Annotated in this window: 56 protein-coding genes and 2 pseudogenes; 29 read left to right on the top strand and 29 right to left on the bottom strand. The window is 43.9% G+C overall.

Annotated elements, in window-relative coordinates:
* Positions 1–647 precede the first annotated feature (647 nt).
* The 5 genes from amt (at position 648) to LEP1GSC060_RS09810 (ending at position 8,395) form a co-directional block, all read left to right on the top strand.
* Entirely contained in the window at positions 648–3,173 is a 2,526-nt protein-coding gene (gene amt, locus LEP1GSC060_RS09835; RefSeq protein WP_003002462.1) for an ammonium transporter, read from the top strand.
* A gap of 75 nt (positions 3,174–3,248) precedes the next feature.
* Positions 3,249–3,857: a DUF6962 family protein gene (locus LEP1GSC060_RS09830; protein WP_003002558.1), complete on the top strand. Its 609-nt coding sequence runs from the start codon at positions 3,249–3,251 to the stop codon at positions 3,855–3,857.
* A gap of 10 nt (positions 3,858–3,867) precedes the next feature.
* A complete protein-coding gene (locus LEP1GSC060_RS09825) occupies positions 3,868–4,698 on the top strand; it encodes an aldo/keto reductase (protein WP_003002485.1) in 831 nt (276 codons plus the stop codon).
* Between the two features lie 251 nt (positions 4,699–4,949).
* Positions 4,950–6,446, top strand: a complete 1,497-nt coding sequence (locus tag LEP1GSC060_RS09815) for an ABC-F family ATP-binding cassette domain-containing protein (RefSeq protein WP_003002503.1) — start codon at positions 4,950–4,952, stop codon at positions 6,444–6,446.
* Positions 6,447–7,027: 581 nt separating this feature from the next.
* Complete coding sequence (locus LEP1GSC060_RS09810) at positions 7,028–8,395, top strand: flavin-containing monooxygenase (RefSeq protein ID WP_003002465.1); 1,368 nt, start codon at positions 7,028–7,030, stop codon at positions 8,393–8,395.
* A gap of 96 nt (positions 8,396–8,491) precedes the next feature.
* Here the strand turns inward: LEP1GSC060_RS09810 and LEP1GSC060_RS09805 are convergent, their stop codons facing one another.
* Complete coding sequence (locus LEP1GSC060_RS09805) at positions 8,492–9,505, bottom strand: zinc-dependent alcohol dehydrogenase family protein (RefSeq protein ID WP_036096049.1); 1,014 nt, start codon at positions 9,503–9,505, stop codon at positions 8,492–8,494.
* 298 nt (positions 9,506–9,803) lie between these two features.
* Here LEP1GSC060_RS09805 and LEP1GSC060_RS09800 point away from each other — a divergent pair, with 298 nt between their 5' ends.
* The gene (locus LEP1GSC060_RS09800) at positions 9,804–10,202 is read left to right on the top strand and encodes a SufE family protein (protein ID WP_036096047.1); all 399 of its coding nucleotides are present in this window, start codon (positions 9,804–9,806) and stop codon (positions 10,200–10,202) included.
* Positions 10,203–10,352: 150 nt separating this feature from the next.
* Here the strand turns inward: LEP1GSC060_RS09800 and LEP1GSC060_RS09795 are convergent, their stop codons facing one another.
* The 12 genes from LEP1GSC060_RS09795 to LEP1GSC060_RS09745 all read right to left on the bottom strand — a co-directional run bounded on the left by LEP1GSC060_RS09795 (position 10,353) and on the right by LEP1GSC060_RS09745 (position 17,320).
* The gene (locus LEP1GSC060_RS09795) at positions 10,353–10,715 is read right to left on the bottom strand and encodes an MmcQ/YjbR family DNA-binding protein (RefSeq protein WP_003002539.1); all 363 of its coding nucleotides are present in this window, start codon (positions 10,713–10,715) and stop codon (positions 10,353–10,355) included.
* A 1-nt stretch (position 10,716) separates the two neighbouring features.
* The gene (locus LEP1GSC060_RS09790; RefSeq protein ID WP_003002518.1) at positions 10,717–11,280 is read right to left on the bottom strand and encodes a TPM domain-containing protein; all 564 of its coding nucleotides are present in this window, start codon (positions 11,278–11,280) and stop codon (positions 10,717–10,719) included.
* A 16-nt stretch (positions 11,281–11,296) separates the two neighbouring features.
* Complete coding sequence (locus tag LEP1GSC060_RS09785) at positions 11,297–12,211, bottom strand: TPM domain-containing protein (RefSeq protein ID WP_003002427.1); 915 nt, start codon at positions 12,209–12,211, stop codon at positions 11,297–11,299.
* Positions 12,212–12,222: 11 nt separating this feature from the next.
* Complete coding sequence (locus LEP1GSC060_RS09780; RefSeq protein ID WP_003002416.1) at positions 12,223–12,825, bottom strand: LemA family protein; 603 nt, start codon at positions 12,823–12,825, stop codon at positions 12,223–12,225.
* 72 nt (positions 12,826–12,897) lie between these two features.
* Positions 12,898–13,170, bottom strand: coding sequence for a DUF736 family protein (locus LEP1GSC060_RS09775; protein ID WP_003002521.1), 273 nt, complete (start codon positions 13,168–13,170; stop codon positions 12,898–12,900).
* 56 nt (positions 13,171–13,226) lie between these two features.
* A complete protein-coding gene (locus tag LEP1GSC060_RS20745) occupies positions 13,227–13,358 on the bottom strand; it encodes a hypothetical protein (RefSeq protein WP_003002567.1) in 132 nt (43 codons plus the stop codon).
* Between the two features lie 587 nt (positions 13,359–13,945).
* A complete protein-coding gene (locus LEP1GSC060_RS09770; protein WP_003002531.1) occupies positions 13,946–14,410 on the bottom strand; it encodes an SRPBCC family protein in 465 nt (154 codons plus the stop codon).
* A gap of 244 nt (positions 14,411–14,654) precedes the next feature.
* Entirely contained in the window at positions 14,655–15,203 is a 549-nt protein-coding gene (locus tag LEP1GSC060_RS09765; protein ID WP_003002585.1) for an SRPBCC family protein, read from the bottom strand.
* Between the two features lie 21 nt (positions 15,204–15,224).
* Positions 15,225–15,704, bottom strand: coding sequence for an SRPBCC family protein (locus LEP1GSC060_RS09760; RefSeq protein ID WP_003002608.1), 480 nt, complete (start codon positions 15,702–15,704; stop codon positions 15,225–15,227).
* Between the two features lie 283 nt (positions 15,705–15,987).
* The gene (locus LEP1GSC060_RS09755) at positions 15,988–16,473 is read right to left on the bottom strand and encodes an SRPBCC domain-containing protein (protein ID WP_003002495.1); all 486 of its coding nucleotides are present in this window, start codon (positions 16,471–16,473) and stop codon (positions 15,988–15,990) included.
* Positions 16,474–16,559: 86 nt separating this feature from the next.
* Complete coding sequence (locus LEP1GSC060_RS09750; protein WP_003002483.1) at positions 16,560–16,952, bottom strand: DoxX family protein; 393 nt, start codon at positions 16,950–16,952, stop codon at positions 16,560–16,562.
* On the bottom strand, positions 16,949–17,320 hold the full coding sequence (locus LEP1GSC060_RS09745) for an ArsR/SmtB family transcription factor (protein ID WP_036096035.1): 372 nt from the start codon (positions 17,318–17,320) through the stop codon (positions 16,949–16,951). The genes LEP1GSC060_RS09750 and LEP1GSC060_RS09745 overlap by 4 nt, the downstream gene beginning before the upstream one ends.
* A gap of 737 nt (positions 17,321–18,057) precedes the next feature.
* On the opposite strand from LEP1GSC060_RS09745, the gene LEP1GSC060_RS09735 reads away from it, so the two are divergent.
* Both LEP1GSC060_RS09735 and LEP1GSC060_RS09730 read left to right on the top strand, forming a co-directional pair.
* A complete protein-coding gene (locus LEP1GSC060_RS09735; RefSeq protein WP_003002415.1) occupies positions 18,058–18,474 on the top strand; it encodes an acyl-CoA thioesterase in 417 nt (138 codons plus the stop codon).
* A gap of 362 nt (positions 18,475–18,836) precedes the next feature.
* Positions 18,837–19,649, top strand: a complete 813-nt coding sequence (locus LEP1GSC060_RS09730; protein WP_003002525.1) for a class I SAM-dependent methyltransferase — start codon at positions 18,837–18,839, stop codon at positions 19,647–19,649.
* Between the two features lie 28 nt (positions 19,650–19,677).
* Here the strand turns inward: LEP1GSC060_RS09730 and LEP1GSC060_RS09725 are convergent, their stop codons facing one another.
* Genes LEP1GSC060_RS09725 through LEP1GSC060_RS09715 form a run of 3 tightly spaced genes read right to left on the bottom strand, consistent with a single transcriptional unit; the run spans position 19,678 to position 24,198 of the window.
* Positions 19,678–21,954, bottom strand: a complete 2,277-nt coding sequence (locus LEP1GSC060_RS09725; RefSeq protein ID WP_003002480.1) for a transglycosylase domain-containing protein — start codon at positions 21,952–21,954, stop codon at positions 19,678–19,680.
* Between the two features lie 15 nt (positions 21,955–21,969).
* The gene (locus LEP1GSC060_RS09720) at positions 21,970–23,196 is read right to left on the bottom strand and encodes an SH3 domain-containing protein (RefSeq protein ID WP_003002528.1); all 1,227 of its coding nucleotides are present in this window, start codon (positions 23,194–23,196) and stop codon (positions 21,970–21,972) included.
* Between the two features lie 24 nt (positions 23,197–23,220).
* Positions 23,221–24,198, bottom strand: a complete 978-nt coding sequence (locus LEP1GSC060_RS09715) for an NADase-type glycan-binding domain-containing protein (protein ID WP_003002432.1) — start codon at positions 24,196–24,198, stop codon at positions 23,221–23,223.
* Between the two features lie 462 nt (positions 24,199–24,660).
* On the opposite strand from LEP1GSC060_RS09715, the gene LEP1GSC060_RS09710 reads away from it, so the two are divergent.
* The gene (locus LEP1GSC060_RS09710) at positions 24,661–25,425 is read left to right on the top strand and encodes an ABC transporter ATP-binding protein (protein ID WP_003002452.1); all 765 of its coding nucleotides are present in this window, start codon (positions 24,661–24,663) and stop codon (positions 25,423–25,425) included.
* On the opposite strand, the gene LEP1GSC060_RS09705 is transcribed toward LEP1GSC060_RS09710, so the two are convergent.
* Positions 25,426–26,115: a hypothetical protein gene (locus tag LEP1GSC060_RS09705; protein WP_003002601.1), complete on the bottom strand. Its 690-nt coding sequence runs from the start codon at positions 26,113–26,115 to the stop codon at positions 25,426–25,428.
* Positions 26,112–27,155, bottom strand: a complete 1,044-nt coding sequence (locus tag LEP1GSC060_RS09700) for a tetratricopeptide repeat protein (protein ID WP_003002409.1) — start codon at positions 27,153–27,155, stop codon at positions 26,112–26,114. The genes LEP1GSC060_RS09705 and LEP1GSC060_RS09700 overlap by 4 nt, the downstream gene beginning before the upstream one ends.
* A 114-nt stretch (positions 27,156–27,269) precedes the next feature.
* On the opposite strand from LEP1GSC060_RS09700, the gene LEP1GSC060_RS09695 reads away from it, so the two are divergent.
* From LEP1GSC060_RS09695 to LEP1GSC060_RS09640, 12 genes are all read left to right on the top strand, one after another.
* The gene (locus LEP1GSC060_RS09695) at positions 27,270–27,911 is read left to right on the top strand and encodes an ABC transporter ATP-binding protein (RefSeq protein ID WP_003002595.1); all 642 of its coding nucleotides are present in this window, start codon (positions 27,270–27,272) and stop codon (positions 27,909–27,911) included.
* Positions 27,883–28,554, top strand: a complete 672-nt coding sequence (locus LEP1GSC060_RS09690; protein ID WP_003002544.1) for a heme exporter protein CcmB — start codon at positions 27,883–27,885, stop codon at positions 28,552–28,554. The genes LEP1GSC060_RS09695 and LEP1GSC060_RS09690 overlap by 29 nt, the downstream gene beginning before the upstream one ends.
* Positions 28,555–28,610: 56 nt before the next feature.
* Positions 28,611–29,303, top strand: a complete 693-nt coding sequence (ccsA, locus tag LEP1GSC060_RS09685; RefSeq protein ID WP_003002499.1) for a cytochrome c biogenesis protein CcsA — start codon at positions 28,611–28,613, stop codon at positions 29,301–29,303.
* Between the two features lie 5 nt (positions 29,304–29,308).
* Complete coding sequence (locus LEP1GSC060_RS09680; RefSeq protein WP_003002548.1) at positions 29,309–30,442, top strand: PP2C family protein-serine/threonine phosphatase; 1,134 nt, start codon at positions 29,309–29,311, stop codon at positions 30,440–30,442.
* Positions 30,439–31,305: a phosphoribosylaminoimidazolesuccinocarboxamide synthase gene (locus tag LEP1GSC060_RS09675; RefSeq protein ID WP_003002564.1), complete on the top strand. Its 867-nt coding sequence runs from the start codon at positions 30,439–30,441 to the stop codon at positions 31,303–31,305. The genes LEP1GSC060_RS09680 and LEP1GSC060_RS09675 overlap by 4 nt, the downstream gene beginning before the upstream one ends.
* The gene (gene purS, locus LEP1GSC060_RS09670) at positions 31,281–31,529 is read left to right on the top strand and encodes a phosphoribosylformylglycinamidine synthase subunit PurS (protein ID WP_003002472.1); all 249 of its coding nucleotides are present in this window, start codon (positions 31,281–31,283) and stop codon (positions 31,527–31,529) included. Before LEP1GSC060_RS09675 ends, purS begins: the two co-directional genes overlap by 25 nt.
* Complete coding sequence (gene purQ, locus LEP1GSC060_RS09665) at positions 31,526–32,185, top strand: phosphoribosylformylglycinamidine synthase subunit PurQ (protein WP_003002455.1); 660 nt, start codon at positions 31,526–31,528, stop codon at positions 32,183–32,185. Before purS ends, purQ begins: the two co-directional genes overlap by 4 nt.
* 334 nt (positions 32,186–32,519) lie before the next feature.
* Positions 32,520–33,539 (top strand): cytochrome-c peroxidase, encoded by a 1,020-nt coding sequence (locus LEP1GSC060_RS09660; protein ID WP_003002599.1) that lies wholly within the window; start codon positions 32,520–32,522, stop codon positions 33,537–33,539.
* 33 nt (positions 33,540–33,572) lie between these two features.
* Positions 33,573–33,890: a methylamine utilization protein gene (locus tag LEP1GSC060_RS09655; RefSeq protein ID WP_003002412.1), complete on the top strand. Its 318-nt coding sequence runs from the start codon at positions 33,573–33,575 to the stop codon at positions 33,888–33,890.
* The gene (locus LEP1GSC060_RS09650; RefSeq protein WP_003002437.1) at positions 33,890–34,249 is read left to right on the top strand and encodes a c-type cytochrome; all 360 of its coding nucleotides are present in this window, start codon (positions 33,890–33,892) and stop codon (positions 34,247–34,249) included. Before LEP1GSC060_RS09655 ends, LEP1GSC060_RS09650 begins: the two co-directional genes overlap by 1 nt.
* A gap of 30 nt (positions 34,250–34,279) precedes the next feature.
* Positions 34,280–35,992 (top strand): methyl-accepting chemotaxis protein, encoded by a 1,713-nt coding sequence (locus tag LEP1GSC060_RS09645; protein WP_036096029.1) that lies wholly within the window; start codon positions 34,280–34,282, stop codon positions 35,990–35,992.
* 260 nt (positions 35,993–36,252) lie between these two features.
* Positions 36,253–37,626, top strand: a complete 1,374-nt coding sequence (locus LEP1GSC060_RS09640; protein ID WP_003002509.1) for a cyclic nucleotide-binding domain-containing protein — start codon at positions 36,253–36,255, stop codon at positions 37,624–37,626.
* A gap of 21 nt (positions 37,627–37,647) precedes the next feature.
* On the opposite strand, the gene LEP1GSC060_RS09635 is transcribed toward LEP1GSC060_RS09640, so the two are convergent.
* Together LEP1GSC060_RS09635 and LEP1GSC060_RS09630 are read right to left on the bottom strand one after the other, a co-directional pair.
* Positions 37,648–39,195, bottom strand: a complete 1,548-nt coding sequence (locus LEP1GSC060_RS09635) for a glycerol kinase 5 (protein WP_003002476.1) — start codon at positions 39,193–39,195, stop codon at positions 37,648–37,650.
* A 262-nt stretch (positions 39,196–39,457) separates the two neighbouring features.
* The gene (locus LEP1GSC060_RS09630) at positions 39,458–39,895 is read right to left on the bottom strand and encodes a host attachment protein (protein WP_003002446.1); all 438 of its coding nucleotides are present in this window, start codon (positions 39,893–39,895) and stop codon (positions 39,458–39,460) included.
* A 251-nt stretch (positions 39,896–40,146) separates the two neighbouring features.
* On the opposite strand from LEP1GSC060_RS09630, the gene sufC reads away from it, so the two are divergent.
* The 7 genes and pseudogenes from sufC to LEP1GSC060_RS20560 all read left to right on the top strand — a co-directional run.
* On the top strand, positions 40,147–40,914 hold the full coding sequence (sufC, locus tag LEP1GSC060_RS09625; RefSeq protein WP_036096043.1) for a Fe-S cluster assembly ATPase SufC: 768 nt from the start codon (positions 40,147–40,149) through the stop codon (positions 40,912–40,914).
* Positions 40,883–42,118, top strand: a complete 1,236-nt coding sequence (gene sufD / locus LEP1GSC060_RS09620) for a Fe-S cluster assembly protein SufD (protein WP_196221637.1) — start codon at positions 40,883–40,885, stop codon at positions 42,116–42,118. The genes sufC and sufD overlap by 32 nt, the downstream gene beginning before the upstream one ends.
* The gene (locus LEP1GSC060_RS09615) at positions 42,115–42,426 is read left to right on the top strand and encodes a non-heme iron oxygenase ferredoxin subunit (protein WP_003002478.1); all 312 of its coding nucleotides are present in this window, start codon (positions 42,115–42,117) and stop codon (positions 42,424–42,426) included. The genes sufD and LEP1GSC060_RS09615 overlap by 4 nt, the downstream gene beginning before the upstream one ends.
* 5 nt (positions 42,427–42,431) lie before the next feature.
* Positions 42,432–43,673: a cysteine desulfurase gene (locus tag LEP1GSC060_RS09610; protein ID WP_003002484.1), complete on the top strand. Its 1,242-nt coding sequence runs from the start codon at positions 42,432–42,434 to the stop codon at positions 43,671–43,673.
* Positions 43,657–44,091, top strand: coding sequence for a Fe-S cluster assembly sulfur transfer protein SufU (gene sufU / locus LEP1GSC060_RS09605; RefSeq protein ID WP_003002506.1), 435 nt, complete (start codon positions 43,657–43,659; stop codon positions 44,089–44,091). The genes LEP1GSC060_RS09610 and sufU overlap by 17 nt, the downstream gene beginning before the upstream one ends.
* A 456-nt stretch (positions 44,092–44,547) precedes the next feature.
* Positions 44,548–44,871, top strand: a complete 324-nt coding sequence (locus LEP1GSC060_RS09595) for a metal-sulfur cluster assembly factor (protein ID WP_003002469.1) — start codon at positions 44,548–44,550, stop codon at positions 44,869–44,871.
* Positions 44,872–44,950: 79 nt separating this feature from the next.
* Positions 44,951–45,333, top strand: a pseudogene (locus LEP1GSC060_RS20560) (GNAT family N-acetyltransferase); the annotation flags it as partial.
* Between the two features lie 39 nt (positions 45,334–45,372).
* Here the strand turns inward: LEP1GSC060_RS20560 and LEP1GSC060_RS09585 are convergent.
* The 4 genes from LEP1GSC060_RS09585 to LEP1GSC060_RS09570 form a co-directional block, all read right to left on the bottom strand.
* Positions 45,373–45,918 carry a DUF1697 domain-containing protein gene (locus tag LEP1GSC060_RS09585; protein WP_036096041.1) on the bottom strand — a complete coding sequence of 182 codons (546 nt, stop codon included), beginning with the start codon at positions 45,916–45,918 and terminating at the stop codon, positions 45,373–45,375.
* Positions 45,919–46,165: 247 nt separating this feature from the next.
* Positions 46,166–47,104 carry a hypothetical protein gene (locus LEP1GSC060_RS09580; RefSeq protein WP_003002516.1) on the bottom strand — a complete coding sequence of 313 codons (939 nt, stop codon included), beginning with the start codon at positions 47,102–47,104 and terminating at the stop codon, positions 46,166–46,168.
* Between the two features lie 169 nt (positions 47,105–47,273).
* The gene (locus LEP1GSC060_RS09575; protein WP_003002440.1) at positions 47,274–47,654 is read right to left on the bottom strand and encodes a VOC family protein; all 381 of its coding nucleotides are present in this window, start codon (positions 47,652–47,654) and stop codon (positions 47,274–47,276) included.
* Between the two features lie 237 nt (positions 47,655–47,891).
* Entirely contained in the window at positions 47,892–48,854 is a 963-nt protein-coding gene (locus LEP1GSC060_RS09570) for a hypothetical protein (protein WP_003002551.1), read from the bottom strand.
* A 154-nt stretch (positions 48,855–49,008) separates the two neighbouring features.
* Between LEP1GSC060_RS09570 and LEP1GSC060_RS09565 the strand changes: the two genes are divergently transcribed.
* Positions 49,009–50,253: an EAL domain-containing protein gene (locus LEP1GSC060_RS09565; RefSeq protein WP_036096025.1), complete on the top strand. Its 1,245-nt coding sequence runs from the start codon at positions 49,009–49,011 to the stop codon at positions 50,251–50,253.
* Between the two features lie 176 nt (positions 50,254–50,429).
* On the opposite strand, the gene LEP1GSC060_RS09560 is transcribed toward LEP1GSC060_RS09565, so the two are convergent.
* The 5 genes and pseudogenes from LEP1GSC060_RS09560 to LEP1GSC060_RS19425 form a co-directional block, all read right to left on the bottom strand.
* Positions 50,430–50,870, bottom strand: coding sequence for a DUF3995 domain-containing protein (locus LEP1GSC060_RS09560; RefSeq protein ID WP_003002449.1), 441 nt, complete (start codon positions 50,868–50,870; stop codon positions 50,430–50,432).
* 8 nt (positions 50,871–50,878) lie between these two features.
* Complete coding sequence (locus tag LEP1GSC060_RS09555) at positions 50,879–51,334, bottom strand: MarR family winged helix-turn-helix transcriptional regulator (RefSeq protein WP_003002606.1); 456 nt, start codon at positions 51,332–51,334, stop codon at positions 50,879–50,881.
* Positions 51,335–51,364: 30 nt separating this feature from the next.
* Positions 51,365–51,829 (bottom strand): MaoC family dehydratase, encoded by a 465-nt coding sequence (locus LEP1GSC060_RS09550; protein WP_003002561.1) that lies wholly within the window; start codon positions 51,827–51,829, stop codon positions 51,365–51,367.
* A gap of 13 nt (positions 51,830–51,842) precedes the next feature.
* Positions 51,843–52,514 carry a hypothetical protein gene (locus tag LEP1GSC060_RS09545; RefSeq protein ID WP_036096023.1) on the bottom strand — a complete coding sequence of 224 codons (672 nt, stop codon included), beginning with the start codon at positions 52,512–52,514 and terminating at the stop codon, positions 51,843–51,845.
* Between the two features lie 559 nt (positions 52,515–53,073).
* Positions 53,074–53,962: pseudogene (locus LEP1GSC060_RS19425) on the bottom strand (IS110 family RNA-guided transposase); the annotation flags it as partial.
* Positions 53,963–53,970: the final 8 nt, after the last annotated feature.

Below are 53,970 nucleotides of genomic sequence, written 5' to 3'. Positions count from 1 at the left end.
ACACCTAGTATAATCCTCGCCACTCGAAGTGTGGGAACTCCCACGGAGTCTGTGGTCTTCTGCAAAATCCTAAAACCTAACCACTAAATCCTCGCCACTCGAAGTGTGGGAACTCCATACGGTGTCCGCGGTCTTCTGCAAAATCCTAAAACCTAACGACTAAATCCTCGCCACTCGAAGTGTGGGAACTCCCGCGGAGTCCGCGTTAAAATCCTAAAAATTTTCGATTCAAAGATTAAATCGTTGATTACAACGTCGATCCAAGTTCTTTGCGAAGCAAAGATGGACGCCTTGGGAAATTTGCCGAATTTACGTTAAAATAACCTGAGTTCGGCGAACCAATGCGAAAGCGATTGAAGCGAGATCAACAAATTGAAATGACGAAAGAAAACCGTTTTTCGATCGATCCATCAATTTGTTGATCAGAGCAGAAACTAAAAAACTCAATCTCGCTTCGCGAGATAGGTCCGGCCTGCCAAGGCCGGATTCGCCCGAACTTTCTTATACCGAATTTACGTTAAAATAAATTTCTTTCGTTTTTTCGTTATTGGAAAGAACTTATTTTGGAATGACCTTATAATCGGAGAATTCGGGCGATCCCGGTTCGTTCGAAAAGTGGCGCGTAAGAATCTGAGGAAGAGTAAAACATGAATTTACTTGAAAATTTTATGAAAAACTTAAGAGCTTGTTCCAAAACCGTTCTAGAAAAAACGCAGGAGTTCCCACAGAAACCGTCGCCTTTCGTTCATTTTGCCGTTCGGCGCCGTTTTTTCGCTACGGAGTTCCCGTATGAGTTCCCACGTTTTAGGCATTTGGGAAGGATTTTCAATCGATACTTCCATACAAACCGAATCGTATTGATTCTTTTTTTAGGAATCAATCTTCCGCTTTTTTCCGAATCCCCCGCTCTGGAATTATCCAAAACCGTCGATCCGGTTTGGCTCATCGTCTGCGCCGCCTTAGTCTTTTTTATGCAAGCCGGATTTCTCATGTTGGAAACCGGACTTTCCAGACTGAAAAACACGATCAACGTCGCGGTGAAAAATCTCATGGATTATATCGTCGGAACCATCGCGTTTTTTAGCGTGGGTTTCGCGTTGATGTTCGGTTTTTCGCACGAAGGATGGATCGGTACGAACCATTTCTTTTTGGAGGGTTTAAAAACGGGAAAGGACTTTGCGTTTTTTCTGTTTCAAGTCGCGTTTATGGGAACGGCGGCGACGATCGTTTCCGGAGCGGTCGCCGAGCGCATTAAGTTTTCTGCATATTTAATCGTGTCAATAGTCGTTTCCATCGTAATCTATCCGATTTTCGGTCATTGGACTTGGGGAGGAGGATGGATCGCTAAAACCGGATTTGTGGACTTCGCGGGTTCTACCGTAGTACACTCGTTAGGCGGTTGGATCGCTTTGGCCGGAGTGATCGTTTTAGGTCCGAGAAAGGATAAATTCAAGGAAGACGGAACTCCGAGAAAGATCCACGGACATAATCTTACCTTTTCGGTATTGGGAGTTTTTATCCTTTGGTTCGGCTGGTTCGGGTTTAACGGAGGAAGCGCTCTTTCGTTTACGGACGGAGTTCCTTTGATCATTCTGAACACGAGCCTTGCCGGAAGCGCCGGAGGAATTCTTGCGATCACACTTTCCTGGATTTTTTATAGGGTCGCCTCGGTGGAAGATTGTATGAACGGAGTTTTGGGCGGTTTGGTGGCGGTAACGGCCGGTTGCAACGCGCTTCAACCTTACGCCGCTTTGATTACCGGCTCGGTGGCGGGAGTTTCGGTCGTGATTGCGGCTTGGGCATTGGAAAAAATCCTGAAACTGGACGACGTCGTCGGAGCGTTTCCGGTTCACGGAGTCTGCGGGATTTTAGGCACTTTATTGCTTCCGGCTTTATCAGAAAATCAAGATATTCGAATACTCCCTCAGTTGATCGGAGTTTTCGTCTGTTCCCTTTGGGCTTTCGGATTGGGATTGATTCTGTTTTTGCTTTTGAAATTTACGATCGGAATTCGTGTGAAGGAAGAGTTCGAAGAAAAAGGACTCAACATCGCCGAACACGGCGCCGGTTCCAGTTGGATCGATCTCATCCATTCTCTCAAAGACCTTTCCAAAGGAGGAGGGGACTTGACTCGCAAGATCCACGTGGATACGGGAACGGAAGCGGGGGCGATCGCATTTTTGATGAATCGTTATCTCGCCAATTTGGGACAAATGATTTATACGATCAAAGAAAAGTCGACCGAACTGGAAGGTTCCGCATCCGAAATCACTACCGCTTGGGGAAAGATGAGTTACGGAATTCAAGAGCAAGCCGCAAACCTGGAAGAAGTCACATCCATATTCGATTCTTTTCGGGAGTCGTTTCAAAGAATTTCATCCTCCGCCGCGGAGCAGAAAGAAATCGAAACGAACGCGAAGAAATTGTTAAACGAACTCGTATTCGGATTTCAAAAGTTCGATTCCGACTTGAAACATAGCTCGGAAAAATCCGAAGAATCCGTCAAGACGATAGACTTAAGTAGAAAAGAACTCAATCATCTCGAATCCGATATCAACGACATCGGATCTTCCGCTAAAAAAGTGGAAGGTCTCGTAAAACTTCTCAACGACATATCGGCCAAGTTGGGAATACTTTCCATCAACGCATCCATCGAAGCCGCTCGCTCCGGGTCGGCCGGGAAAGGATTCGGCGTGGTTGCGGAAGAGATCAATAAACTCGCGTCAAACACGCAAGAGAGCACCAAAAAAGCGTCGGAAATTTTAGGAGAAATCCAATCCACTGTTTCACGCGGAAAGAACACCGTTCAAAACACGGTGGAGTTTTTCAAAAATTTAACGGAAGAATTTAGATTTTTGGCGGAGACTCAGATAACGATACGCGAAACCGGTTCTCATCATTCTCGTTTGATTGAAAGTTTAAATCGTTTGAACATTTCCATCACGAATCAGAGCGAGATCATCACGGCCGATATAGAACAAAGATTTTCGGAGATCGGTAACCTTTACGAATCGGTGGATCTTATCAACGCCGCGTTTCATGAAATTTCGGCGCAATCGGAAGAGTTAACCGCGACGGGTGATTTTTTAAAACAACTCGCGGGCATCCTCAACTCTCTCGTTCGAAATTTCAGAGTCGAACAAAACGTTTCGCAAGAACTGATTCCCGGTTAATCGAATTCGATCTTTTTTCGAATTTTTGTAAGTAAAGAATTGCAAAATTTATTTCTTTAAGAACGATCATCCACCATGCAATTGAGTACGGTTTTTTCCGATTTCATCTTAAGTCTTGTATCCGTTTTCGCCGCGATTCAAATCAAAAATGCGGCTTCTGATTCGAAAACCTTCGGCTTTTTAGGATTTCTTACGATAGGAATTTCCGCGGGTTTGGGAACGATTCACTTTTTAGGAATCGGGATTTTGGATCCGATCTATCGTTTTTGTGTGGGGCTCGCTTCCTTTGTGGGAGTGCCGTTGATCGGAATGGGTTTTTTTCATATCGGAATCAAAAAGTTGGAAAGGAATACTTTTTATCCGATCGTAGGAATATTACTGATCCTTTATATGATTTTCGGATACGTTTTTCCGTTTCCGCTTGTGTCCACGGTTTTAGGCGGAGCGGCGATGGTTACGGCCATCCTCGTATGTATTCGAAAAAATTCGGGTGGAACGAAGGTGGGGGCTCTTTACGGAATTTTAGGAGCGATTCTTTTTATTCTCGCGGGCCTTGTGATCGGAACCACCGGTTCTCGGGGACCGATTTTGAACGTGGATATTTTTCACATCGTTCTTGCTGTCGCCGTTTATTCCCTGAGTGTTTCTCTCAAAAGACTCGGCGGATCGATGAACGCGGGTTAAACGAAATTTTATGACTGAAAATGCTCTCAATCAAGCGGTTACGCTCAATAACGGAATCTTAATGCCGATTTTGGGACTCGGAGTTTGGAAAACCAAGTCCGGTAAAGAATGTACGGAAGCCGTCTTAAACGCCTTGGAAGCGGGTTATCGGCATATCGATACCGCAAAAATTTATTCCAACGAAGAAGACGTGGGAAGGGCGATTCGAGAAAGCGGGATTCCTAGAAAGGAAATTTTCATCACTACAAAACTCTGGAACGCGGATCAAGGATCGGACAAAACGAGAAAGGCGCTGGAAACAAGTCTCGAAAAATTAGGAATCGATCAAGTGGATCTTTATCTCGTTCATTTTCCCGTGACTTCCAAAAGAACCGATTCTTGGAAAGAATTGGAAAAAGCGTATCACGACAAACTTTGCAGATCGATCGGAGTCAGTAACTACACGATTTCCCATCTTACTGAGTTGTTAAAAAATTCCCAAATCACACCCGCAGTCAATCAGGTGGAGTTTCATCCGTTTTTAAATCAGATCGATCTATTAGAATATTGTAAAAAACATAAGATTCAACTCGAGGCTTATAGTCCGCTCGCTCACGGACAAAAAGTGGAAGATCCGAAGATCGTCAACATCGCGAAGAAATACGAAAAAACACCGGCGCAGATTTTGATTCGCTGGGCGATTGAACAAAAGATCGTGGTGATTCCGAAATCCACAAAAAGGGAAAGGATCGTCGAAAATTCGAAAGTTTTCGATTTCAAAATTTCCGAAGAGGATATGAAAACTCTGAATTCTCTCGATGAGAACTTCCGAACTTGCTGGGATCCTTCCGAAGTCGTTTAACAATTGTTATTCGTTTAACAAAACGAAATTTTTTCCGAACGATTTGGAATCGGCGTTAAAACCTATCTTTGCAAACGAAAGATCGAAAGTCCGGCCAATGGAATCGTTTCCGATTTTACGGATAGTTCATTATAAATGATGAATATATATCGGATTCTATTTTCTTTTTCGGAACCGATTTGTCCTCAATTTTGAGTGAAATCCTACGACTTTTTAAAACCTTGGACATAACTGCAAGGATTCCTATTTCGATGATTAAAATTTCCGGCCTGAACAAGGCGTTCACAACCAAAGTCCTTTTTGACGATTTACATTTGAGCATCAACCGAGGGGAGAAGATCGGTCTCGTGGGTCGGAACGGTCACGGAAAGTCCACTCTGTTCCAGATGATTCTCGGCAACGTGGAAGCCGACTCCGGTACGATTTCCGTTCCTAAGGGTTATAAAATCGGTCATCTTCAACAACACCTTCATTTTACCAAACCTACGGTTTTGGAGGAATGCGCTCTCGGTCTTCCCGAAGGAGAAGAATACGAAACCTGGCAGGTGGAAAAAATCCTTTTCGGTTTGGGATTTTCCGAACGAGACATGGAAAGAAATCCGAACGAATTCTCCGGCGGTTATCAGATCCGGATGAATCTCGCCAAACTTCTCGTATCGGCTCCCGATATGTTGATGCTCGACGAGCCGAACAACTATCTCGATATCGTTACGATCCGTTGGCTCGAAGAATTCTTACGGGAATGGGAAGGTGAAATCATATTAGTAACTCATGATAGAGGTTTTATGGACGCGGTGGTCACTCATACGATTGCGATTCATAGAACCAAGGCGATCAAGGTTCAGGGTGACACGGATAAACTTTACAATCAGATCAATCAATCCGAAGAAATCTACGAAAAGACCCGTTTGAACGAAGCCAAAAAACGCAAACAGGAGGAGATTTTTATCGCAAAATTTAAAGCGAAGGCGAGTTTTGCGAGCCGAGCTCAGTCCAGAGTCAAAAAACTGGAAAAACAAGGCGAGATGAAAGCGTTGGAACGGATTGAAGATTTGGAATTGTATTTCAACAGCGCTCCTTTTGCCGCGAGTCAGATGATTTCCGTGGAAAATCTTTCTTTTTCCTACGACGGTAAGGAGCCGTTTCTTATCGAAAATTTTTCCATCAGCGTAGGGACCAAGGAAAGAATTTGTATCATCGGTAAAAACGGGAAAGGGAAATCGACTCTTCTTAAAATTCTCGCGGGTGAACTCGAATCTTCTCATGGAACGATCAAAAAACATCCCGTTTTGAAGGAAGGTTATTTCGGTCAGACCAATAAACTCAACCTCAACGAAAACGCGACCGTAACCGAAGAGATTATGATTTCGGATAAGTCCTGTACGGAATGGCAGGCGAGAACGATCGCGGGCGGTTTGATGTTTTCGGACGATCAAGCTCTGAAAAAAATCAAAGTCCTTTCCGGCGGTGAAAAGAGCCGCGTTCTCCTCGGAAAAATTTTAGTCACTCCTTGTCATCTTCTGTATTTGGACGAACCCACGAACCATTTGGATATGCAGTCCTGCGATTCTTTGATCGAAGCGATCGACGAGTTTGACGGTTCGGTGATTATGGTGACCCACGACGAACTTCATCTGAGAGCGGTTGCGACAAAGTTGATCGTTTTCGATAAGGATACGATTCGAATTTTCGACGGTTCTTACGACGATTTTTTGAAGGACGTGGGCTGGTCGGACGAGGATTATTGAAAAAGTATATTCTTTTTATGGAATATTTGGATTTGTTGAACTAGGCGAAAACTCGAGTGCAACGCTTCCTAAACTCAATCTCACTTCCTATGGGTCGTTCGTAACTCAATCTCACTTCCTATGGGTCGTTCGTAACTCAATCTCACTTCCTATGGGTCGTTCGTAACTCAATCTCACTTCCTATGGGTCGTTCGTAACTCAATCTCACTTCCTATGGGTCGTTCGTAACTCAATCTCACTTCCTATGGGTCGTTCGATAGGTCGTTCGTAACTCAATCTCACTCCCTATGGGTCGTTCGATAGGATCGCGTTGTGGGAACGGACCGATTTTTCCGAGATAAATCCGGCGTTTTTCGTTTCGGATCCATGTTTTCCCACCGCACCGGATAAAAAAGAATCCTTAAAATTTCTTGCATTCAGAGCGGATCTATGTAAGATCACTCGAAAAATTTAACATTTGTTGAATTTAAAATTTCATCAACGAATGTTCTTGGAGCCTGTTTAACCTGTTCCCTAAAACGCAGGAGTTCCCGCATTTTAGGCGTTAGGCGGACAGGCTTTGAAGTAAAAAGGAGAATCGGATGAAATCGAACGTCAGAGTCTGCGTGGTAGGAGCCGGGCCGAGTGGAATTGCAGCCGGAAAAAATTGTGTTGAATACGGTTTGGACGTGGTCGTTTTCGAAAAAAACGATAAGGTCGGAGGGAACTGGGTCTTTAACGCCAAAACCGGGCATTCAAGCGTTTACGAAAATACTCATATTATCAGCTCCAAGGTTTGGTCCGAGTACGAGGACTTTCCGATGCCCGAAGATTATCCGGAATATCCGAACCACAAACAACTCCAGGCTTACTTCGAATCCTACGCAAAACATTTCGGAGTATATAAGAAAATTCGATTCAATCATACGATTCAAAAAATAACGAGAACGGCGGACGAGGATTGGAAAGTGGAATACTTGGACGCTTCCAAAAAAAAGAAAACCGAAATTTTCGACGTTCTTATGGTTGCGAACGGTCATCATTGGAATCCGAAGTATCCGGAATATGAGGGAAAGTTCACCGGTAAGTTTATACATTCCCACGATTTTAAAGGTGTTACAAACGAATGGAAAGGTAAGGACGTTCTTGTAATCGGAGCCGGTAATTCCGCTTGCGACGTCGCGGTAGAGTCCGCAAGAGTTGCAAATAACGTAAAGTTATCGATGAGAAGTCCTCAGTGGTTCTTTCCAAAGTTTCTTTTCGGAATGCCCTCCGATGTGTTTGCGGCAAAAACGCCCGGCTGGATTCCGTCGATCGTCAAACAGTATGCGCTTACTAAGATGCTTTCTGTATTACAAGGTTCTTATACGAATTACGGTCTTCCGTTGAACACAACTCTGGCGCTCAGTCATCATCCGACTTTGAATTCCGATCTTCTCGATTTTATCCGTCACGGAAGAATCAAACCTCGTCCCGGGATCAAAAAATTGCACGGTAAAGAAGTGGAATTTACGGACGGAACCAGGGAACGTTTCGATATCATCTGCGCTTGTACCGGATTTTGGACCACGTTTCCGTTTTTTGACAAGTCGTTTATCGATTTTCAACACGCGGAAAAAATCCCTCTCTTTCGTAAGATGATACACAACGATTATAAGAATTTATATTTCATCGGATTGTTTCAACCGGTGGGTTGTATTTGGCCGATGGCGGATTATCAAGCGAAACTCGCTTGTTTGGAGATTGTCGGAAAATACAAACGTCCCCAGGATCTAAAAACGGCGATTCAATACGAGATCGATCATCCTCATTTCACGTTCGGCGGAGGACAAAGGCACGCGGTGGAGGTGGACTATCACGCGTTTCGTAAGGAGCTTAGACTCGAACTTTTGAAAGCGGGCGTGGACATAGGTAAACCTCCCGGCGGAAAAAAATCTCTTTATAAAAATTTTTCCAAGGCCGCGAGTTGATTGATCGATTGATGTTGTCGGGGATCGATCGTTAAATGTCTTTCGTCTTTAAGGATCGGATTGGCCCGCACATCTCTTTCAAAAATCGATGTCGGATTAAATTTCGATACAAACCTTACCGAAATGTTTTCCGGCTTTTAGGCTTTCGAAGGCTTTAGGAGCCTCCTCGAAGGAATAAACTCGATCCACTACGGGTTTGATTTTGTTTGTGTCGATCGCGGCATTCATATCTTCGAAGTTTCTTTTGTTTCCCACGATGATTCCTTGGATCCGAATTCCTTGCATGAGAATCGGAAATAAGGATAAGTTATTGCTTTCCCCTCCCGCTAAAACTCCGATCAAAGCGATCGTTCCCCAAGGTTTCGTACTGGAAATCGATTTTTGTAAAGTACCGGCGCCTCCTACTTCGATGATAAGATCGGCGCCCTTCATGTTCGTCATTTTACGAACCTCTCTGTCCCAGTTCGTTTTTTCGTTGTAGTTGATGACTTCGTCCGCGCCCAGGGCTTTTACTTTGGCGAGTTTGTCTTGGCTGGAAGAGGTCGCGATCACTCTGCATCCCATCATTTTAGCGAATTGTAATGCAAAGATGGAAACACCTCCGGTTCCTTGAACGACAACGGTCGCTCCGGGTTGAATGTTCCCGTGTGTAACGATAGCGGTGTATGCGGTCAACGCGGCACAAGGAAGGGTGGAGGCTTGTGCGAAGGAAAGATTTTCGGGCATAGGAACCAAACCTTGTTCTCCGAAAATTCTATATTCGCAGAGAGTTCCGTCTAACGGACCGCCGAGTGTATTCTTTAACATTTCGCGATCCGGCGCTCCGTCCAACCAGGTTTGTGCGAAGTTGGCGCAAACCTTATCACCCGTCTTCCACTTTGTCACACCCGGACCCGTTTGCGCGATTTCTCCCGCTCCGTCGGAAAGAGGGATCAAGGGAAGTTTTTGTTTCGGATTGTATTTACCGATCGCCATCAGATAATCTCTGTAATTTAAGGACGCCGCTCTAAAACGAACGAGAACTTCTCCGTGTCCGGGAACCGGATCGGGACGTTCGGAGATTTTTAAGTTTTCCAGACCGAATTGATTTTGAAGTTCATAAACTTTCATGAATGTATTTTCTCCGAAACGGATCGGAATGTTGAGGCGAAAATTCTTTCTCAAAGAAGAATGAGGATTTTTTGCTTTTTCTTTTCCGTTTGTAGAGAATCTAATTTGGAGATCGGGTTTAAGAAAACAAATTTTTCGTTTTAATTCGATAAAGAATGTTCGGTTTATCGTTCGATTCGGAATCGTTTCGATTTCGCGGATCGAATGCGTCTAACAAAAAGAGAAATCCGTCGGACGTGAGGCTGCGGTTTTTCTGATTGCTCGCAGAAGGATTGTGGAAAAGCTGGAAATGGAATCCATGAGTAGCGTTGTAGAAGTTCAGAAAGAAATCGTATCCGAATTTTCGGAATGTACGGATTGGCAGGAACGTTATCAACTTCTCATCGAAATGGGAGACGAACTCGGAGAAATTCCCGATTCCGAAAAAACTCCCGAACGTTTGGTTCCCGGATGTCAGTCCCGAGTTTGGATCGTTTCCCAAGAAAAAGACGGCAGAATCGAATTCCAAGCGGACAGCGATTCTGCGATAACCCGAGGAATGATCGCGCTTCTCATTCGTGTTTTTTCGGGACGAACTCGGGAAGAGATGAAAAACGCTTCCCTCGAATTTTTAAAAGAGATCGGGCTCGACAAACACCTTTCGATGTCGAGAAGGAACGGTCTCTACTCCATGGTCAATATTCTTAGGAATAGTTGAGGCGAACGAGTTCGTTTAACAATTCTAACTTAAAATTTTCCCCAATTCCTTTGATTGTTTAGAAAATAATTCGACTGAATACTCCGCTTTCTCTCCGTATCGAATTCGAATTACGAAAGTTTAAAACAGATTTTCTGCATATCCTTCCCTCTACTTCCCCTTTTTTAATTTTGCGGGTAGTTTATCCCAAACGAGTTGATACGAATCTTGAATTCTTTTCTGAAGTTCTTTCAGAGAAAGAGTTTTTAAGTTCTCGCATTGAACCCAGTCGTATCGGGCGAGATAGGGAGCGGGAATGATTCCTTTTTTCCGAACTAAAAGTTCGGCTTCTTCCGGGCTACATTTAAAACAAATCGTAAACGGATCTTCCGTCATCGTCACACAAAACATTTTGTTATGAACGGAAAATGCGAGATCGTGTTCCCATTTGATATCTTCCGTCGCAAAGGGAAGGGAAAGACAGAACTTTCGTACGGGTTCGAAAAGCGGGTTGGCGGTTTTGATGGAAATCATGTTATATCACTTCCGGCCGGTTCGACAGTTCGTTCGGATTTTGTTTTTCGGGAGGAAAATGTTTTTGGAGAAGTTGCGTAAACGTTTCGATGGATGTAAGAATACTTTCCGAATAACACCCCGAACGAAAGCCGGTTTGCATCCGTTCACAAATTTCGTCTAACGTAGATTGTCCGATCTTTTTGTAAATTCCACGATCCGCCAAAAGTTCGATTTTACGATCGGTCAATTGGACGTAGATCAGAATTCCGGTGTTTTCTTCCGTGTCCCAAACTCTTTTTTCGGAAAAAAGTTCCATCGCTCTTTGTTTTGCGTTAATACCTTGGATTACTCGGAAAATCGGAAGTCCGCTTTCTAAAATGATTTTAATTTCGCCTTTGTGACGCGTTTCCGATTCGGCAACCGCGGCTTCGATCTTTTGAAGGTCTTTCCGGCTGAAATACTTTTTAAATCTATAGGATTTGGATTTATCCGTAGTGAAGGAAAAAAAGGAGAACACGGATTCCAACGTATGAATCCAAATCCTTCGGAAGTTGGAGGGTTCGGTTGTATTTTGCTTTATCATAATATTTAAATATTCTTTACCAGCTTCCGGAAGCTCCTCCGCCTCCGGAACTTCCACCGCCGCCGCTCCAAGAACCTCCGCCACCCGAAGAAGAACCCCAGGAAGAGGATGAACTCCAACCCGATCTCCCGTTTGCTAATACGAAAAACCAAAGTAAAATCGCTCCCGGTATTAAAAGCCAAAATGTGATCGACCAGAATATACCGATTGCCACGAAGATCAAGGCGCCGATTCCTCCCGAGATTCCGTTACCGAACGGGAAACCGAAAAGTTTTCCAAGGACTACAAGGATGATAAATGCGGTCACGAGTTTATTCGGTAGCATCGATTCTTCCGAGTTGTTTGCAGACGAGGAACTGGAACCGTCGATTTTTCCGCTTGCTTCCGGCAGCTCCTCTCCGTCGATTTTTGCGATGAGTTTGTCGAGCCCGTCTGAAATTCCTTGAAAATAATCTCCTTCTCGAAACCGAGGAATCATAAATTCTTCTATGATTCGTTTGCAGACGACGTCGGGCAACGCGCCTTCCAGACCGTAGCCGACTTCTATTTTCGTTTTATGATCTTGGATGGCTACTACGAGTAAAATCCCGTCGTCGATACCTTTGCGACCGAGTTTCCACGTTTCAAAAACTCTAACCGCGTATTCTTCGATCGTCCAATCTCCTGTGGAACCTACGACCAAAACCGCAATCTGACTTCCTTTTTTTGTTTCAAACGCGACTAACGTGCTTGTAAGTCCGGATTTTTGTTTGTCCGTCAGGGTGGAAGTTGTATCCGTAATTTGAGTGCGGAGCGGAGGAATGACCGGATCTTCCGCTTTCCATACTTCCTCGGAAAGAATCAACGAAGAATCTTCGGTTTTTATATTCCAGCCGGCCGTAATTGCAAAGAGGCAGAGGAAAAAGAAAATTCGCCATCGGAGTAAAATCATATTCAATTTTCTTAAAATTTAACTTCGGGCGGTTTTGAGATTTCTTTTTCGTTTTCGACCGTGAACGAAGGTTTGGTATCAAATCCGAAAAACTTTGCGGTGAGATTACTTGGGAATTGACGAATCGTAATATTATATTTTTGTACAGCTTGGATGTAACGATTTCTGGCAACGGTGATTCTATTTTCGGTTCCTTCCAGTTGTGCTTGTAGGTCGCGAAAGTTCTCGTTGGATTTGAGCTGGGGATAATTTTCGGCGACGACCAACAATCTGGAAAGCGAGGAAGTCATCTGCGCCTGTGCCTGCGCGTACTTTTTAAAAAGTTCCGGATTGTTGAGCGTTTTTTCATCGGCTTGAATCGAACCGACTCCGGCTCTCGCTCTGGTCACTTCGATTAACACTTTTTCCTCCTGAGCCGCGTAACCTTTTACGGTGTTGACTAGGTTCGGAATCAAATCTGCTCTTCTCTGATATTGGTTTAAAACCTCGGCCCAAGAGGCGGTGACCGCCTCGTCTTCTTCCTGAATCGTATTGTAGCCGCAGTTGGAGGAGGCCAAAAATACCAGTGTCAGAGTCGCAATCAAAAACGACTTAAGATGAATTTTCGTTTTCAAGAAATTGTTTTCTCCCGTAGAGATGGATTCTTTTACTCATAGACCCGGTTCGTAAACTGAAATTTTCATGTTTCAAAACGGAAAGTCCTCTTCAATGTCCGTAAAGTCGTTTCCATCCGTCGACGATTCGATCGTGTTTCCTTCCGGTTTTTTTTCCGCATTCGGTTCCGAGAGACTTAAAGAAAGATAATTTTTTCCGGTCGCGGATTTTCGAATCCATCCCGCGAGACGGTACGTTTTACCATCCAGAAGCACCTTACCGGTGTAATCCGGTTGAGTTTCTTTTTCCTTGGTCGCATTGCTGAAGAGACTTCCTTTTTTTTCTTTGAGTGTGTATTCCGCCATTTTATTTTCCTCCTATCTTTGAACTTCGATCCGCGTAGGTTGCGGCCGATCCGTTTTTAGGCAGCCTCGGGTTGGTTTCGATGCGCTTCTTTTTCTAAGGCTCTTTTGCGGATTTCTTCGATCAGTTGATCGGCGAGAATTTCCGCGATCGCTTCTATCCTTTCGTCCATCCATTCCGAATTTTGCATGTTATTTACCTCTCAATCTGAATCTAAGGATACGACGGACCCCGGACAAAAAAAGGGCCAATGAAGATTTAAGAAATAAATTCGGATTATTTTTTTTAAAGGAGTGGGGCGGCTCCGGCCTTGGGCTTTGCCCAAGGCCGGACCGGGCTCTTCGTTTCAATCTGCAAAGCAACATGAAATTCGATCGAAACGAAAAGAATTTTACTAAGAGCATGTTGCATTGCAGTATTTCCACTCCGATCCCTTCCGCAGGACCATAAGGATATTTTCAATGTCGATCCGTTGATTTCGATGCCCGGAAACTCGGGATTTTTCTTCCTTTTCCAGACTCTTACGCATTACGAAAACGTAATCGCAAAAAACATCGTGATTGTAGGGGCGCCTAACGTGCCTTCGATCGATTCGGATACGATCCCGGCGAAAACTCCCGTTTCTACGGCTTTTGACGTTATGCGCCATTTCTTATAAAGAACGGGTTCCGTTGGGGTTGGAGCCGAATCTACTTAGAACTTGTCCGCCAACCGTCCGATTTTATCGGAATGGCCGCAAATCTTTGCGATTGTTTTAAGTTTTGGGACAGGCTCTGATCAGCCGGACATCCTTTTCAGTTCGGCTTCCAACTTGTCGAAGTTTTGTTCGTTTCCTTCTATCACATACTTCTCGGCTTTTTCAAATTCTTGAAGAGATTCAAAAAGCATACGGAAGGTCACCTTTGTCCTGTTAGATGATTCTTCCTCGAAAGTCGCGGTGACTCTAAAAACGTGTCCGGAAATATGATCGAAAACGAGCCGTTCCGGTTTTAGGATTTCTACGAAAACGCTGTGATTCGGGTGATCCGTACCGTCGGGACCGTGCATTGTAAAACGCCAGTTACCTCCCGGTTTTAAATCGAACTCGTAAAACGTGTTCGTAAAACCTTTCGGTCCCCACCAGAGCTGCAAGTGAACCGGATCGGTCCACGCTTTGAAAACGAGTTCTTTAGGCGCGTTCACCACACGAACGCTCACGACTTCCCGATCCGAAACGGTTGTATCATTCTCTTGACGGTTCATGAAATTTCCCCTTTGGATCGGCTTAAAAATAGTTTCAGCCGATCCGACATATCCATTCTCCTAATTTAAATCCGGCAAAATTGTAAACTCTGAATTCTTCTTCGACTGTGTTGAAAGAAATACGAAACCTTAAAACTCGGACAAATACGCTTCCAGTCGATCAAACGAGTTCGCGCTGAGTATTAAAAATTCGTGATATACGAAAACTCGGGAACGGTTGTGGGATAACTTTTTTCGGTCACCTTTATTTCCCTTCCGCGATCGTTTTTAAATTGTTCAATCCTTTTTCAAAATCGGTTCCGATCATACGATCCATATCGTAGAAAAGTCCCATCACTTTGGAGATAAGCGCGTTGGGACCGTACATCGCCCAGGTTACATGAGTTGCTCCGTCTTTATGAGAGAGAGTGAATTCCGCCATATTGTGGGCTTCGAACGGATCTAAAAAATCCAACTTCATCGTGACCTTAGAGGGAGAATTCGATTCGATGATTTCCATACGACCTTTTCCGACGTCGCTGTTTCCTTCCCATTCATAGACGGTTCCGACTCCGGAAGCCGTTCCGCTATAGGATCTTTTCATAGAGGGATCCAGTTTTTCCCAAGGAGACCAGGAAGCCCAGTTATGATAGTCGTTGATGAGAGCGTAAACCTTTTCGGGTTGCGCGTTCATGCTCAGGGTTCTTTCGTAACGGAAGGTGTTCGGTTTGGTGGAAGCGACGGCGAGTACACCGGCGACGAAAAGGGCGAGTAATCCGAACGCCGCGAGAACGATCGTTTTAAATTTAGACATAAGATTCTCCTAATATAGTTTTTAACCTTTTTTTTGTTTTGCCAAGTATTCGACCAGACGATCCATCGTTTGATTGAGACCTTCGACCGCTCCGTATTTTTCGACGGTTTCGTTGCGTTGTTCCGCCGTTTTGAAAAGCATCGTCATATCCAGAGTGGTTTTTCCGTTTTGTTCCATAAAGAGTACGGTAACGTGAAAATCTCCCGGATGGTCTTCCTTATCGGAGCCGTGTTTATAAACGAGTTTTTCCGGACGGATGACTTCGAGAAAGACGATCAAATTGGGATAATCCGTACCGTCGGGACCGTGCATCACGAACTTACAGACGCCTCCGGGCCTGATGTCCATCGTTTCAAACGTGTTTGTAAAACCTCTCGGTCCCCACCAATGGACGATATGTTCCGGTTCCGTCCACATTCTAAAAACGAGATCTCTGGGCGCGTCAAAGGATCGGGTAGTACGAATCTCTCTGTTTGCGGTCGTAGTATTTGTTGCGTTCATCGTTGACTCCAAGGATGGAATTTTAAATCCGTTTTATTTTGAAACGTAAAAAACGATCTAGGTTATATATAAAATATTATTTTTTATGAATATTCAATATATCAAATTTGCCCTAAGGTTACCCGGGTTATTTTGTCGTCGAACTTCGGCTTTCCTTTTTTTTGAACTTTTACCGATTCAATATAACGGAGTGCCGTCAATTTGAAAACAAACCCCCGTTTAGACGCAGAATTTCGGACATTCATTTTATAGTTCTCAGTAGGACAAATTTTATTCGTATCGACTACTTTAAGATCCCTTCCAATTTATCGAGAGATTCGTTCCAACTGACGTTCGTCATCTCTCTTATCTCACCGGAGGGAATTCCCGAATGACGTAAGGTCATTTTCGTTTTCCCTTGATGGTTTTCGAAAATGAGAGTCACTAAAAGAGATTCGGGCCAATCGCCTTCAATTCCGTATTCGGAGGCGGGAACGGGATTGCCGTCTTTGTCCGCAAAACTATCCGTTTGAACGATCTTTTCGGGTATTACAATTTCCTTATAAACGCCTGTGGACCAAAATTCCTGTCCGTCCGGAGCGCGCATGCATAAGAGATATTTGCCGTTCACTCGAAAATCGATCTTGCAGACCGGGGAAGTAAAATCCTTCGGCCCCCACCATCTTACCGTTTGTTCCGGAATCGTCCAAGCGTCGAAGACCGTTTCTCGCGGCGCGTTGAAAATTCGAGTGATGACCAATTCGTCGTTCGTTTGATTCGTATTCGCCATTTTATTTTCCTACCTCTTTTATTTTTCGATTTTGGAACATCGACATTCGATTTATTAAAAAAGAATATTCCTAAATTTTAATTTTATTATAGATGCCAAACCCCCTCCAGTCTTCTGCTTGCGGGACGTAAGGCCCAAGACAAAGCCACTAAAACGAGAGCGACCATGGGAAGAATCGCGTGAATCGTTTCGGTTCCGGCGGCTACGTTAGAGACCGTCGCGGCGGTGAGATTAAAAAACATTCCCGCGTAAGCCCATTCTTTCAGAAGAGGAAAACGAGGAACTGTGATCGCGATCGCTCCGAGCAGCTTCCAAACTCCGAGAAGACTTATAAAATACATTGGATAACCGAGTTGGGCCATACCCGCCACAACTTCCGGGCCTCGGCTGAAGTAAGCATAACTTGCAAACGCGTAGTTAGCCGCCGTCAAAGCGGTTACGATCCAATAGCTGACGATTTTAATTTTTTCCTGATTCATGATCCGTTTTCCTTTTTTTGATTGGTTTCTTTTTGCTGGAGTTCCCGCAAATATTCGTCGAGACGATCGAGGCGTGTTTCCCAAATCTGTCGATATTCATCGATCCAGTCCGCCGCCTCTTTCAAAGGTCCCGCTTCCAGTCGGGAAGGTCTCCACTGAGCTTCTCGACCACGGGAAATGAGCCCCGCTCTTTCCAACACCTTGAGATGTTTTGTGATGGCCGGTAAACTCATCGCAAAGGGTTCCGCAAGCTGCTTTACGCTGACCTCTCCATACCGAAGAGTAGCCAGAATTTTGCGGCGGGTCGGGTCCGCTAAAGCCGCAAAAGTAAGGCTAAGATGGTCTGTTTTTGCTTCTTGTTGAACCATATGGTTAATTAACCTAAAGGTTAAATTGCCTCATTCTCAATTTTCTGTCAAGCCGCTTTCGTACAAAAAAGATTGGAGTCGGTGTGGCAAAAAGGGAGAATTTAGAAAATATATCCGAAAAAATAGGGACGTCTACCGGAATCCTTTGTTTTTCCAACAAATGAATGGGAATTTGGGTTCAAGGAATCCCAAATCCACTAGGGAAGTGTGGGAACTCTTACGGTTTTATTTGCAAAACCCTAAAACCTCCTAGCCACTAAATCCTCTCCACTCGAAGTGTGGGAACTCATACGGTTTTATTTGCAAAACCCTAAAACCTAGCCACTAAATCCTCTCTACTCGAAGTGTGGGAACTCCCACGTTTCCCCGTTTTGAGGTGTTGTTTTTAGTGGCTAAGATTTACAAGGTCAAACGAATATTTATGGATCGGTGTAACCGATGCGAAAGCGATGGAAGCGGAATCAACAAATTGAAATGGCGAAAGATTTACGTTTTTAGAGCGATCTATCAATTTGTGGATTGGAGCTGAAAGCGAACAACTCAGCGTCTCGCTTCTACGGTCGCTCGACGGGTCGGTCGCAACTTTTGCTATGAAATTCGCGAGTTGCGGAGCGACCCAGGAAACTCAGTGAACGCCTTCCTATGGGTCGGCGTTCAGGGAGCGAACGCACTCGAGTTTCTGATTCGCCCAAAATTTTTTAGACCGAACTTATCACTATCTTAGGATCGAGGCAATTATGAACTCACAATCAAAAGAATTTACCTACGAGATCCCGGTTCTTTGGAGCCAGTGTGATCCCAATGGACATCTCAATGTCGGAAACTTTCAGGTTTTTCTCCACGAAGGGAGAATGGTGGCTTTGGAAGAAGCGGGTTTCAGTTATTCTAAATTGAGGGAAGAAAATGTAGGTCCGATGATTCTCAGATCGGAAACCGATTACAAGGCGGAGGTCCGATATCCGGAGGCCATCTTTGTAGTTACGACCTTTGGAGAATTGGAAGGTTCTCGTTGTAAAATCTTTCAGAAACTCATACGAAAATCGGACCATAAAATCGCTTGCGAATCCGTTGCTTCTTGTATCCTATTTGATTTTTCTAAAAAGAGACCTTGGAAGTATCCGGAAGCGCTGGCGATCGGATTGGGTTTTCAATGAACTTTTCCGAAAAAAAAGTAGCGCGGTTTTTTTACGGAGCGTCCACCGCGAGCGAGCAGCTCACAGCATAGTTGTGAAATCAACGCGATCCGTAGGAAGCGTTGTGTTTTAGTTTCCCATTGATTTTGGGTGGGGGAGGAAACTCGATTTGGCTCCCAACGAAGTTGGGAAACCGCGCTTGAACTAAAGTGTTGCTTTCGTATTGGTTACGCCGAACTCACGTTCCATTGAGTCCGTATCTTTTTGCAAAGGACGTCGAACAACTTGCAAAATTTATAATACAATACGGAGTACGGCGATAACAACGGAGGAATTCAAGATTTTGCTGGTAATATTTGGCGGATCGTTAGAGAGTATGAATCATGTCCAATCCATTATCATCCGTAGAACCCTGGTCCTTAGTCGCGGAAGGATATACAAAATCCACCAAACCTTTCTTAGAGGGCTACTCGCTCAAAGCGATGGAGCTGCTGAATCCGAAATCGAGCGACGTAGTTCTCGATGTCGCAGCCGGACCCGGAACTCTTTCCATTCCACTTTCAAAAAATGTAAAGGAAATTCATGCGATCGATTTTTCGGCTCCGATGATCGAACAACTCAAGAATGGACTCAGGGACGCAAAGATCCAAAACGTATATCCGCTCGTTATGGACGGACAAAAGCTGGAGTTTGGCGAGAATCGTTTTGACGCGGCGTTTTCCATGTTCGGTTTAATGTTTTTTCCGGACAAGCTGCAAGGTTTGAAAGAAATCCATCGAGTACTCAAACCCGGCGGAAAGATCGCGATTTCGAGTTGGGCTCCCGTTGAAAATTCTCCCCTGATGTTATGTTTGTTCGGCGCTCTCCGCAAAGCGAACCCGGAAATGCCCGCGCCTCAAACCAACATCGCAAGTTTTGAAAATCCGGAATACTTGAAAGAACAGATCGGCTCCGCGGGTTTTAAGGAGATCGAAATTCTTCCTTTTTCCAATTCGATCGAAATCAAAAGTGCGAAAGAATTTTTGGATACGATGATCGAGGGAAGCGCGCCTCTGCAGTTGATGAAAAACAAACTGGAAGAATCCGTCTGGAATGAAAAACAAAAAATCATGTTCGATTATCTCGGCGAGCAATTGACGCGGCTTCCGATTTCACTTTCCTCGGAGGCGTACATCGCGACTGCGAGGAAAGCTTAATCTCTCGGTTTTGGGACAGGCTCTGAGATCAACCTTTCGCTTTCTCTTCGGGGGCTACGTAGATTTTTTCCTCGTTGGAAGGAGAAGAATCGGGGCCTTCTTGTTTTTCGTCCTTTGGATCGTTTTCCGAAGAATCATTTTCTTCGGTGGATGATTCTTCCGTAAGAGGAGGGGTTACGCTTTCCATCGGAGAAGAATTTGTAAGAAAGGATCTTGCGTCTTCTTTGGGACGGATCGCGGTCTGCGCATACTTGGCCCAAGTGGAAGCAGCGACCGAAGATCCGGAACCCGGAATCGGAACTCCTTCGTCGTGACCAAACCAAACCACGGTGACTTCGGTCGGAGTTAAACCTACGAACCAAACGTCTCTGGATCCTTTCAGTCCGAGTTTTTCATACGTAGCGTTTTCGCTTTCCACGGTTCCCGATTTACCCGCGATATCGTAATTCAAATATTCAGAATTTCTTTTTTTCTTATCTCCGATCCAAGACGCCGTTCCTCCGGTTTCAAAAACGGATTTCAAAAATTCTAATATAGAAGCGCAGGTGGATTCTTTAAAAATTCTTTTGCCCCCGGATCCGATCGAATCGTTTTGATAATACGTGTCTCCGCCGACTACGACTTTTCTGAGGACTGCGGGTTCGACTGCGGTTCCGCCGTTTACGATTTCCGAATATAACGTTCCCACTTCCAAAAGTGAAAAGTCGGCGGAACCCAGAGCGAGCGTTAAGTTTTTTGGGAATCGTTTTGTTTCGAAACTCGATAATCCCAATCCGTCTTGTATGTAGTCGATGTATTTGGAAATTCCCAAGTCTTTGAGAACTTTGACCGCGACCGTATTTACGGAACGTTGTAATGCTTTGGCTACGGAAATTTTTCCGAGATAACTTCCATACCAGTTCCGAGGTTTATAGCCGGCAATGTTTACGGGAGAATCGTCCAGTTCCGTATTCTCGTCTATAATTCCTTCTTCGATCGCCGCGCTGTATAAGAAGCCCTTCAACGCGGAACCCACCTGACGTTTCATATAAAAGGCGCGGGTCATACTTTGATACGGATCGGATAAATTTCCTCCCCCGGAAATCGCGAGGACTTCTCCCGTACGAGGTTCCATCGTGATCACAACTCCTTGGATTCCGGACGAATAATTTTTCGCTTCCTCGTATCCGAGTTTGGATCCGTTTCTAAAACTCCAACGTAGGGAATCTATGTCGCCGTTTAGGATTCTTTTTAATGCGACTTGTTTTGTGAGTTCTATAGTTGTATAAATCTGAACGTTTTCGGTCGAGTTCTGGACGCTTTCAAACGTATCGTATAAGTATTTTATAATGTATTCGTTGAGTTCCGGGGCGTGATTGACTCGATATAGTTTGTTGGTTCCGGATTTTGCGATTCTTCCGTAAGGATTTTCCGGATCGTTTTCGTCGATTTGATAGAAGGCTCTGAACTCGTTCGCTTTTTTTGCGGCTTCTTTTTCGGCGAGAATTTCGGTTTTTACCAAAAGATCCAAAACACTTTTTTGTTTTTTCATCGCGCTGGAAGTGTTTCGAACGGGGTTATAGAGAGAAGGCGCAGGTAGGATTCCCACCAAAAGCGCGGCCTCCGCATAACTCAGTTTAGACGCAGGTTTGTTGAAATAAAATCGAGACGCTTCTTCGATTCCGTATGAATTCTGACCGAAGTATGCCTTATTCACGTAAAGACAAAGAATTTCACTCTTTCCTAATTTTGATTCGATATAAAACGCGAGAATCGTTTCGTAGATTTTCCGAGAGATCGAGTTTCTTTTTCTTTCCGTAAAAAGATTTCGAGCCAACTGTTGTGTGATCGTTCCGCCGCCCTGTCTGATTTGAAAAGAAATCAAATTTCTCCAGAAGGCGCGCAATACCCCTTTGAAAGAAAAGCCGCTGTGAGAATAAAAATCCTGATCCTCGGCCGCGATCAGAGTTTTTTGAACCGTCCCCAAAAGATTACACTGTTTGAGCGAAAGATTCAGAGTCGCTCCTCGATTGTATTCTCCCAAAAGAAGATTGTTTCGATCGAATATGGAGATGATTTGTTTCGGACCTTCTCTTTGTCCTTCGCGAGCGAGTCCGGATTTGAGAGAATCCAATTCGTGATATATTGAATCTTTATAATATAAGAATATTAAAAACTGAAAAATCGTAGTTAAAATTAACAGAACAAAAACCCCGGCCGCAAAGTAGAGGCTCCATCGAGTCAGCCTCATCCGATTTGTGGTCAGGGTTTCTTTGAGAATTCGGTAGAAACGAAGAACTCGTTCTAAGTGGAGTTTCCAATTCATCCGAATGAAGGCGCCTTATTCGTGATAACTCAAACCTTCCGCTCCCGAAAGAGTCCAGATCGTTTTATCAACGGGGTTCACAGAGATCGCGTCGACACGATTGCTCGCGATTCCATTCTCCTTTTTATAAGTGACCCAAGAAAGTCCGTTATCGGTCGAGATGTTCAATCCGTTATCCGTTCCTATTAAGATCCGAGAAGAATCCATGTAGATCGCATTTACGACGGACTTACCGCCGACTCCGGCCCATTTTTTCAGATCCTTTGTATTGCTTTTCGATACTCCGAGTTCCGTTCCCGCAAAAATTTCTCCGGACGGAGTGACTCCAACGGAATAGATGGAATCTCCCATGTTGGATTCTCCCTTACCGATTCGATTCCAGGAAAATTTGGCTCCTCCAAAAACTCCGGAGGATTCTATGAACGCATAGAGACCGTTCGTAGTTCCCGCGAATACTTTCCCGTCTTGACTTACCGCGATGGAAAGAATTTTCATATTCAATTCTTCTCCATTCACGTTGGAAGTCCAGGTCTGTCCTCCGTCCTTGGTTTGAGACATTCCTTTTTCAGTGGCGGTGATGATACTCCCGTCTTTTTGAAAGGCGAGGTCATACACGTCGTTCGAACTTAAACCTTGAGCCGTACTGAACTGTGCCCAAGACTTTCCGGTGTTAGCCGTTTTCCAAACTCCGCCTCCGTTTTCTCCGCTTGCTGCAACCCAGATCTCTTTGTTGACTAAGATGAGTTTGTTCACTTTACCGATGGAAGTTCCGAGCGCTTGTGGAACCAGTTTCTTCCAGGATTTTCCTTTATCGGTACTGATAAAGATACTACCGTTGTTCGTAGCCGCAACGATGTCTCCGTTGTTGGAAACTACAATCCCGGTAAACTTTTGACCGCCGCCCGGATTTACGGTTTTCCACCGAAGCCCTCCTTCTACGTTCATTTCAAAGGAGATAAATCCTCCGAAAACCCATCCGGATTTCTTTTTGGGAAGATTGACTTTATACCAGAAATCCGTAACGCCGTCTTCGGTGCTTTCATTGGTGGAACGATCGACTACGTTTAAAACTTCCCCTCGTTTTAAAGTAGTGATCACGTCTCCACCGGAAGCTGCGATGTTTCTTACGTTGAGAATTCCCGCAGTCACCTTTGCCTGTCCGGGTTGAAAACCGGTATCCGCGCTGAGCGCGGATACAATGAGAAAGAATCCTAAGACCAAATAAATATAGTAGCGTTTCATAATATTCCTTGATTGAAAAGAAAATCAATAATCGCCGGAACCTTCTTGCCCGCCGTCGTATGTAGGAGTATATTCAGAACCGGTTAGTTTAATTTCGCTCAAACATGTATCGCTTACTTTACCTTTGTGAACTTTGGAGATGATAAACTTAAAGCTGTCGCCGGTAAGCTCTACAGGTCTTGCTTGATAGTCGAAGTTGTTATCGTCAAAATCGATCGTAGCCGTTCCGCCGTGTGAGGATTCCACTTTGAGAGAGGAAACTCGATTGTTATTTTTATAACTGTCTTCCGATCTTGCATAACCGTTTACGACGCTGATTTCGCTCAGACGAATCGCACTTGGAAAAGAAATCGTAACCGATTCTCCAACTCCGTCGTCTCCGGTTTTACCTTCACACCAACCCGTTTGAAACTTTCCGTCGAAAACGTTTCTAGGATCGTAGTCTAATTCTTTTCCTTCCGTTTGAATGTATTGAGAAGAAGCTAAAATAGTCGCGTTGCCCAAACCTGGAATTGCGATCGTTTTTATGACGGTTTCTCCGTCGCCTAAATCGCTTTTGGATATATATGCTTTTTTACCGGGGAATTGAATGTAAACAAAATTGTCCTTTTCTTCAAGTTTGAAAACGACGAGTCCCGCGCGAGCCTTTCCCGATTTTTCACTCTTCTCGTTCGGTCTGAGATAGAGGTCCGCGTCTCGGATCACGGTTGCGGATTTGAGTTCTCCTTCGTAGAGATTTTTTTCATCCATCCATCCTTTTGTGCTGACTCCTTTGATTTCCACGAGATTGAATTTGGTACCATTGAAATCCTTTTCTTCCAAGAGAGTCACAAACTCTCCTCTTTTTACTTTTCCATCCGTTACGTAAACGGGCTTTTTTTCACCCGGGTTTTCAAGCAGTACCGCATCCGCCAGAATCGTTTTACTTTTTTTGCAATTGATTGCGACCAGAATGATTGCTAACGTAAGCAAAATTACTTTCAATATTTTTTTACCCTTCATTGATCCTCCTAAATAAAATCAAAAAAATGATATAACTGTAGTAAGAGAAAGAATTTGGAGAATGGATTCGTTTTGTAAAGAAAAAAATGATCTTGAACGTTCGACTTCCATCCTTTTTATCAACTCCTAGTGATATTCATAAGTTTTCGAAATCACGATATCCGAACAATAAAATCGAAATCGTATTTGAAACGTTGTGTTACTTATAACAAAAATCATTATTATGAAATTAAGAAATTGTAAGTTTCAATCGCCGAAAGAATCATTCGAAGTTTGAACTGCGTTTTAACGCGTTTGGATTGGTAAACCTTAGTGTTTTATAAATTAGGCGGCTTCCGATTTCACTTTCCTCGGAGGCGTACATCGCGACTGCGAGGAAATCATGAATATCCGCTTTAAAATCATAGCGATCTCAAAACCTTAATTCTTGTTTTAAAAATCGCATCGTCTCAGATTGGAAAAATGTCGGATCTCCACAAAGCCTTAGAAATTCGAAGACTCAATCTTCAACTGGATCGGAGGACGATTTTGGATTCGGTTTCGTTTGAAGTCGAACCCGGAACGATTTTGGGAATCCTCGGACGTTCGGGCTCCGGAAAAACGTCCCTTTTCCGCGTTATATTAGGAGTTCACTCGGATAAAAATTCAAAACAAAGCGGATCGATTTTCATTTTCGGAAAGGACCGAAAAGAAATTCCGATTCATGAGTTGCAACCCGTCTTTCAAGATCCGGTCGGAAGTTTTAATCCGACTTGGTCTTTGGAAAAGGCGCTTAGGGAACCGCTTCGAATATTAGGAGGAGAAATCGCGAAAAGAGGGGAAGAGTCCTTAAAGGATTTATTATATTCTTTTCAGTTGACGGGCAAGGACCTGAATCGAAACGTTCTTTCTTTTTCCGGCGGAGAGCTGCAAAGAGCGGCGATTCTTCGCGCGTTACTTACCGAACCTAAGATTCTTTTACTGGACGAAGCGTTAGGCGCCTTGGATCCGATTCTTTTGAACGAGGTTTTGTTTTTTTTGAAAAGGATTTCGAGGGAAAAAAAGATCACGATCCTTCTCATTACCCACAGCTTTAGAACTGCGAAAAAATTCTGCGATCAAATCGGAATATTAGAAAAAGGGAATTTGTTGGATTTTGGAAAAACGGAGGAAGTGTTGACGAACTATAAGAGTTCTTTTACGGGGGAACTCATTCGGGCGACCGACCTGAGCTCCCTCCGCGTTTGATCAGATATCGATCTGATAGAGATTTTTTCTGTCTTTTTTGTCTTTATACAGAGCGATCATAATATCGATCCGGTAGATCGAGGATCTTAGGCTGGACTCTAAAAGTCTCAACGCTTTGATCTGATTTTCCAGAGAGATATCACCCACTTTGGTGTTCTCTATTTTGTCGAATCTTTCGAGTTTGAGTTGGGATGCCAACACGTCCGGAGGAGAAAAAATCAGTCTTTTATTTTCAAAAGCGAATTCGTATTGAATTCTTTTTTTCTCAGAGGCAAGTTCAACTTCCTTGATTTTGCCGGCCTCGAACTTGAAACGAACATACTTGAGTAAGTTACTCTCATACCCTTCGTCGAAAGTAAAAGGAATGTCTTCCGTGACGATTGTCTGCACCTTTTCCAGTTCCGGTCTCAGAATTACGAGAAGAGAATGTTTCTTCTCCAAATCCGTAAGCCTCTCGTTGATCGTACTTTCCAGATCTCTGACGATTTTCTGAAGGGATTTCGTGTAGGAACTCCCATGTTCGGAAAATACATCGGAACGACTCAGGTCTTCCTGTCCTTTCTCTTTAGCCTGCGCGAACGCAGGAACGTTAAGGAGGATAAACAGGATTGTGAGCCAGGTGATTTTTTTCATAAATTCCTCCGGGTTCAAGATAACGGAAGAAAATTGAAAAAAGCAAACCTTTTTCACTCGTTTTTGTTTTCTTCTTCCAAGGACTTGATTTCGGCGAAACGTTTCGCAAGATCTCTCCTTCTTTCGATCACCTTATAAGAAAATTCGGAGAAGAACGGATCGTTCGGATATTTCAAAAGTTGTTCGTATTGATCCGCAGCCGTGACATAATCGCCCACCTTGCTAGCCGTTTCGGCGTAGAAGAAATGAAACTTCTTGTTATATTGTTTCTTTTGTCCCAAATCGTCCACGAGTTCCGTGTTCTTAAAAATCCTGTAAGCGTAGAGATCCTTGGAGGAAAGAAGTTCGATTCTCGCTCTTCCCATTCTCGCATCGGGACTTTGTTCGTCGATCCTTGAGGCTTCTTTGATATAAAGAAGCGCGCGGTTTTTGAGATCGGTGCGGATGTAATGATCCGCCAAAAGTAGAAGCGCTTCCGTATGGAACTCGTTAAGCGAAACCGCTTTTCTCCATAAAATCGTAGCGTTGATCGGTTCTTGAACGATTTCATACAACGTTCCCAGGTGAATATAGGTTCTGTAATATTCCGGAATTTCCGTGCTCGCATATTCTAATTGTGTAATAGACTTCCGATACTTTTTTTCCAGGTGATAGGCCCTTCCTAAGTTGTATCGAAACGGAAAAAATTTAGGATCGAAACGAGTTCCTTCTTCGAGCATGGAAATCGCCTTTTGTCGATCTTCCGAAGTCCCTTTTTCCAAAAGAGAAACCGCCCCGTTGTTAAAAAAGCCGCAGTTGAGAATTTCCTTTCCTTCGAAGTAAAAACTTCCCCGGGAAGGAGGAGGATCTCCTTTCCAATTTCTTCCCGCCGCCAAAATGAAGTCCTGGTCCGTTCTTAAAAAAGAACCGTCGTTGTAGTATTCCGGAGAAAGAATTTCATTTTGGCCCCAGAGCAAACCGGAATAATATTGGTCGCCGATCCGGAGTTGCGCTTCGGTCGTTCGATTTACAAAAATAAAAACGAATACGGTAGAATAGAGAAGGATCTTCGTGCGCGACGAAAGGGCGGGAAAACTCGCGAAATTTTTCTCGATCATAAAATCACCCTTTGTTAAAACCCAATCGCCCTATCCCTCTGAACTCTGATCCCTAAAAAAACGCATTGTAAATCCCGTTTCCAAAGAGACCTTGACATCCTAAGAGGAATCGTTTTGCCACTCCAAGAACAAGCGCTTTTCGTCTGCAAAGATCTATCTTATTCTATCGGAAAAAAACGGATTCTCAAGCAGGTCTCATTCTCTCTTTTCCGAGGAGAACTCGCGTTTCTTCGAGGGGACAACGGCGCCGGAAAATCCACTCTTCTCAGGGCGATTCTCAATCACGAACATCATAAGGATTCTTTTATATTTTCGGAGTCGCAAACTCCTCGGATCTCTTATCTCGGCCACGAACTCGGACTTTATACTTCTCTCAGTCTCGAGGAAAATCTTCGTTACTTTCTTTCCATCGCAAAAACGAAATACCCGGAGGAAAAAGTGGAAACCCTGCTCAGGTCCTTCCGACTCTGGACGAGAAAACAGGATCCGATTTTCACGTTCTCCCGGGGAATGAAACAAAAGTCGGCTTTGGTTCGAGCGCTTTTGACCGGAGGCGATTTGATTCTTTTGGACGAACCTTTTACGGCCTTGGACCGATCCGGATTCGAAACCGCAATTCGTCTTTTGGAGGAATTTTCTCACAACTCCGCGGTGTTGATGGTAACTCACGATCCCGGAATTTCTTTTTCTCGCGGGACGAGAACCCTGACCTTAAAGGAGGGAAATCTTGAAACTTCTGTTCTCTCAGCTTCATAAGGAATTTCTGTTATTGGGAAGGGCGATCAACGGAATTCTTTCCGTTCTCGTTTTAATCACTTCGATCGTATTCATTTTTAATTATGCGTTGGAACAAACCGGTAAACTCGATCGGCAAACCCTGATCGGAATCAAATGGTCCGTTTTGTTTCTGACCTCTTACGTTTTTATCGGTCAATCGGCTTGGGAGGAACGGGAAAGCGGTGGGGGGAGAATCGGTTCCCTTTTTATTCCGACTTGGATGCGTTTTCTTTCCAAGTCTTTCGCCGTTTTTTCCGGGCTTACGATCGCCGCGGTCTACTTAATGATTTTATTATCCGTTTTTTTTCAGGCTTTCCCTTTGGGTTGGAAAGACCTAACCGTCAATTTGATTTTTCTTTTGCCCGGCGTTCTTTGTATTTCTTTTTTGGGAGTCGCTCTGAGTCATATCAGCGATTCGTCCAGACTGAAAGAAATTCTGCTACCGCTTTTGATGATTCCGTTTACGATTCCGGTTTTACTTTTCGGAATGGAGGCGGAGAGAAAGTTGGAACGGCTACCCGTTTTCGATCCGATTCCGGGACTTTCCATCCTACTTTCGTTTTGTGTTTTTTACGCGGGGATCGGAATTTTACTTTTGGAACTTTCCGGTGACGAACCCTGAAGAACCGAAGAATCTTTCTTGATTCCACCGACATTCTCGCGAATACTCTACTTCTTATGAAAATCCGAATCGCTCATCCCGTTTGGGACTGGATTTTATCCGCGGTTTTTTTGATCGGTTTTCCGGTCGTAGTTTTATTTTCACTCAATTTTCCGAATGTGATTTTGCAACAAGGAACCGCCCACAGAATCTTTTACTTTCACGTTCCGGTGGCCTGGGTGGCCCTTTACGGTCCGATCTTTTCCCTCGTTTTTGCGGTTCTTTATCTGATCCGAAAAGAATCCAAATGGGACTTACTTTCCCTTTCCGCAAATCAGATCGCTCTTTTGTTTGCGGTGGGAGTCGTTTTTTCCGGAAGAATTTGGGCGCTCAGCGCCTGGGGCGTCTCCTGGGATAAAACGGACGCGAGACTTCAGTCTTTTACCGTTTTATTGATTAGTTTAATTGCATATTTTGTTTTTCGAATATTGATTACGGACGTTTCCAAGAAAAAAGTTTTTTCGGCTTTTTTAAGTATTTTATGCGCGGTGAACGCGGTTATCACCTGGGGCGCCATTCGTTGGATGGACAATCCCGGAAATCATCCGGAGTCGATCCTCGGAAAAGGGGGAATGGATTTTGACATTCGTCTGACTTTTTGGATGGGGGTCCTTGCGTATCATATTCTATTTTTGGTATTATTTCGTTTTGCTTATCGTTTGTCTAAGATCGAAGATCTGCGCGAAAGTTTACCGGAAAGGGAAGGGTAAAAACTTTGAACGCCTCTCCCAATTACAGTCTTTATACGGTGCTTGCGGTCGACGATTCTGAGATCAACCTAAAGCTGATCGTACATACTCTAAAACCTTTGGGTTTTCAGGTTTTTACGGCGGAGTCCGCGGCGGATGCGCGTAACGTGCTTCTCACCAATCGAGTGGACGTTCTTTTGTTGGACGTAAGTATGCCGGACCAAGACGGTTTTTCGTTTTGCAGAGAACTGAGAGAAATCGAAAGATTCAAACTTCTTCCCATTCTTTTTATTACGGGGATCAATCGCGAAGTCGGTTTTGACGAAGCGATTTCCCACGGCGGGGACGACTTCATCAATAAACCGTTTCAACCCAGAGAATTGCTCGCCAAGATCCGCGCCTGCATTCGGATTAAAATCCTTCAGGACGAGGTTTTAGAGCAGAAAAAAAATTACGAAAGAGAATTGGTCATGGCGAGAAAGGTTCAACAGGAGCTCCTTCCGGAAAAAGAATTGGAATGGAACGGGGTCTGTTTGAGTACGATCTTTCAACCTTTGATGCAGATCGGCGGGGATTACACGGACGCTTGGATCGAAAACGATTCTCTTCATATTTTTATCGCGGACTGTTCCGGTCACGGTCCTTCGGCGGCCTTACTCGCTGCGATGCTCAAGATGCAAGTCTCCAGTCTTTCTCCGGATCAGAGTTTGCAAGAGAAGGTGCAGACCCTTCGTCATAATCTTGAGAAAATTCTTCCCGACGAATTTTCGATCACGTTCTTTTACGGAATCTTACACAAGGATCTGAATTTCGAATATTCGAACGGAGGTCATCCTTCTCCGATGCTTTATCAAAACGGAGAGGTTACAACTCTTCCCGGTATGGGTCCTTTGATCATTCCGATTGAAATCAACGTAACGGAGGAATTCAAATCCGTTCAATTCGAGAAAGGTTCTTATCTTCTTCTTTATACGGACGGCGCGACCGAGATCGCCGACAAGAGTATGAATATTCTCGGAGAAGAAAAACTGATGAGTATCTTTAAGGATGGGGTTTCCAAAGGAGGGGACATTCTCGTTTCCATGATGGAGTCCATCCTTGCCCACTCGGACAGAGGTACGAATGACGACGATATCGCTATGATGGTTTTGAAATTATGAATTTGCCGAATCCTTCTTACAAAGGAAAAGTAAGGGACATCTACGATCTCGGCGATAAACTGATTCTTTCCTCTTCGGATCGTATCTCCGCGTTCGACGTCGTTTTTCCGCAGACGGTGCCGAACAAAGGAAAAGTTCTGAATCGGATTTCCGTTTCTTGGTTCGAATTTTTCAAAGACGTACCCAATCATATTTTGGAAACGGACGTGAAAAATTTTCCTTCTCCCTTTTGCAATCATGAAGACCTGGAAGGCAGATCGGTTCTTGTCAAGAAGTGCAAACGAATCGACTATGAATGTGTGGTTCGAGGTTATATTTCCGGTTCGGGTTGGAAGGAATACAAGGATGCGGGAACTCTCGCGGGTGTTAAACTTTCCGCCGGTTTGAAAGAGTCCGAAAAACTTCCGGAGCCCGTTTTTACTCCCGCGGTAAAAAACGATCAAGGCCACGACGAGAACATCTCCGAAAAAGAAATGGAGAATCGGATCGGAAAGGAGTTGTTCGGGATTCTAAAAGAAAAATCGATTTCCATTTTCTTGCGCGCCTCCGAAGTGGTAGATAGGGCGGGAATCATTCTTTGTGATACCAAATTCGAGTTTGGGATCTTGGACGGACAGGTCATTCTGATCGACGAGCTTCTGACGCCGGATTCTTCCCGGTATTGGTCTGCGGATACGTATTCCGTCGGAATTTCTCCACCGAGTTTGGACAAGCAGATCCTTAGGAATTATCTGGAAACTACGAGCTGGAACAAAATGCCGCCCGCGCCCGATCTCCCGGCGGAACTTATCCAAGAGCTGAGAGAAAAATATCAGAAGATAGAGGATCTCATTCTTTCATGTACATCGCAAAAATCCAAGTAGTCCTCAAGGACTCCGTTTTAGATCCGCAAGGAAGTACGGTAAAAAAAGTTCTCTCCGAAGTCGGAGAAAAATCCGTTCAAGACGTGAGAGTCGGTAAATATATCGAACTTAAAATAGACGCTCCCGACGAAGAGACGGCCAGGAAGGACGTGGAAAGACTTTGCGATAAAATTCTCGTCAATCACGTTATAGAAACATATTTTGCGAATATTCAAAAAATATGAAAGTCGCGGTTGTTACTTTTCCAGGTTCCAATTGTGACGCGGATATCCGCCGCGTCTTAAAAAATCAGTACAACGCCGAAGTCGATTCGGTCTGGCACAGGGATCAGCTCGATAAAAAATACGAGCTGGTTATTCTTCCGGGCGGTTTTTCCTACGGGGATTATCTTCGTTCCGGGGCGATGGCGGGTTTTTCTCCGGTGATGAAGTCCGTTAAGGAACACGTGGACAAGGGCGGAAAACTTTTCGGGATCTGCAACGGATTTCAAATTCTTACGGAAGCGGAGTTCCTACCCGGCGCTCTTACAAGAAATAAAACTCTCAAATACATCTGCAAAACGGTGACCTTACAAAAAGGTTCCTCCGGAAATCCGGTGACTGCTTCTCTCGATTCTCGGAAAGAATTGAAAATCCCGATCGCTCACGCGGACGGTTGTTATTATGCGACATCCGACGTTATCAAACGACTCGAAGACGAAGAGAGAATTTTATTTCGTTACTTCGGGGAAAATCCGAACGGTTCTCTGGATGCGATCGCGGGTATCACGTCCAAAAATTTCAAGGTCGCGGGAATGATGCCTCACCCGGAAAGGGCGATGAATTCGATCACCGGTGAAGTGGACGGAAAAGTCGTTCTGGATCTGATCTTAGGGTACTAGTGGTTAGGGTTTAGAAATCAGAGTTCAGAGTTCAGAGTTCAGAGTTCAGAGATCAGAGATCATTTACAGAAGAGGGAGATTGTACTTTGTTAAAGTCTAATCACCCTTTTAGGAAAAATCCCTCTGAACCCTAACCACTGAATTCTAGTATCCGTCAAAAATAAGTTTTTTCCTAATCGTTCCGCCATAAATTCGTGCGATATCTACATTACAAATCAAAGATAATTTTTGGGATTATAATAATTAATGTTCTAAGTTATAAACTAAGTGGATACGGAAGGATTATTAGAATATTCTAAAGCGATAAAAAATTGGAACGTTAAAGGGGGCCGATTTGTTTCGAATTCTTTGGATCGTATTTTTAATTCTCAACTCGCTTTTGATTTCATCCTGCAAAGACGAAAACAAAGAACTCGTTCGTAAGGAAAGTGAAACGAAAAAGGTAGAAACGATCGCCTATCCTTTTCCTCCCGATAATTCTCCGACTCCGGAGCGAATCCTACTGGGAAAAACATTATTTTTCGATCCGATCCTTTCCGGTTCCAATTGGATCAGTTGTGCGACTTGCCATAATCCGGGTCTCGCTTGGGCGGACGGACTGAAAACCGCAGTCGGACACAATATGAAGGTATTGGGAAAAAACACTCCCACGATTCTCAACGGGGCCTACGGAAACAAAATGTTCTGGGACGGGCGGGCGGATAATCTGGAAGCGCAGGCGTTGGGTCCGATTTCGTCTCCCGATGAAATGAATCAGGATCTGGACGAACTTATATTAGAATTAAAGAATATTCGCGGATACAAGGAATTGTTCTCCAAGGCGTATCCGAACGAGGACATAAACGCGGTGACGATCGGAAAGGCAATCGCGAGTTTTGAAAGAACGATCCTTTCGGGGGAGTCTTCGTTTGATCGTTGGAAAAAAGGGGATAAAACGGCGATTTCGGAATCGGCACAAAGGGGTTTTTCCGTTTTTAACGGAAAAGCGAATTGTTCCGCGTGTCATCAAGGCGACCGGTTTTCGGACAACGGATTTCATAATATTGGTTTAAAAAACGCCTCCAAGGAAGTCGGAAGATTTAAAATCGTGGCGGTAAAATCCATGAAGGGCGCTTTCAAAACTCCCGGTTTGCGGGATGTCGCTTTAACGGGACCGTATATGCACGACGGAAGTTATACAACCTTGGAAGAAGTTGTAGAACATTACGATCGCGGCGGGGACGAAAAAAACAATCTGGATCCGAACATGGCCGCTCTCAAACTCACCGCGGAGGAAAAGACGGATCTCGTCGAGTTTATGAAGTCCTTAAGCGGTAAAATGGTCCCGATTGCAATTCCGGAATTTCCGAGATAATTTTATTATAAATTCATAAATTAGGAGTATTGAATGTTGGTTCGATTTACTGCGGTTTTTATTTTTCTCGTTTTTTGCGGCGGAAACGTTTCGGCGGCGGAACACGAAGTGGGTCAAAAGAATAAGGGTTTTACGGTGGAATCCTTAAAAATCAAAGTCGGAGACGTGGTGAGTTTTCCCAATTACGACACTTTTTATCACAATGTGTATTCCCTTTCTCCCGCAAAAATTTTCGATTTAGGTTCGTATTCTCAGGGAAAAACGCAAAAGGTAAAGTTTGAAAAGTCCGGCAAGATTACCGTTCAGTGTGCGATCCATCCCGAAATGAAAATGACGATTGACGTACAATAATGAAAGAATATTCAAAATTTATAATTCTTTTTCTTGTTTCGGGGTCCGCGTTTTCTTTGACGGCTCTCGATTCCATGGAAAAATCCGCCGTTCGCGGAAGTATCGTGTTCCGCACTTATTGTGTACTTTGTCACGGAGAAGCCGCGGACGGAAAAGGCCGCCTCGCGACGGGGAAGGTTCCTCCTCCGGCAAATCTTACGATCACCAAGTTGACCGATGTACAAAAAGAAGAGATCATCAAAAAGGGGGGAGGCGGCGTAAATCGTTCCCCGTTTATGCCTCCTTGGAAGGAAGAATTGTCCGAAGAACAAATCAAAGACGTGATTTCTTACATCAACTTTCTTTCGAAATCAAAATAGACCGGCGAAACGTTTTCGCAAATTGAAACAGTGAATTTACTCGGCAGTATCAGTATTAAAACGAGATTGCGCTTCAGTTTCGGAGCCATCATCGGAGTGTTTATCCTTTCTTCCGCTCTGATCGTTTACAATACGTTCGTGTATCGGAAAACGATTCGATCGATGATCGAAAATTCGCAACCTAAATTTCAGTTGATGAACTTAACTTTGGAAAAGTTGATTCTTGCGGAGCTGACTCTTTCCTCCAAAGTATCCACGATCGACGCGCTTCTTTCCGAAGAGGAATACAAGAAAGTGCGAAACCTTTTGGATGAAATCAAGAAGAATAACGCGACGTTTCGGGAATTTTCTTTGGAAGCGAACGAACTTGAAAATCTGAAAATTTTCGAAGAGGGTTTGGAGAATCTTTCCCAATACGCGGAAACGATTCATCTTTTGGGTAAGGAAAATAAAAGACAGGAAGCTCAGATTCTGTACGTTCGAGGAATCAATCCTTTGAACGCTTCCCTTCGAAAAACGATCAAGGTTTTGATCGAACTCGAAGCGTCCCATTCCCGCAAGAGCGAGGACGTCGCGGAATCTCAACTTACGTTTTCTTTGTATATGATCTGTGTTCTTTCTTTTCTTTCTTTGATCGCGGGAATCTTATTTTCCAGATCGATCATCCGATCCGTGATGTTCCCTCTCAAAAAGGCGATTCACTTCGCGTCCGAAATTCAAAACGGAAATTTGAACAATCGGATCGAGATCGATCGTTTCGACGAAATGGGAGAACTTTTGGAATTCTTAAAAAAGATGGAAACATCTTTGCGTGAAATCATCGTCGAAGTGAGAATTTCGGTCGAGAATTCCCAAAAGGCGAGCAAGGAATTCTATAAGGTTTCGAAAGAATTTATTTCCACTTCGGAAACTCAGGCGGACGATTCCCAGAAAGTGGCCGATCATATCGATCGTCTGAGCGCGTTAGTCGAAACGAATACTTCCATCATCCTTACTTCCGCCGAACATCTTAGAAACTTGGAAAAGGAAATCCAGAAAAATCTTTCCTCCTTGATTACTGTGACCGAGTCTTTGAACTCTTTGACGTTGAAGGCGCAAGAGTCCTCCGAAACCGCGTTAAAAGGAAGGGAAAAAGTGGACGGGGTTCGGAAATCCTTTTTAGAAGTGAAACGTACCGTTCAAAAAATCAACGAATCCCTCGTAAAGATCGGAGATATTTCCACCCGCACAAACATGCTTGCTCTCAACGCGGCGATCGAAGCCGCGAGAGCCGGAGAACAGGGACGAGGATTTTCGATCGTCGCCGACGAGATCTCACAACTTGCCGATCATACGATGAGAAACACAAGAGAGATTACGGATTTGATCGAATTTACGAGAGCCAGTATCGAATCCGGAAACGGAGAAATGAGTCAATTTTCGGATTTTTTTACGATGATCGAGGAGAACGCCTCCAACATGGCTCGTTTTAGCATGCATCTTTTGGAGGACATGAGAACTCAGGAATCCGGTTTGAATCTTTATACTCGCAAGATGCACGAGATCGCTTCGAATATTACGAATTTGGAACATTCTTCTTTGGAAAATAAAACCGCATACGGTTCCATCACACATTCGATTCAAGATCTTTTGCAGGGCGCGGGTTTGATCGCTTCGGGTTCTCAGGAAATCAACTCCGGCGCCAAAAGGATCGACGAACAATCGGATAAGATCAAACGTCTGATGGAGAAATTTTCGGTTTAAAAATCCGTTCGGTTCCGCCTCTTTCGCACAAACTAAAAAATAAATTCTTTCTAAAGACAACAAGATCGGGTATCCTTTTTCGCGGAAGTTACCGGTTCGTTCCGTTCGGAACTAAGAACCTGTCCCAAAACTGGTAGATTGTTTCTCAATTCCAGCTTATCTCAAGTTCTATCAAAGTTTTGAGACAAGCTCTAAACGGATCGGACGCAAAAATTGAACGTGATCGAAATCGAATATTCCAAAAAAGTGGAGCGAACCAAATGAGTCTGTTTCATGCGGACAGTCGAACGCGTATCCTTTGGGACGTCGTAATTTTCGTGTGTATCCTTTACGCCTCCGTGGAATCTCCTCTGCGGATCGTTGTGTCGTACGAACAAGGATTTGCAATAAGCGGTCTTTATATTCTCGTGGATTTTCTTTACTTCGGAGACATTCTTTTTTATATCTTTTCTCCCGAGTTCGTCAAAGGAAAACCGGTTTATATCCGAAAAGAAAACATTCTCCGTTATCTCAAGACTTGGTTCTTTTTCGATTTTATCGCGGCGTTTCCGTTCGAACTTGCGGCTCAGAAAATTTTAGGAATCAATCTGTCTTTTCATCCGTACCTATTTCTTCTTTGCGGAATCACTCGAATCGTAAAGGTCGTTCGAGTTCCCGCGATTTTACACAGACTCAACCTCGCGTTCAAACCCGCACCCGGTGTGTTACGATTGGTTTTACTCGGATTTTGGATCAGCGTCGTCGCCCATTGGTGCGCCGTAGGTTGGTTGTATATGGACGAACTGGACTCCGCAAAAACCGGTTGGGACGAATACGTCAAAGCTCTCTATTGGTCCGTGATGACTTTGGCGACGGTGGGTTACGGAGACGTTTTACCCGTAACTACCAATCAAAGGATCTACGTCATTCTTGTGATGATGTTGGGCGCCGCGGTTTACGCCACGGTTATCGGTAACATCGCGAGTATATTAGGAAATCTAGATTTAATCCGCACGGCTCAGCTCAAACGAATGTCTCAAGTGGATTCTTATCTAAAGGCGAGGAATCTGCCCTATTTCATCCGAAGAAAAATCCGAGACTATTACATGTATATTATGGAAAGAGGGCTCGGTGAAAACGAGACGGAACTTTTAAACGATCTCCCTCTTTCCTTACAAAGAGAGGTCAAAATTCATCTGCATAAGGAATTGCTCGAAAAGGTTCCCTTTCTGAAAGGCGCGGAGGACGCTCTCGTTACAACTCTTGTGTTTTCCTTAAAACATCATATTTTTCTTCCGGGGGACATTCTATTCAGAAAAGGTGATATAGGTGATAACCTTTACATCTTAACCGAAGGGTTTGTGGAGATACTTTCCAAAGACGACTCCGAAGTGATCGCAGTTCTTTCCGAGGGAAAGTTTTTCGGAGAATTGGCTTTGGTTACGGAAGAAAGGAGATCGGCGACGGTTCGTTCCGTCGGAATCTCCGAACTTTATACTCTCAGTAAGGAGGATTTTTTTAACGCGCTGAATTTATATCCCGGTTTTAGAGACGCGATGCAAGCGAGTTTAAAAACGTTGGGAATTCAAATTCGTTCTAAAAAATCCGGGAAAGGTTCTTCCTCTAAGAGCCGTAAAAAAAATTCGGGTTCTTAAGTTGTTCGGAAAACCCGCTCTTCATTCGATGGAAAGTGTGGCGGCAACGGCTTTTTTCCAACGTTCAATCTTTTGAACTCTTTGGATCGAGTCCATCTTGGGTTCGAAAGATTTATAACCTTTCTGTAAACTTTTTAGTTCTTCTAAGTTCTTCCAAAAGCCGACGGACAAACCCGCGAGATACGCAGCGCCCGTTGCGGTCATATCCGGTTCGGGAGCGCGATCCACTCTCACATCCGAAAAATTCGAAAGGCATTGCAGCAGAATATCGGATTGAGAAACGCCTCCGTCCACTTTGATATCCCTGATCTTAACCTTTGTATCTTGTTGAATCCCTTCCAAGATCTCATATAGACTGAGAGAGATCCCTTCCAAGACGGCTCTCGCGACGTGTCTTCTATGAGAAGCAAGAGAAAGCCCGATCACGGAAGCTTTTGCGCGAGGATTGAAGTAAGGAAAACGAGCGCCGGTTGGAGTAGGAATAAAAACGACTCCTTCCGTATCCTCCGCTTGAGCCGCGAGTTCGTTCAGAACCTTAGGCGTATCGGAAAGTCCGATCCCTTTCCCCAACCAATCGATGAGAGTTCCGGCGGTCGCAACGTAACCTTCCAACATGTAAGTGGTTTTGCCGTCGATTCTCCAAGCGATCATTGGGAACAGCCCGCGTTTGGAAAGTTTTGCCTTGGGACCGATGTTGATATCCACAAAGGCTCCGGAACCTTGGGAGATTTTGACTTCACCCGGTTCGAAACAACAATGACCGAAAAGAGCCGCCATCTGATCTCCGATCGAAGCTCGAATCGGGATCGAATGTCCTCCGAGAAACTCGGGCAAACAATGACCGAAGTCTCCGTTACTGTCCTTTACTTCCGGAAACAGATTGGAAGGAATTCCGAAAATCGTAAGGATCGGTTGATTCCAGATCAACTGAAAAGGATTGAACATTCCCGTAGCGACCGCGTTAGACGAATCGGTAAGATGTCGTTTCCCTCCGTTCAGTTTATAAATAAACCAGGTGTCCAAGGTGCCGAAAAGAACTTCTCCTTTTTTGCATCTTTGTTTCAGATCCGGGTTCTCGTCTAAAACCCATTTCAATCGGCAAGTCGCGTGATCGGTCGTAAATTTGAGCATGGAAGTGGCGATCATCATCGGATGATTGGTCAATCTTCCGACAATCGTGGAAACAAAACGGATGATTTTCCAGATCGGATTTCGATTCATGGCTTCGGCCGTTTGATGAGAACGAACGTCCGCCCAACTGATCAAAGGTGTTAAGGGTTTACCCGTGGATTTTTCCCAAAGAAGAAACGATCCTCGTTGATTACAGATTCCTAATGCGGCAATTTCTTTTACGACTTGTTGATTCTGTCGGATTTTTTTCAAAAGGGAAAGAAGGGCTTTCCATAGAATTTCCGGATCGTGTTCCAAGGCTCCCGTCGTCGGAATGTTCGGAGGGGTTTTTTCATACTGTCTTTCTACGATTTTACCTTTTCGATCCAGTAAAAACGCGCGAATTCCGCTTCCCCCGCTGTCGATGGAAAGGACGTATTTACCCTGTGTGTTCGCCATTCAAGTCTCCGAGTATTCGATTGATTGAAAATGAAATCAAAAAATTAAATAATCGAAAGAGGAGGATTCTGTCTATTTCTTTCCTAAGTGAAAAGTTCCGACAAATTAAGAACCTGTCCCACAAAACCTTAAAAGAAATCGGTTACAATCATTCGAAAGTTCGTAATAAAACGTGGTAGTTCCCACAGATTAAGTCTCATTTCGAAAAAATGCTTCTGAGGGAGAGGAGGGTTCGTGCTGAGACTTCGGCAAAGGAACGATTCTATGTTAGAATTTCTCGAAGGTGAGAGAGGATCACTCGATGGTTCGTCGTGGTGATATCTTTTCCCATCTTATGAAAAATCATCGACTGGGATCTTCGATCCATCTTATCCAAAAGCATTCCGAGAAACCTCGGTTCTGAAATGAGAACAAGACTGAGAAAACGATTGGACTTGCGTCCTTGAGAGATCGCGTCCGAAATTTGGCCGGCAAAAGATTCCGCAACTCTTCGTTTCGGTTCCTGAACGGAGTCGGTGTCAAAGGCGACTCTCTGCGCCTTTTCGTGTTTTCCACCGCCACCGGAGATCAACTCTCGATTTTTCATTCTGCCTTTTGGATTTTCGATACTTTCCAGTAGCTTCAGACCTTTGTGAGATCCTTTATACTCGAAAATTTTTGCTTCGGATCGATTGGCGACGACTACCCATTTATTTTTCATACTTTTCGCTCCGTAAATATCTTAGGGGAAAAGAAAAGAAGAGTCAAGATTTTAGATGCCGATATAGATCGCTCGATATCAATTGATCTCTCCCTACAAAAAAAAACACTGGTAGAATCGGGGTTAGAGGAAAGAATCTGGGACGGTTTTCGGGTCGAAAACCGACTTTGGGAACTGAAGGATAACAAATAACTTTGGAGTCGTTCGGAAAAGAATCGCAATCTCAAATATTCACTGACAAAGGTGCTTTTGTGGCCGAGATCTTAAAAATCCAGGACCTTCGGGCGGGAATTCAAGCCGGAGATTCCGGAGAAATCAAAGAAATCGTAAAAGGAGTCAATCTCACGATTCGACCCGGAGAAGTCCACGCGATCATGGGGCCGAACGGTTCCGGAAAAAGCACACTTTCCAACGTAATCATGGGTCATCCGAAATACCAAGTATTGTCGGGAGATATTCTATTCGAGGGAAAATCCATTTTAAATCTTCCGACGGACGAACGAGCCAGACTCGGGATTTTTCTCTGCTTTCAATACCCTACGAGTATTCCCGGAGTTACGATCGGAAATTTTTTAAAGACCATCGTAAAATCCGTACGAGGAAAGGAACTGCCGGTCAAAGAATTCAGAAAAGAACTCAAAGAATCCATGGCCGCGCTCGACATCCCGGAATCGTTTATCGCGCGTTATGTGAACGACGGATTTTCAGGGGGAGAAAAAAAACGAAACGAAATTCTACAGATGAGTCTGCTCAAACCCAAACTTGCCGTATTGGACGAAACGGATTCCGGACTGGATATCGACGCGCTTCGAATCGTAAGCGAAGGAATCAGCAGGAACAAAACACCGGAAAGATCGATTCTTCTCATCACACACTATCAAAGAATGCTAAACTACATCACGCCCGATTTTGTTCACGTATTTGCAAAAGGCAGAATTTTAAAAACCGGAACGAGAGAACTCGCGCTGGAACTGGAAGAAAAAGGATATGACTGGATCCTTGCGGAATCCGGGGACTGAACCACAAGTGTCCTTGGAAACTCAATTTGAAAAATTGATTTCTCAGAGTAAAGAACCTCGGGCTCTGAAAGACTTTCGCGCCAAGGTTTTTGCAAAATTCCAAACGTTGAAAATTCCGGGATCGGAAAACGAATCCTGGAGAAAAATTCCGCTTTCTAACTTTCATCCGGAAGAATTTACCGAAACCCCCGACGCGGACGCGGTTTCTTGGAAAACTCCCGAAGGCGTCAAACTTCAAAGAGCGGAATCTCTTTCCGGAAAAGAACTCGATTTTTTTTTAAACAACCTCGAAAGTATATTCCAAAAACGGAATGAAGAATGGTTTACGCTTTACAGTCTTTCCAACTTCACACACGGAATTTATCTCGAAGTGGAAAACGATCTCATTCTCAAGGAAGAAATCGAAATCAAGTTTCGACTTGAGAAGGAAAATAAAATTCTCCCCGTCCTGGTCGCAAAAATCGGAAACCACAGCCAGGCGTTTATCGCCGAACGTTACGAATGCCCGGAAGAAAAGGACTTCAAGCTCTTCCAAGGGCTTACCGCCATTTACACGGGAGCGGGATCCAAAGTTACTTATACTGGAATCGAATCCTTCGGTTCTTCCGTATTCCATTTTCAGAATTTATTTTCCGATCAAAAAGAAAACTCGGACGTAAAAATCGCAAAGGTGACTCCGGGCGGTTACAAAGGAAAAAATCTTCTCACTGTGGAACTTTCCGGAAAAGGCGCGAGAGCGAGAGTGATCGGTTTGGCTCCGATGTCCCAAAGGGAATTTCAGGATTCGGAAGTGAAGATCGTTCATGGAGAAAGTCATACGGCAAGTTCCATTCTTTATCGCAGCGCGCTGAAAGACAAGGCGCACCATATCTTTACGGGAAATCTTCATATTCCGAATACTTGCAAAGACGTGAATGCGATTCAGATCAACAACAACCTTCTTTTGGGTCGTTCCGCAAGAGCCGAGTCGATTCCCAAACTCGAAGTATATGCAGAAAACGTAAAGTGTGAACACGGGGCGACGGTCGGAGAGATCGACGAAGAACAGTTGTTTTATCTCGCGTCGAGAGGAATCGACGAGGACGAGGCGAGAAGGATGATCGTGGACGGATTTTTAGGTCAAGTGATCGGTGAAATCGAATCGGATTCCATCCGAGAAGAACTGTTCGAACTCATCGCTCGTAAGGTGGAGGGTCCTGTATGAGCTTTCGTAAACTCGCAAATCTGTCCGAAATCGAAAACGGGAAAGTCAAAGTAATTGAAACGAGATACAATCGAATCGGGATCACGAGTTTGGACGGTAACCTTTACGCATTCGAAGACGTCTGTACACACGACGGGGAAGCCATTTCCGAAGGAAAATTGTGTGGGGACGTAATTACCTGCCCTAGGCACGAGGCGCAGTTTTCCGTCAAAACCGGAAAGGCTCTTTGTATGCCCGCTGTGGAAGATCTCCCGGTTTATCCCGTGAGAATCGTAGGTGACTCCGTCGAAGTGGACTTGGAGGATTGACATATATGAGTTTCTCAGCCGAAAGAATCAGAACCGATTTCCCGATTTTGGGAACGATGATGAACGGGAAACCGCTCGTCTTTTTGGACAGCGCGGCTAGTTCTCAAAAACCCTTTACGGTCATCGATAGAATCGAAAAGTATTATAGAGAAGAAAACGCAAACATACACCGTGGAATTTATTATCTTTCTCAAAAAGCCACGGAAAAATACGAACTCAGTAGAATTCATCTTTCCCGATTTATCGGAGCCCAGTGCGCGAAGGTTTGTATTTTTACGAGAAACGCGACCGAGTCGATCAACTTAGTCGCACAAACTTGGGGAAGGACTCAAATTAAAGAAGGGGACGAGATCGTTTTGAACGAACTCGAACACCATTCCAACATCGTACCTTGGCAGATGTTGGCTCTGGAAAAAAAAGCGATCTTAAAATTCATTCCTTTAAACGAAGACAGTACTTTAGATTTTACTCATTTAGACGAGATCATCACGACTAAAACAAAGTTAGTCGCCGTTGCTCAGATGTCCAACGTGACCGGAACGATTCACGATCTCGGACCGATTCAGAAAAGAGCGAAAGAAGTGGGGGCCAAGGTTCTTGTGGACGGGGCGCAAGGAGTTTGTCATCTTCCTGTGAATATGAAGGAAATGGATTATGATTTCTACGTATTCTCCGCGCATAAGATGCTCGGTCCTACCGGAGTCGGAGTTCTTTACGCAAAGGAAGAAATCCTGGAAGAGATGCCACCTTGGATGGGCGGAGGGGATATGATCGCTCAGGTTTATAAGGAAAGATCCACGTATGCGGAACTTCCTTCCAAACTCGAAGCGGGAACTCCTAATATCGCGGGAGTGATCGGTTTCGAGTCTGCGATCGAATATCTCGAAACGATTGGAATGCAGGAAATTAGAAATCACGAAGTGGAACTTCTCACTTACGCACTCGATCGATTGGATGATTTCGGCGGACTGGAACTTTACGGAACGAGGGATCTATCCAAAAGAGGAGGAGTGATTTCCTTTAATTTTCCGGGAGTACATCCTCACGATGTCGGAACGATTTTGGACGAAGAGGGAATTGCGATTCGGGTCGGACATCACTGCGCTCAACCTTTTATGGCGTTCAAGAACATACCGGGAACTTGTCGTGCGAGTCTCTATCTTTACAATACAAAAGGCGACATCGATCGATTGATCGAGGGTCTAATTAAGGTAAAGGAGATTTTCTCCCGTGTCCTTAAGCGATAGTCTTTACAAAGAAGTCATACTGGATCACTATCAAAATCCTAGATTTCGAGGCAAACTCGAACCCGCGGATCTATCGGAACACGGGATCAATCCTCTCTGCGGGGACGAACTCGAGCTTACGATCAACCTCGACGGGGATAAAATCGCGGACGTCCGCGTAACCGGCAAGGGATGTTCTATATCGCAGGCTTCCGGTTCCATGATGGCCGAATCGATTCGTGGTAAGACGGTTTCCGAAGCGGAGAATATACTTTCCCGTTTTAAGAATATGTTTTTGGAAAATCAGGATCCGGGGTTTGACGAGGAGTTGGAAGACCTGGAATCGATGGAAGCGGTGAAGAAAATTCCCGCGAGGATCAAATGCGCGGTTCTTCCTTGGAATACTCTGGAAAGGGCGCTTTCTCGAATCGGAAAGTAGCGGGATTTTACCGTAAAAAAACAGAATTTGTGGGAACTCCCGCGTTTCAAGTCGTCAGGGATGCGTGGATAGGGGTTAGGCCAGGGCGTTACAAAGTTTGCCGACTTCTGATTCCCCTAAAACGAGGGAGTTCCCACAAATTTCGGGCGGTTCCGCTTCGCGGACCGGGCTCGCAGCTCCGGTCGATCCATTGGGTCGTCGTTTTGGAGAAGAAAATTTCCGGATTTGCAATGGATCGACCCCGCTTTGATCCCTACCGCGGGGAAAGATCAGGTCGTGGGACATAAAATGCAGGAGTTCCCACATTTCAAGTCGTTAGGGATGCGTGGATAGGGGTTAGGAGGGACGTTACAAAGTTTGCCGACATCTAAGTTCCGATCCCTATCCACTAAAATGGTTTTATAAAAGAAAAAAATAGAATAGGATCCAGAAAGAGATCAAAGAAGGAACGCGGAAATGTTGGAAGCTCCTACAAACACATTAGAAGAACGGATCTACGAAGAAGTAAGAAAAGTGGAAGATCCTGAAATCGGAATCTCCATCGCCGAACTCGGACTCATTTATAGAATCAAGGTGGAAGGAACCAAAGCTAAGATCGATATGACTTATACTTCTATGGCTTGCCCCGCCGGACCACAAATGAAACAACAGGTCAAGGATCACACACTTCGAGTGGAAGGAATCACCGACGCGGAAGTGGAAATAGTCTGGACCCCGAAATGGGACCCGAGAGAAATGGCGAGCGAAGAGGCCAAAATGGACCTGGGAATTTTCGACTAAAATTAGAATATTATAAACTTAGAATATTTCTTTATACTCCGTTTTGTCTAAGATAGGATCGGAAACGTCGGAAATTTTGTCTAACGTGGGATCGATCGAGGTCGGGCATTTGGTTTTTCCCCTTTGATGCAAAAAACGACGGTGTGATGTGTCTTATGATGGAAACGCCTTTAGACAAGGATATCGAAGATATCCATGGAGATACAACTCGCTCAACGCTCCTTCTTGCGCCGCGGCTCAGAGATTCGGTTTATCGTTGGAAGGAATTTTAGACAGGCAAATGTTATAAAGGGTTTGAACCGAGATACGGCCTGGTTTGCGGCGATCGATTCGGAATGGCCTGCGATTCAAAACGCATTTTTAAGTTGGTTAAACCCGTCTAACTTCGACGAAAAGGGAATACAAAAGGTGCGGCTTTCCGATTTGACCGGTCCCATCCTCCAACGGAGATATCATCCGTAAATTCGCAATGTTCCGGCTATTTTAAAGATTCTGAATGGATCACTTTGTAGTAGGCTCGTCCGACAAAGCGCATAACGCAACGATCGTTTTCCAGTTTCTCGTGGTGGCCGCCACGTTCAGTTTTTTTTCCAAAAAGTTGTTCGATAGTTTTGTGGCGCCGTAACCCTTCGGAGAAAAAAAATAGATCTCCCTGTCCCGAACGATCAATTCCTCCCCTTTTGCCTTTGCACTATCGATTTCGGTAAGATCCGGATTTTTCTTGGATTCGTTCAAAAAGGAAACGTAGATTCTGCTCGGATCTTTTTTAGGAAAAGGATTGGATCCAAGGACGGATTTCAATTCTTCTTTGGTTCTAATGAACACGGCCGCCTCGAAACCGAAAACCTCAACGATTTTTTTCTCAATGGATGAAATGAGTTCTTTCACATTCTTATTTTTACTCTGAAACAAAACGTTTCCGCTCTGGATATACGTTTTGACGTTTGTAAATCCCAGGGATATAAAAAGAGAGGAAAGGTCTTTCATTAGGATTTTTTTCTGTCCGCTTACGTTGATTCCTCTTAACATTGCGATATACGTTTTCATTTTTTTCTCCGGCGTTTTACCGTAAAATTCCAATTCCTAAAACCTAACTCTTATATTTTTCAATTTCGCGGAGATCCGGATCTTTTTTCGCTATTTGTATAAAATCGCAGAAATTAAGAGTTTGGCCCAAAATCAAATCGGAAAGGAAATTTGCAGGAGTTCCCACGTTTTCAAGCGGCGAGTGGTTAGATTTTAGGGGATAAGAGGGAGTTCCCACAAATTTCGGGCGGCTTTCGCTTCTCGTCTTTTAGAACACGGCGGAAACACCGAGATAGAAACCTTTTATATCTTCTTTGCCGGCGCCGTTGTCATAGTATTGAGTGTAGCCGATCTGATCTTTTAGATATGTCAGAGAATAGTCCGAAAAATTCCTATATCTAAAATAGGCGCGATTGTAACTGAATCCGAAATAAAATTTATATCGATTCGATAACAAATAGGAAAGTGAAACGTCCGCTTCCGCACCGCGAAATACTCCGATCGTTTTCGGATCGGCAAAAACCTTAAATACATAAATGAATTGTGTGTCATTGATCGAGACGTTGTATCCGCTTTGATAATAATAATTTCTTTGTCCTTGTGTATAATAAATATCTAAACCTAAATTAAGATCCAGGTTTTTATAAAGATTCAGATTACTCCTTGCGACCAATTGAATTCCGTACGAGATTATTTTTTCTTCCATATTCAAAAAGCGGGAACTGGATTCTTTGATTTTGTCGATCTTTCTGAGTCCGGCTCCCCAATAAAATAGTTTTGCTTTTGGTGTTGAATCCAAACGAAAATAATTGAATTTATAATCCGTTCTTTCCGTATCATACAGATAATTCCGATACGAACCGTTATCCGAAGCGGAAACATAAAAGTTCGTATAATTGGCGTTATACAAAGAATTGCGAGTGAATTGAAATTCGAATCCGTAACGATTTTCCGAATCGAAATGGCGGATATAAAAAGGAACGATCGTTTTTTGATTTCCGTGTAACTCCGAGTAGTTATTGATCCTTCCGTTGGAAAAATTCAGGATTCGATTGTATTCGGACGGAGTATAAATCGAACGTTGAACTCGGATTCCTATTTCCGTTTTGCCTGTGTTTGAGTCCGTTTCATTTGTCTTTTGAGACTCGGTTTGTGCCGAAATCGAAATGGAAAATAAATAACATAGTATGATTATGGATTTTTTCATGAGTATTCAAAAATGAGATAACGGTTCAAGTTTTAACTTTAACAATCCTTTTTCGGGTTCTACAAAAGGCAAAAATTAAATACGTGAAACTTACAAAAATCCTACAATAGAATTGACCCAAGGACGAATAACGTGTGTGATGAAGTCCGATTGGGATCGTATGGACGATTCAATTGAGTTGGTAAATCTGAATCAAATTACCGCAAGTATCTTCGAAAATCGTTTCGATTCCCGCCTCGGACTTTGCGGGTTCCTTCCTGAAAACAACTCCCAAATTTTTGAGACGTTCGTATTCTTTATGAATGTCCTTCACTCCGAAAACGATGAGAGGAAGATTGAGGTTGTAGATCCCTTCTTGAAACGTTTTGGCGAGGGGATGTTCATTCGGTTCGAGTAGTAGTCCGGTTCCATCCGGATCTTCGGGAGATACAACGATCGCTAAATTGGCTTCGGGAATAAAAAGTTTTTTTTGAAAACCCAGTACTTCCGTATAAAATCGAAAAGCCGCGATCGGATCTCGAACGATTACGCTCGTGAGTAATATTTTCATAAATTTCTCCCGTTACAAGGTGTTAGTGATCCATACTATTTTTGCAGTTCTGAGTAAAATAACGAAAGTTCCAACGCTTTGAAACTCCGGTAAATGGATCTCAATAGCGTTCGTATCTTAACTTGACAGCATTGGCGGCCGCACACGATCGAGATGTTAGCGAATAGGTAGAACTGTAGCGTTTTAGGAAAAGTTTTACTTTGTTCTAAGGTAAGGCGCGAAGTAGCCACTTGAAACTCAGATTTCTAAAATCGCAAAACCTTTTTTGATCGTTTCTTTTTTGTTTCCGATCCGGATTTTGCCGGAAACCTTTCCTTCCATTCTTTCCATTGGAATTTTTTTCCCGAAAAAACCGGAGATCGTATGGTGGGTCGTTCGGATCGGGGTTACCGTAAGTTCGATTTGATCGGAAGGATCGTGAAGAACGTAAGATAAGGATTCTTTCTTAAAACTCGCGGTTTCTAAGAAGGTAGGAACTCCGTTTTTCCAGAGAAGAACCCCGGTGTTTTTGTTGTAGTTCAGCCGAAACGAATTCTTTCCCGAACCGAAACCGTAGATCCGTGATTCGGGTAAAAAGGATCGGTTTTCGAAACCGGTGGTGATGCTGTAGGATAATCTTTCCGAAGATTCCAAATTCCAGGTTTTATCGTCGATGGCGAGTTGCCCTCTGACCGAAAGATCCGGAGATATCAGCCGAAACAACCAATCTTTACCGGAAGTTTCCAGAGAAGAAACCGGTTTGTTCGTCTTTTCCAAGATACTTACGAGAGCGTCCAATTGCAGATTGAGATGGGAAGTTAAAATGGAAGAATGTGTATAACCTTGTTGGATCGTATCGTCCAAACGGAAATTGAATCTTTGATCCCCTTGTGTAAAACTCCAATATCCGTTCCGAAAGGTTCCTCTGGATAAAAACTCCTTACCCGGACTTCCGGCCCATTCGAAATCTCTAAAACTTTCGGAGTCAAAAAACCAGAGATTGAGAAGAGCCCGACACGCTCCGGGGCCTCGAAAAATTCGAAGTCCCAGAAGAAATTCTTCTGTAATCAAATCGACTAAAACCGAGTCTATCTTCTTCCAGGAGGACAAAAAAGAAGTTTTATACTCTCTGGAGTTATCGATCCCAAGAGTTCCTGAATAAAGTCCGAGATTGGGTTCTAATGTCGAGGGGTTGAGAAGATGGCCGATCGCCTCTTTCATACGAATACCTTTTGGATTGTCAGTTTTTTCCGAGGTTTCAAAAAAAAAAGAAGAATGTTATCTTTCCTTCTCCTTAATTTAGCGCTTTTGATACGGAATTTTGCTTGCGGAGCTTTGTTTTGTCGATTTCAGTAAAGAGATTCTAAAAAAGACCATGTTATACAGCCAGGATACAAGCAACTTGCTCTCTTACGGAGAGAACTACTATCAGCCTCATTATCAGCCGATTCTGGAAGTAACCAATTGTAATATCATAGGATACGAGGTCCTGGGAAGATTTTATTTTCCCGAAAAAAACGAATATCGTTCTTTGGGTTATCAATTTCACAACCCGGAACTCGATACGATTCGACTGATCCAAATCGATCGATTGATCCGGGAAAAGGCGATCCGTCATCTCAAAGACACGGGTCTACGAACCAAACTTTTCCTCAACATGATGCCTAACTTTCTCTCTATGATTCATACGGGGGATGTTCTGGATCTCAAAAGACTTCACGTTCTCAATCTCATTGAAAAATACGATATATCGCCTGCGGAAGTCGTTCTGGAAATCACGGAAGACAAGTTCGACGGAAGTATCGACAAACTTCTTTCGATCGTGAACGTGTTCAAGGATTACGGGTTCAAGATCGCGGTGGACGATCTCGGAGTCGGATTTTCCAATTTGGAAAGAATCGGTTACATTCATCCGGACATCATGAAGGTGGATATCAAGATCATGCGGGAAAGTTTAAACCGAAGATCTTTTAAAAACGTACTGAGTGCGATCGCCGACATGTCCCAAAAATTAGGTTCCGATCTTTTGTTTGAAGGAATCGAAACGGAAGAGGAATTGCATCTCGCGCTTTCTATGGGCGCGAATCTTCTTCAAGGTTTTTATTTTTCAAGACCTCAGGTCGAGTTTCAGGATAAAAAACAATTCACAAGAACTCTCAGGGACACTTTGGAAAAATTCTCGGGGCTTCGTTTTATGGAACTCCTGGAAGAATTGCAAAAAGGTCAGGCGGTCATCGACTCCTTGGGCGAAAAATTGGAAGCGCTTCGTCATAAGGGAAAGGAAGACCTTCCTTTAGTTCTTCATCTGATGCTCACCAACCTACCTTCCGAAATTCTTTCCGTGTTCGCTTGCGATATTTTCGGCTATCAGATCACTCCCACTTATTTCCGTTCTCATCCCGGAGAAGAATGGGATTCGGATCTGACCGAAATCGGAAACAACTACGCTTGGAGACCTTTTTTTATCCGTCATAAGGCAAAGGTCGTTCAGAACTCGGCGAAATGGACCGTTACGGAACCGATTTACGATATGGATCTTCACAAACAAGTCGTCATCTTTACTTATACTCTCAGAGATAATTACATTCTCGTTATCAAGATGGATTGGGAACGGGTCTGATCGGGTTAGGGGTTAGGCTTCACCAACATTTAGGTTTTTTAACTCCTGAATTCGTTCATCGAGCATCATGATTTCTATCAACCTGATTTTAGGACTTTACAAGTTGATTTGCGGTGTTAGGGAAAATCAACCTTGGGTAAAGTCCAATCCATCGATTAGAAAAATGTAACTGAACTCTAACCGCTCGAAGCGTGGGAACACGAACACGTGGAAACGAACAAAAGTACGGAAAGCAAAAGACAAAGCGGGGAATAATACTTCGTGTCGTTTTTTGCGAACTTCGTATCTCTTATTTTTTTGAAAAAACCGACCAGTCGAAAGTCTCCTATGGCTCTGAGTAAAAACGCTGCGGATAAAAAGGTCGTGCCGTACTGAAAGACGTCTCGGGAAATTCCGAACGGAGTTTGTATTCCGAGTCCGATCGGAAACAAGGCGGCCGAAAATAAAATAAATCCCACCATCGCCGTCGCGAGTTTTCCGGGTCGAAAAACCGGTTTCCCTTGTATTTCCGGAATCACACGATTCGTACCGAAAGTTCCTCCAGCTAACCAATAAAAATGAATTCCGGACAGGACCAATAAAATCAAACCGGAAGTCATCTGAGCGAAAAAAAACATAGAACGATTTACTGAAGGAGTTCCACCGCAGCGGAATCGGGATTTTGATTCTGATACAACTTCAAAAGTAAACGAGCCAATTCCTTTTTTTCGTTTTCGGTAAAACCCCGATATAAATTGTTCAAGAGGGATCTGGAAATTCCGAGCAAAACGGGACGAACGGAATGCGCCTGGGGAGTAAGTTCCAGATGAATGATTCTCTGATCTTCCGAATCTTTCGTTCTTGCCACTAACCCCAACGCTTCCAACTTGTCGACAAGCGCGGTTAACGTGGATTTGTCCCGATTGATCATCTTGGCGATATCCTGCATCTGCGCTTTTTTCTTTTTTACGAGCGCGAAAAGGATATCCGCGTGAGTGGTCGTTAACGAACCGAACCCTTTTTCCTTTAACTCCAAGTTCAGGTGTTTGTGAAATTCGTCTCGAATTCTCGAGATCATATAGATGATCAGTCTAGGATTCATATTTTACCTAATTTAAGAAATTTTTTTCTATCAGGCAAATTGATATAGATAGATAACCTCTCCCACCGCGGCGGCTTTTGTCGATCCTTCGGTTTCAAAGGTCATCTTCAGAGTCATTCTCGCGGTGCCTCTCAGGTCCTTCAGCTCGATCAACTCCGCTCTAATCCTCAATTTGCTTCCCACTTTAACGGGTTCCAAAAACCGAAGTTTTTCCATTCCGTAATTGATCCCCATCTTAATATTCTTTAATTCTAATATTTGAGATAAAAGGTAGGGCGCCATGGATAAGGTAAGATAACCGTGTGCGATCGTTGTTCCGAAAGGGGATTCCTTTGCGGCTCGATCCGGGTCGGTATGAATCCACTGATGATCCAGGGTTGCGTCCGCGAATTGATCGACTTGCTCTTGAGTTACGGTGTGATAATCGGAAACCCCGATTTCCTTACCGGTATAAGCTTCCACTTCGGCAAAACTGGACAATACTACCTTAGCCATTGTTTTTCTCCTTTTACTCCGTTTTGTTTTTTAATTTTTCGGCAAGATGTTCGAAGATTTCGGATTCTAAAACGGACAAATCGATATTGTCCTGAAGTCCGACCGCCTTTCCGGAATAAATCGCTTTCCAGACGATTTCTCCGCTATCCACGTCGATCGCTTTCACAGTGATTTCAAGAACCGAATTTCCCGAAGCGGTTCCGTAATCCGTCACCTCGGTAAATACCGCGATTTCGCCGCCCAGTTGTTTGGCGATCTGAATTCCTTTTTCTTCATTGAAAGAATTGTCCGTTTCAAAGGCGGAATGAAATCGTTTTTCCGCGTTGAATTTCTCCTGAATCTTTCCGCCGTATTTTAGGATGGTCAGTTCCAGTTTTTCATAACTTCTGGACTCTAAAAATTTCTTTTGTTCGGCGTTTTGATCTTTCATCAACCAACCCGATCGGATCCGAACCGGAAAAACTACGTGCCGTATTTTTTTTTCCGGAGTAAAACCCTTTCGAAAAAATACCGTTCCTAAGATGGAATTTTTAGAGGACGAACATTGAACGAATGTAAAAAGGAAAACGAGAAGGAGGTAAAAAAAACTTTTGGAAGAGGGAATCGGATTTCTCTTCCGGGAAAAGTAAAATGCGTTGCGGGCGGCGGCCAAATCGTTTTCCCTTTTAAGTTCCGTTACAACCAGTTAACGGATCTACCATTTGTCTATCCGTTTTTTATCAAACCGTTTTTGGGATTTTTAGATTTCACGAAATCCTAATTTAGGATATTTACGACCCGTCCGAAAACTTGCCGAACCTTTTTAACGCGATCATTCGTGGAATGTGTCGTCGAGTTTGAAGAGCGCGGCTTACCTCCGAACGATTCATAAGAGCAAAACGACTTAAGTTTCTTTCGGAAAAAAGGTTCCTCTTAAAAAGACGAAGTTATTAGGAAACTCATACAACGCGGATGACTCGGTTATGGATCGCTCATCTTAGCTTCGCTAAGAGCTAACATTATGTTTCGACCCCTAGGGAGAAACATTGAGTTTCTCGCTCCGCGGCTTTTGGCTATCTCGCTCTCTATGGATCGCTCATCTTAGCTTCGCTAAGAGCCAACGCTTTCGCTCCGCGGCTTTTGGCTATCTCGCTCTCTATGGATCGCTCATCTTAGCTTCGCTAAGAGCCAACGCTTTCGCTCCGCGGCTTTTGGCTATCTCGCTCTCTCCTATGTTCCTTGTGTCAAGCCCCTCCGCTATTTTTTTACATAAGACCATATTGAGCTAACTTACGATTCAGAACATTTTCGGGCATAGAGTCGAAGAGTTGCCCTGTTCGAATCATAGAAAAAAGAACTTCGATCATTTTACGTGAAGTAGCAATGATCGATTTCTTTGCTCCTTTTTTAGCATATAACCTTTCGTAGAACTCTTTAATCTTACCGCCATGCTGACAACGGACCAGGCTCCAAGCTGCTTGAACAATCACTCTTCGGATCGAATGACAACCGCGGGAAACAATTCTACCATATCGAACCGTATCTCCTGAGATGTCAACTCTGGGAACTAAACCAGCGTAGTAGGCGGCTTGTTTACCGGAAGAGAATCTTTTGCAGTCCCCCATGTAACTCATAATCGCCAGAGACGTAATCATCCCGATACCAGGCATGGACATGATCGTTTGAACGTAGACCTGATTGATTTTCAGAGCGCCTTTAATATCTTCTTCAATGAGTTTTAGATTTAGTTCGACTAAAATCTAAAACTTTTTAAGATTCGTTCCGCTTCCTTATGATATCGATCCGGAAGTAAAGTTACAGAAGTTTCTCTGGATGCTTTTGTCATACTAGGTGTTTTGGTGATCTCAGTCAGAACACCTAGTATGAATAAACTGTGAAGCCGATTCTTTCCTTGCGTTAGTTGTCTTGTCCAATTCTCATGCTCGGTACACAATCGACGATTGTCTTCCTCTTCGTCCGTGGGAATTGGAACAACCGGTAATTCTTCCTTTGGATAACGTTGAATGAGTTTAGCTATCTTAAGAGAATCTTCTTTATCAGTCTTTTTCAAAGATTGATAAATTGTTGCTAAGTCTCCGGGATTCAAAACAATTACTTGAACTCCTTGTTTAGTATTGATTTTGCAATTCTATACTAGGTGT

The organism is Leptospira weilii serovar Ranarum str. ICFT (genome assembly GCF_000332415.1).
Lineage (GTDB): Bacteria > Spirochaetota > Leptospiria > Leptospirales > Leptospiraceae > Leptospira > Leptospira weilii_A.
Note: the sequence above shows the minus strand (reverse complement) of the source record. Positions and strands in the feature narration are given on the sequence as shown.

Bases quoted from the DNA above. Each gene is read 5' to 3' on its own strand.
- amt (WP_003002462.1), top strand. From the start codon at position 648: ATGAATTTACTTGAAAATTTTATGAAAAACTTAAGAGCTTGTTCCAAA.
- LEP1GSC060_RS09830 (WP_003002558.1), top strand. From the start codon at position 3,249: ATGCAATTGAGTACGGTTTTTTCCGATTTCATCTTAAGTCTTGTATCC.
- LEP1GSC060_RS09825 (WP_003002485.1), top strand. From the start codon at position 3,868: ATGACTGAAAATGCTCTCAATCAAGCGGTTACGCTCAATAACGGAATC.
- LEP1GSC060_RS09815 (WP_003002503.1), top strand. From the start codon at position 4,950: ATGATTAAAATTTCCGGCCTGAACAAGGCGTTCACAACCAAAGTCCTT.
- LEP1GSC060_RS09810 (WP_003002465.1), top strand. From the start codon at position 7,028: ATGAAATCGAACGTCAGAGTCTGCGTGGTAGGAGCCGGGCCGAGTGGA.
- LEP1GSC060_RS09805 (WP_036096049.1), bottom strand. From the start codon at position 9,505: ATGAAAGTTTATGAACTTCAAAATCAATTCGGTCTGGAAAACTTAAAA.
- LEP1GSC060_RS09800 (WP_036096047.1), top strand. From the start codon at position 9,804: ATGAGTAGCGTTGTAGAAGTTCAGAAAGAAATCGTATCCGAATTTTCG.
- LEP1GSC060_RS09795 (WP_003002539.1), bottom strand. From the start codon at position 10,715: ATGATTTCCATCAAAACCGCCAACCCGCTTTTCGAACCCGTACGAAAG.
- LEP1GSC060_RS09790 (WP_003002518.1), bottom strand. From the start codon at position 11,280: ATGATAAAGCAAAATACAACCGAACCCTCCAACTTCCGAAGGATTTGG.
- LEP1GSC060_RS09785 (WP_003002427.1), bottom strand. From the start codon at position 12,211: ATGATTTTACTCCGATGGCGAATTTTCTTTTTCCTCTGCCTCTTTGCA.
- LEP1GSC060_RS09775 (WP_003002521.1), bottom strand. From the start codon at position 13,170: ATGGCGGAATACACACTCAAAGAAAAAAAAGGAAGTCTCTTCAGCAAT.
- LEP1GSC060_RS20745 (WP_003002567.1), bottom strand. From the start codon at position 13,358: ATGCAAAATTCGGAATGGATGGACGAAAGGATAGAAGCGATCGCGGAA.
- LEP1GSC060_RS09770 (WP_003002531.1), bottom strand. From the start codon at position 14,410: ATGAACCGTCAAGAGAATGATACAACCGTTTCGGATCGGGAAGTCGTG.
- LEP1GSC060_RS09765 (WP_003002585.1), bottom strand. From the start codon at position 15,203: ATGTCTAAATTTAAAACGATCGTTCTCGCGGCGTTCGGATTACTCGCC.
- LEP1GSC060_RS09760 (WP_003002608.1), bottom strand. From the start codon at position 15,704: ATGAACGCAACAAATACTACGACCGCAAACAGAGAGATTCGTACTACC.
- LEP1GSC060_RS09755 (WP_003002495.1), bottom strand. From the start codon at position 16,473: ATGGCGAATACGAATCAAACGAACGACGAATTGGTCATCACTCGAATT.
- LEP1GSC060_RS09750 (WP_003002483.1), bottom strand. From the start codon at position 16,952: ATGAATCAGGAAAAAATTAAAATCGTCAGCTATTGGATCGTAACCGCT.
- LEP1GSC060_RS09745 (WP_036096035.1), bottom strand. From the start codon at position 17,320: ATGGTTCAACAAGAAGCAAAAACAGACCATCTTAGCCTTACTTTTGCG.
- LEP1GSC060_RS09735 (WP_003002415.1), top strand. From the start codon at position 18,058: ATGAACTCACAATCAAAAGAATTTACCTACGAGATCCCGGTTCTTTGG.
- LEP1GSC060_RS09730 (WP_003002525.1), top strand. From the start codon at position 18,837: ATGTCCAATCCATTATCATCCGTAGAACCCTGGTCCTTAGTCGCGGAA.
- LEP1GSC060_RS09725 (WP_003002480.1), bottom strand. From the start codon at position 21,954: ATGAATTGGAAACTCCACTTAGAACGAGTTCTTCGTTTCTACCGAATT.
- LEP1GSC060_RS09720 (WP_003002528.1), bottom strand. From the start codon at position 23,196: ATGAAACGCTACTATATTTATTTGGTCTTAGGATTCTTTCTCATTGTA.
- LEP1GSC060_RS09715 (WP_003002432.1), bottom strand. From the start codon at position 24,198: ATGAAGGGTAAAAAAATATTGAAAGTAATTTTGCTTACGTTAGCAATC.
- LEP1GSC060_RS09710 (WP_003002452.1), top strand. From the start codon at position 24,661: ATGTCGGATCTCCACAAAGCCTTAGAAATTCGAAGACTCAATCTTCAA.
- LEP1GSC060_RS09700 (WP_003002409.1), bottom strand. From the start codon at position 27,155: ATGATCGAGAAAAATTTCGCGAGTTTTCCCGCCCTTTCGTCGCGCACG.
- ccsA (WP_003002499.1), top strand. From the start codon at position 28,611: ATGAAAATCCGAATCGCTCATCCCGTTTGGGACTGGATTTTATCCGCG.
- LEP1GSC060_RS09675 (WP_003002564.1), top strand. From the start codon at position 30,439: ATGAATTTGCCGAATCCTTCTTACAAAGGAAAAGTAAGGGACATCTAC.
- purS (WP_003002472.1), top strand. From the start codon at position 31,281: ATGTACATCGCAAAAATCCAAGTAGTCCTCAAGGACTCCGTTTTAGAT.
- purQ (WP_003002455.1), top strand. From the start codon at position 31,526: ATGAAAGTCGCGGTTGTTACTTTTCCAGGTTCCAATTGTGACGCGGAT.
- LEP1GSC060_RS09655 (WP_003002412.1), top strand. From the start codon at position 33,573: ATGTTGGTTCGATTTACTGCGGTTTTTATTTTTCTCGTTTTTTGCGGC.
- LEP1GSC060_RS09650 (WP_003002437.1), top strand. From the start codon at position 33,890: ATGAAAGAATATTCAAAATTTATAATTCTTTTTCTTGTTTCGGGGTCC.
- LEP1GSC060_RS09640 (WP_003002509.1), top strand. From the start codon at position 36,253: ATGAGTCTGTTTCATGCGGACAGTCGAACGCGTATCCTTTGGGACGTC.
- LEP1GSC060_RS09635 (WP_003002476.1), bottom strand. From the start codon at position 39,195: ATGGCGAACACACAGGGTAAATACGTCCTTTCCATCGACAGCGGGGGA.
- LEP1GSC060_RS09630 (WP_003002446.1), bottom strand. From the start codon at position 39,895: ATGAAAAATAAATGGGTAGTCGTCGCCAATCGATCCGAAGCAAAAATT.
- sufD (WP_196221637.1), top strand. From the start codon at position 40,883: ATGACTGGATCCTTGCGGAATCCGGGGACTGAACCACAAGTGTCCTTG.
- LEP1GSC060_RS09615 (WP_003002478.1), top strand. From the start codon at position 42,115: ATGAGCTTTCGTAAACTCGCAAATCTGTCCGAAATCGAAAACGGGAAA.
- LEP1GSC060_RS09610 (WP_003002484.1), top strand. From the start codon at position 42,432: ATGAGTTTCTCAGCCGAAAGAATCAGAACCGATTTCCCGATTTTGGGA.
- LEP1GSC060_RS09595 (WP_003002469.1), top strand. From the start codon at position 44,548: ATGTTGGAAGCTCCTACAAACACATTAGAAGAACGGATCTACGAAGAA.
- LEP1GSC060_RS09585 (WP_036096041.1), bottom strand. From the start codon at position 45,918: ATGAAAACGTATATCGCAATGTTAAGAGGAATCAACGTAAGCGGACAG.
- LEP1GSC060_RS09580 (WP_003002516.1), bottom strand. From the start codon at position 47,104: ATGAAAAAATCCATAATCATACTATGTTATTTATTTTCCATTTCGATT.
- LEP1GSC060_RS09575 (WP_003002440.1), bottom strand. From the start codon at position 47,654: ATGAAAATATTACTCACGAGCGTAATCGTTCGAGATCCGATCGCGGCT.
- LEP1GSC060_RS09570 (WP_003002551.1), bottom strand. From the start codon at position 48,854: ATGAAAGAGGCGATCGGCCATCTTCTCAACCCCTCGACATTAGAACCC.
- LEP1GSC060_RS09565 (WP_036096025.1), top strand. From the start codon at position 49,009: ATGTTATACAGCCAGGATACAAGCAACTTGCTCTCTTACGGAGAGAAC.
- LEP1GSC060_RS09560 (WP_003002449.1), bottom strand. From the start codon at position 50,870: ATGTTTTTTTTCGCTCAGATGACTTCCGGTTTGATTTTATTGGTCCTG.
- LEP1GSC060_RS09555 (WP_003002606.1), bottom strand. From the start codon at position 51,334: ATGAATCCTAGACTGATCATCTATATGATCTCGAGAATTCGAGACGAA.
- LEP1GSC060_RS09550 (WP_003002561.1), bottom strand. From the start codon at position 51,829: ATGGCTAAGGTAGTATTGTCCAGTTTTGCCGAAGTGGAAGCTTATACC.